General features: G+C 70.7%; 53 protein-coding genes (2 of these 53 only partly in view). 35 read left to right on the forward strand and 18 right to left on the reverse strand.

The features are described 5' to 3' along the window. The 3 genes in view from ACVHNB_RS05550 to ACVHNB_RS05560 are tightly spaced (at most 43 nt apart) and all read right to left on the reverse strand, a layout consistent with a single transcriptional unit that may run on beyond the window. Positions 1-844: the 5' end (the start) of a fumarate reductase/succinate dehydrogenase flavoprotein subunit gene (locus ACVHNB_RS05550; RefSeq protein WP_456227539.1), read on the reverse strand. Its footprint begins 1,091 nt before the window's first position; 844 of the gene's 1,935 nt are visible here — the first part of the coding sequence; its start codon is at positions 842-844; the stop codon falls past the left edge of the window. 16 nt (positions 845-860) lie between these two features. Next, the gene (locus tag ACVHNB_RS05555; RefSeq protein WP_428952518.1) at positions 861-1,706 is read right to left on the reverse strand and encodes a hypothetical protein; all 846 of its coding nucleotides are present in this window, start codon (positions 1,704-1,706) and stop codon (positions 861-863) included. A gap of 43 nt (positions 1,707-1,749) precedes the next feature. After that, complete coding sequence (locus tag ACVHNB_RS05560) at positions 1,750-2,037, reverse strand: hypothetical protein (RefSeq protein ID WP_428952517.1); 288 nt, start codon at positions 2,035-2,037, stop codon at positions 1,750-1,752. A 499-nt stretch (positions 2,038-2,536) separates the two neighbouring features. Here ACVHNB_RS05560 and ACVHNB_RS05565 point away from each other — a divergent pair, with 499 nt between their 5' ends. The 7 genes from ACVHNB_RS05565 (at position 2,537) to ACVHNB_RS05595 (ending at position 14,059) form a co-directional block, all read left to right on the forward strand. Continuing rightward, on the forward strand, positions 2,537-4,849 hold the full coding sequence (locus ACVHNB_RS05565) for an ABC transporter family substrate-binding protein (protein ID WP_456227540.1): 2,313 nt from the start codon (positions 2,537-2,539) through the stop codon (positions 4,847-4,849). 271 nt (positions 4,850-5,120) lie between these two features. Beyond that, positions 5,121-7,028, forward strand: a complete 1,908-nt coding sequence (typA, locus tag ACVHNB_RS05570) for a translational GTPase TypA (RefSeq protein WP_428952515.1) — start codon at positions 5,121-5,123, stop codon at positions 7,026-7,028. A 791-nt stretch (positions 7,029-7,819) separates the two neighbouring features. Beyond that, entirely contained in the window at positions 7,820-8,851 is a 1,032-nt protein-coding gene (locus tag ACVHNB_RS05575) for an ABC transporter permease (RefSeq protein WP_428952514.1), read from the forward strand. A gap of 107 nt (positions 8,852-8,958) precedes the next feature. Further along, complete coding sequence (locus ACVHNB_RS05580) at positions 8,959-10,755, forward strand: ABC transporter substrate-binding protein (RefSeq protein ID WP_456227541.1); 1,797 nt, start codon at positions 8,959-8,961, stop codon at positions 10,753-10,755. A 111-nt stretch (positions 10,756-10,866) separates the two neighbouring features. Next, positions 10,867-11,844: an ABC transporter permease gene (locus tag ACVHNB_RS05585; RefSeq protein WP_428952512.1), complete on the forward strand. Its 978-nt coding sequence runs from the start codon at positions 10,867-10,869 to the stop codon at positions 11,842-11,844. A 10-nt stretch (positions 11,845-11,854) separates the two neighbouring features. After that, a complete protein-coding gene (locus ACVHNB_RS05590) occupies positions 11,855-12,916 on the forward strand; it encodes an ABC transporter ATP-binding protein (protein ID WP_428952511.1) in 1,062 nt (353 codons plus the stop codon). Between the two features lie 27 nt (positions 12,917-12,943). Continuing rightward, complete coding sequence (locus ACVHNB_RS05595) at positions 12,944-14,059, forward strand: ABC transporter ATP-binding protein (RefSeq protein WP_428952510.1); 1,116 nt, start codon at positions 12,944-12,946, stop codon at positions 14,057-14,059. A 136-nt stretch (positions 14,060-14,195) separates the two neighbouring features. On the opposite strand, the gene ACVHNB_RS05600 is transcribed toward ACVHNB_RS05595, so the two are convergent. Further along, positions 14,196-14,936, reverse strand: a complete 741-nt coding sequence (locus tag ACVHNB_RS05600) for a class I SAM-dependent methyltransferase (protein WP_456227542.1) — start codon at positions 14,934-14,936, stop codon at positions 14,196-14,198. Between the two features lie 132 nt (positions 14,937-15,068). On the opposite strand from ACVHNB_RS05600, the gene ACVHNB_RS05605 reads away from it, so the two are divergent. The 5 genes from ACVHNB_RS05605 (at position 15,069) to ACVHNB_RS05625 (ending at position 20,839) form a co-directional block, all read left to right on the forward strand. Further along, positions 15,069-16,700 carry a peptide ABC transporter substrate-binding protein gene (locus ACVHNB_RS05605; protein WP_428952508.1) on the forward strand — a complete coding sequence of 544 codons (1,632 nt, stop codon included), beginning with the start codon at positions 15,069-15,071 and terminating at the stop codon, positions 16,698-16,700. Positions 16,701-16,785: 85 nt separating this feature from the next. Further along, the gene (locus tag ACVHNB_RS05610; protein WP_428952507.1) at positions 16,786-17,709 is read left to right on the forward strand and encodes an ABC transporter permease; all 924 of its coding nucleotides are present in this window, start codon (positions 16,786-16,788) and stop codon (positions 17,707-17,709) included. Beyond that, entirely contained in the window at positions 17,702-18,718 is a 1,017-nt protein-coding gene (locus tag ACVHNB_RS05615; protein WP_428952506.1) for an ABC transporter permease, read from the forward strand. Before ACVHNB_RS05610 ends, ACVHNB_RS05615 begins: the two co-directional genes overlap by 8 nt. 5 nt (positions 18,719-18,723) lie before the next feature. Continuing rightward, entirely contained in the window at positions 18,724-19,707 is a 984-nt protein-coding gene (locus tag ACVHNB_RS05620) for an ABC transporter ATP-binding protein (protein ID WP_456227543.1), read from the forward strand. Continuing rightward, positions 19,694-20,839, forward strand: a complete 1,146-nt coding sequence (locus ACVHNB_RS05625) for an ABC transporter ATP-binding protein (RefSeq protein WP_428952504.1) — start codon at positions 19,694-19,696, stop codon at positions 20,837-20,839. Before ACVHNB_RS05620 ends, ACVHNB_RS05625 begins: the two co-directional genes overlap by 14 nt. A gap of 145 nt (positions 20,840-20,984) precedes the next feature. Here ACVHNB_RS05625 and ACVHNB_RS05630 read toward each other — a convergent pair whose 3' ends face one another. Next, positions 20,985-23,138, reverse strand: a complete 2,154-nt coding sequence (locus ACVHNB_RS05630) for a S9 family peptidase (protein ID WP_428952503.1) — start codon at positions 23,136-23,138, stop codon at positions 20,985-20,987. A gap of 163 nt (positions 23,139-23,301) precedes the next feature. On the opposite strand from ACVHNB_RS05630, the gene ACVHNB_RS05635 reads away from it, so the two are divergent. The 8 genes from ACVHNB_RS05635 to ACVHNB_RS05670 all read left to right on the forward strand — a co-directional run bounded on the left by ACVHNB_RS05635 (position 23,302) and on the right by ACVHNB_RS05670 (position 30,585). Continuing rightward, the gene (locus ACVHNB_RS05635) at positions 23,302-23,496 is read left to right on the forward strand and encodes a hypothetical protein (RefSeq protein ID WP_428952502.1); all 195 of its coding nucleotides are present in this window, start codon (positions 23,302-23,304) and stop codon (positions 23,494-23,496) included. A 31-nt stretch (positions 23,497-23,527) separates the two neighbouring features. Next, a complete protein-coding gene (gene mshB / locus ACVHNB_RS05640) occupies positions 23,528-24,436 on the forward strand; it encodes an N-acetyl-1-D-myo-inositol-2-amino-2-deoxy-alpha-D-glucopyranoside deacetylase (RefSeq protein ID WP_456227544.1) in 909 nt (302 codons plus the stop codon). Next, complete coding sequence (locus tag ACVHNB_RS05645) at positions 24,436-24,885, forward strand: DUF6113 family protein (RefSeq protein ID WP_428952500.1); 450 nt, start codon at positions 24,436-24,438, stop codon at positions 24,883-24,885. The genes mshB and ACVHNB_RS05645 overlap by 1 nt, the downstream gene beginning before the upstream one ends. A 143-nt stretch (positions 24,886-25,028) precedes the next feature. Beyond that, positions 25,029-27,035, forward strand: a complete 2,007-nt coding sequence (locus ACVHNB_RS05650; protein WP_456227545.1) for a hypothetical protein — start codon at positions 25,029-25,031, stop codon at positions 27,033-27,035. Positions 27,036-27,132: 97 nt separating this feature from the next. Then, the gene (locus tag ACVHNB_RS05655; RefSeq protein WP_456227546.1) at positions 27,133-28,053 is read left to right on the forward strand and encodes an ABC transporter ATP-binding protein; all 921 of its coding nucleotides are present in this window, start codon (positions 27,133-27,135) and stop codon (positions 28,051-28,053) included. After that, positions 28,050-28,790: an ABC transporter permease gene (locus ACVHNB_RS05660; protein ID WP_428952497.1), complete on the forward strand. Its 741-nt coding sequence runs from the start codon at positions 28,050-28,052 to the stop codon at positions 28,788-28,790. The genes ACVHNB_RS05655 and ACVHNB_RS05660 overlap by 4 nt, the downstream gene beginning before the upstream one ends. Further along, complete coding sequence (locus tag ACVHNB_RS05665; protein ID WP_428952496.1) at positions 28,787-29,956, forward strand: sensor histidine kinase; 1,170 nt, start codon at positions 28,787-28,789, stop codon at positions 29,954-29,956. Before ACVHNB_RS05660 ends, ACVHNB_RS05665 begins: the two co-directional genes overlap by 4 nt. Beyond that, positions 29,953-30,585: a response regulator gene (locus ACVHNB_RS05670; protein WP_428952495.1), complete on the forward strand. Its 633-nt coding sequence runs from the start codon at positions 29,953-29,955 to the stop codon at positions 30,583-30,585. Before ACVHNB_RS05665 ends, ACVHNB_RS05670 begins: the two co-directional genes overlap by 4 nt. 22 nt (positions 30,586-30,607) lie before the next feature. Here the strand turns inward: ACVHNB_RS05670 and ACVHNB_RS05675 are convergent, their stop codons facing one another. Both ACVHNB_RS05675 and ACVHNB_RS05680 read right to left on the reverse strand, forming a co-directional pair. Next, positions 30,608-31,501: a transglutaminase-like domain-containing protein gene (locus ACVHNB_RS05675; RefSeq protein ID WP_456227547.1), complete on the reverse strand. Its 894-nt coding sequence runs from the start codon at positions 31,499-31,501 to the stop codon at positions 30,608-30,610. A gap of 49 nt (positions 31,502-31,550) precedes the next feature. Further along, positions 31,551-32,609 carry a GNAT family N-acetyltransferase gene (locus ACVHNB_RS05680; RefSeq protein WP_428952493.1) on the reverse strand — a complete coding sequence of 353 codons (1,059 nt, stop codon included), beginning with the start codon at positions 32,607-32,609 and terminating at the stop codon, positions 31,551-31,553. 140 nt (positions 32,610-32,749) lie between these two features. On the opposite strand from ACVHNB_RS05680, the gene fdxA reads away from it, so the two are divergent. Continuing rightward, on the forward strand, positions 32,750-33,070 hold the full coding sequence (gene fdxA / locus ACVHNB_RS05685) for a ferredoxin (RefSeq protein WP_111666449.1): 321 nt from the start codon (positions 32,750-32,752) through the stop codon (positions 33,068-33,070). A 119-nt stretch (positions 33,071-33,189) separates the two neighbouring features. Further along, the gene (locus tag ACVHNB_RS05690; protein ID WP_428952492.1) at positions 33,190-34,293 is read left to right on the forward strand and encodes a bifunctional succinyldiaminopimelate transaminase/glutamate-prephenate aminotransferase; all 1,104 of its coding nucleotides are present in this window, start codon (positions 33,190-33,192) and stop codon (positions 34,291-34,293) included. Between the two features lie 25 nt (positions 34,294-34,318). On the opposite strand, the gene ACVHNB_RS05695 is transcribed toward ACVHNB_RS05690, so the two are convergent. Both ACVHNB_RS05695 and ACVHNB_RS05700 read right to left on the reverse strand, forming a co-directional pair. Beyond that, entirely contained in the window at positions 34,319-34,762 is a 444-nt protein-coding gene (locus ACVHNB_RS05695; RefSeq protein WP_428952491.1) for an ATP-binding protein, read from the reverse strand. Between the two features lie 298 nt (positions 34,763-35,060). Beyond that, entirely contained in the window at positions 35,061-36,008 is a 948-nt protein-coding gene (locus ACVHNB_RS05700) for a heavy metal transporter (protein WP_456227548.1), read from the reverse strand. 115 nt (positions 36,009-36,123) lie between these two features. Here ACVHNB_RS05700 and dapE point away from each other — a divergent pair, with 115 nt between their 5' ends. Together dapE and ACVHNB_RS05710 are read left to right on the forward strand one after the other, a co-directional pair. Further along, on the forward strand, positions 36,124-37,203 hold the full coding sequence (dapE, locus tag ACVHNB_RS05705) for a succinyl-diaminopimelate desuccinylase (RefSeq protein WP_456227549.1): 1,080 nt from the start codon (positions 36,124-36,126) through the stop codon (positions 37,201-37,203). Positions 37,204-37,290: 87 nt separating this feature from the next. After that, positions 37,291-38,040: an LOG family protein gene (locus ACVHNB_RS05710; protein ID WP_428952488.1), complete on the forward strand. Its 750-nt coding sequence runs from the start codon at positions 37,291-37,293 to the stop codon at positions 38,038-38,040. Positions 38,041-38,067: 27 nt separating this feature from the next. On the opposite strand, the gene folP is transcribed toward ACVHNB_RS05710, so the two are convergent. Then, positions 38,068-38,928, reverse strand: coding sequence for a dihydropteroate synthase (gene folP / locus ACVHNB_RS05715; protein ID WP_428952487.1), 861 nt, complete (start codon positions 38,926-38,928; stop codon positions 38,068-38,070). A gap of 143 nt (positions 38,929-39,071) precedes the next feature. Between folP and ACVHNB_RS05720 the strand changes: the two genes are divergently transcribed. Together ACVHNB_RS05720 and ACVHNB_RS05725 are read left to right on the forward strand one after the other, a co-directional pair. Beyond that, positions 39,072-39,464 carry a DivIVA domain-containing protein gene (locus tag ACVHNB_RS05720; RefSeq protein WP_428952486.1) on the forward strand — a complete coding sequence of 131 codons (393 nt, stop codon included), beginning with the start codon at positions 39,072-39,074 and terminating at the stop codon, positions 39,462-39,464. After that, positions 39,461-40,054, forward strand: a complete 594-nt coding sequence (locus ACVHNB_RS05725; RefSeq protein WP_456227550.1) for a DNA-3-methyladenine glycosylase I — start codon at positions 39,461-39,463, stop codon at positions 40,052-40,054. The genes ACVHNB_RS05720 and ACVHNB_RS05725 overlap by 4 nt, the downstream gene beginning before the upstream one ends. A gap of 7 nt (positions 40,055-40,061) precedes the next feature. Here the strand turns inward: ACVHNB_RS05725 and chcB are convergent, their stop codons facing one another. Continuing rightward, the gene (gene chcB, locus ACVHNB_RS05730) at positions 40,062-40,865 is read right to left on the reverse strand and encodes a 2-cyclohexenylcarbonyl CoA isomerase (protein ID WP_456227551.1); all 804 of its coding nucleotides are present in this window, start codon (positions 40,863-40,865) and stop codon (positions 40,062-40,064) included. A gap of 323 nt (positions 40,866-41,188) precedes the next feature. Here chcB and ACVHNB_RS05735 point away from each other — a divergent pair, with 323 nt between their 5' ends. Further along, positions 41,189-41,356, forward strand: coding sequence for a DUF3117 domain-containing protein (locus ACVHNB_RS05735; RefSeq protein WP_003966491.1), 168 nt, complete (start codon positions 41,189-41,191; stop codon positions 41,354-41,356). Between the two features lie 140 nt (positions 41,357-41,496). On the opposite strand, the gene ACVHNB_RS05740 is transcribed toward ACVHNB_RS05735, so the two are convergent. After that, the gene (locus tag ACVHNB_RS05740) at positions 41,497-42,195 is read right to left on the reverse strand and encodes an O-methyltransferase (protein WP_428957560.1); all 699 of its coding nucleotides are present in this window, start codon (positions 42,193-42,195) and stop codon (positions 41,497-41,499) included. Positions 42,196-42,340: 145 nt separating this feature from the next. Between ACVHNB_RS05740 and sigE the strand changes: the two genes are divergently transcribed. The 5 genes from sigE to ACVHNB_RS05765 all read left to right on the forward strand — a co-directional run bounded on the left by sigE (position 42,341) and on the right by ACVHNB_RS05765 (position 47,988). Continuing rightward, positions 42,341-43,120 (forward strand): RNA polymerase sigma factor SigE, encoded by a 780-nt coding sequence (gene sigE, locus ACVHNB_RS05745; RefSeq protein ID WP_203643261.1) that lies wholly within the window; start codon positions 42,341-42,343, stop codon positions 43,118-43,120. Further along, positions 43,117-44,112 (forward strand): anti-sigma factor family protein, encoded by a 996-nt coding sequence (locus ACVHNB_RS05750; RefSeq protein WP_456227552.1) that lies wholly within the window; start codon positions 43,117-43,119, stop codon positions 44,110-44,112. The genes sigE and ACVHNB_RS05750 overlap by 4 nt, the downstream gene beginning before the upstream one ends. A gap of 509 nt (positions 44,113-44,621) precedes the next feature. Next, a complete protein-coding gene (locus ACVHNB_RS05755; RefSeq protein WP_456228841.1) occupies positions 44,622-46,532 on the forward strand; it encodes a trypsin-like peptidase domain-containing protein in 1,911 nt (636 codons plus the stop codon). Positions 46,533-46,708: 176 nt separating this feature from the next. Beyond that, complete coding sequence (locus tag ACVHNB_RS05760; protein WP_428952482.1) at positions 46,709-47,188, forward strand: sec-independent translocase; 480 nt, start codon at positions 46,709-46,711, stop codon at positions 47,186-47,188. A 134-nt stretch (positions 47,189-47,322) separates the two neighbouring features. Continuing rightward, positions 47,323-47,988, forward strand: coding sequence for a hypothetical protein (locus ACVHNB_RS05765; RefSeq protein ID WP_428952481.1), 666 nt, complete (start codon positions 47,323-47,325; stop codon positions 47,986-47,988). Positions 47,989-48,060: 72 nt separating this feature from the next. Here ACVHNB_RS05765 and ACVHNB_RS05770 read toward each other — a convergent pair whose 3' ends face one another. Genes ACVHNB_RS05770 through ACVHNB_RS05780 form a run of 3 tightly spaced genes read right to left on the reverse strand, consistent with a single transcriptional unit; the run spans position 48,061 to position 51,069 of the window. Then, entirely contained in the window at positions 48,061-49,194 is a 1,134-nt protein-coding gene (locus ACVHNB_RS05770) for an Mrp/NBP35 family ATP-binding protein (protein ID WP_456227553.1), read from the reverse strand. Positions 49,195-49,238: 44 nt separating this feature from the next. After that, on the reverse strand, positions 49,239-49,805 hold the full coding sequence (locus ACVHNB_RS05775) for a DUF1003 domain-containing protein (protein ID WP_428952479.1): 567 nt from the start codon (positions 49,803-49,805) through the stop codon (positions 49,239-49,241). Further along, complete coding sequence (locus ACVHNB_RS05780) at positions 49,795-51,069, reverse strand: magnesium transporter MgtE N-terminal domain-containing protein (RefSeq protein ID WP_428952478.1); 1,275 nt, start codon at positions 51,067-51,069, stop codon at positions 49,795-49,797. The genes ACVHNB_RS05775 and ACVHNB_RS05780 overlap by 11 nt, the downstream gene beginning before the upstream one ends. 190 nt (positions 51,070-51,259) lie before the next feature. Here ACVHNB_RS05780 and ACVHNB_RS05785 point away from each other — a divergent pair, with 190 nt between their 5' ends. Next, the gene (locus ACVHNB_RS05785) at positions 51,260-52,009 is read left to right on the forward strand and encodes a hypothetical protein (protein ID WP_428952477.1); all 750 of its coding nucleotides are present in this window, start codon (positions 51,260-51,262) and stop codon (positions 52,007-52,009) included. Between the two features lie 51 nt (positions 52,010-52,060). Here ACVHNB_RS05785 and ACVHNB_RS05790 read toward each other — a convergent pair whose 3' ends face one another. Next, positions 52,061-52,573 (reverse strand): hypothetical protein, encoded by a 513-nt coding sequence (locus ACVHNB_RS05790; protein ID WP_428952476.1) that lies wholly within the window; start codon positions 52,571-52,573, stop codon positions 52,061-52,063. A 13-nt stretch (positions 52,574-52,586) separates the two neighbouring features. After that, entirely contained in the window at positions 52,587-53,717 is a 1,131-nt protein-coding gene (locus ACVHNB_RS05795; RefSeq protein WP_428952475.1) for a magnesium and cobalt transport protein CorA, read from the reverse strand. A 477-nt stretch (positions 53,718-54,194) separates the two neighbouring features. Between ACVHNB_RS05795 and ACVHNB_RS05800 the strand changes: the two genes are divergently transcribed. Beyond that, positions 54,195-54,785, forward strand: a complete 591-nt coding sequence (locus ACVHNB_RS05800; protein ID WP_456227554.1) for a suppressor of fused domain protein — start codon at positions 54,195-54,197, stop codon at positions 54,783-54,785. Between the two features lie 3 nt (positions 54,786-54,788). Here the strand turns inward: ACVHNB_RS05800 and ACVHNB_RS05805 are convergent, their stop codons facing one another. After that, positions 54,789-56,045 carry an MFS transporter gene (locus ACVHNB_RS05805; RefSeq protein ID WP_428952473.1) on the reverse strand — a complete coding sequence of 419 codons (1,257 nt, stop codon included), beginning with the start codon at positions 56,043-56,045 and terminating at the stop codon, positions 54,789-54,791. 168 nt (positions 56,046-56,213) lie between these two features. Here ACVHNB_RS05805 and ACVHNB_RS05810 point away from each other — a divergent pair, with 168 nt between their 5' ends. Further along, positions 56,214-56,284, forward strand: the 5' portion of a protein-coding gene (locus tag ACVHNB_RS05810) for a DUF6758 family protein (protein ID WP_428952472.1). The gene runs 583 nt beyond the window's last position; only the first 71 of its 654 coding nucleotides appear in the window; the start codon lies at positions 56,214-56,216; the stop codon falls past the right edge of the window.

Consider the following 56,284-nt stretch of genomic DNA (forward strand, 5'->3'; position numbering starts at 1 on the left):
CCTCGGAGTTCCTCAGCACCCCGCCGTCGCCGCGCACCGACTCCGTGACGAGGATGCCCTTCACCGACGGCGGCCAGACCATGCCGGTCGGGTGGAACTGCACGAACTCCATGTTGAGCAGGGGCGCCCCGGCGAGCAGCGCGAGCGCGTGCCCGTCGCCCGTGTACTCCCAGGAGTTCGACGTCACCTTGAAGGACTTGCCGACGCCGCCGGTCGCCAGGACGACGCTCGGGGCGTCCAGCACGAAGAAGCGTCCGCTCTCGCGCTGGTAGCAGAACGCGCCGGACACCCGGTCGCCGTCCTCGTCCTTCAACACCCTTGTGACGGTGCACTCCTGAAAGACCTTCAGGCGTGCCTCGTAGTCGCCGAACTCCTCCATGTCCTGCTGCTGGAGCTGGACGATCTTCTGCTGGAGGGTGCGGATCAGCTCCAGGCCGGTGCGGTCGCCGACGTGGGCGAGGCGGGGGTACTCGTGCCCGCCGAAGTTGCGCTGCGAGATCCGGCCGTCCTTCGTGCGGTCGAAGAGGGCGCCCCAGGTCTCCAGCTCCCACACCCGGTCCGGGGCCTCCTTCGCGTGCAGCTCCGCCATCCGCCACTGGTTGAGGAACTTGCCGCCGCGCATCGTGTCGCGGAAGTGGACCTGCCAGTTGTCCCCGGAGTTCACATTGCCCATGGCGGCCGCGATGCCGCCCTCCGCCATGACGGTGTGGGCCTTGCCGAACAGGGACTTGCAGATCACCGCGGTACGGGCGCCCCGCTCGCGCGCCTCGATCGCGGCCCGCAGCCCGGCGCCGCCCGCGCCCACCACGACAACATCCCACTGCTGCCGCTCCACCACACTCATCACAAGGCCCCAACCATTAGAAGAACCGCGGATCGTCGAAGGCGCCGGACGCGACCAGGTACACGTAGAAGTCGGCGAGCGCCACGCTCACCAACGACGCCCAGGCGAGCAGCATGTGACGGGCGTTCAGCTTCCCGACCCAGCCCCAGAGGCGATAGCGCACGGGGTGTTTCGAGAAGTGCTTGAGCCGGCCGCCGATGATGTGCCGGCACGAGTGGCAGGAGATCGTGTACGCCCAGATCAGCGTGATGTTCAGCAGGAACACCAGGGTGCCCAGGCCCATGTGGCCCCACGCGTAGTGCTCGTCGCGGAAGGCGAGCACGGTGTCGTAGGTGAGGATGCAGGCGACGAGCACGGCCGCGTAGAAGAAGTAGCGGTGGATGTTCTGCAGGATCAGCGGGAACTTCGTCTCGCCGCTGTACTTCTTGTGCGGCTCGGCCACCGCGCAGGCCGGCGGTGACGCCCAGAAGCCGCGGTAGTAGGCCTTGCGGTAGTAGTAGCAGGTCAGCCGGAAGCCGAGCGGGAAGATCAGGATGAGCAGGGCGGGGGACAGGCCCCACCAGCCGCCGAAGATCTCCCAGTTGGGGCCGTGCCGCATCGGCACGCAGTTCTCGGAGAGGCACGGCGAGTAGAACGGTGACACGTACGGGGCCGCGTAGTAGTCCGCGTTGGCGAAGGCCCGCCATGTCGAGTAGACGACGAAGGCGAACAGGCCCGCCGCGGTCGCGGCCGGGGCCAGCCACCAGCGGTCCGTGCGCAGATGGGGCGCGGCGATCGCGGCACGCGTCCGTCCTCGGACGCCGGTGCCGCCGCGGGTATGGACTTCGGTATCGGTGCTGGTGGGTTCCGTGCCGGTGGCCAACGAAGCCTCCGCTCGAAGGGACGGGGGGACCGAGGTGGATACGTCAGGGGGCGTGCCTGTCCCGTGCGCCGAGCCCCTCGTCGTCCGAGTCGGTCCACAGGGAGCTGTCGTACGGGGTGTCCGGGATCGGCACGAGCCCCTGCGGGCGGTGCGGGCCGTCCGGGGCCGTGGCCGATGCGCGCAGCAGGGCCACGCTCTCGCGCAGGTGGTCGGTGTCGGCGCGTACCCGGCGCAGGTCGGGCCCGCCGAGCTGGGGCTGAATGCGGCCCACGGCTCGCGCGAGGTCGTCCACGCAGCGCTGAATCACCGTCAAGTCGTCGTTCAGGGACATGACTTGCCCTCGCTTCCGCTGGTGCGGCGGAGATGCTCATGCGCCTGCGAGTGTCGCGCGTCACATCGCCGTTTGTGAAGGGAGCGGGGCGGATTCCCGGGGCGCGCTTGTGTGTGCGCCCCCTGTTCTGCGCCCTGCGGGTGGGGTGGGTCCGGATGTGTCGCGGGTGCGGGCCGGTGGGGCTTCTCGCGCAGTTCCCCGCGCCCCTGGAGCATGCGGCTGCGCCGCTGCTCCCTCGATGGGATGCCGCACGCAGTGCGCATCTCAGGGGCGCGGGGCACTGCGCGACCAGCCCCCCCCACCGGCCCGCACCCGCGACACGCCCCGGCGCGGCCCCCCGGTGGACCCCGGATTGGGCCGCAAGAGTGGCATCCGGCCCCGCCCCCGACGTGTCGCCGCCCCCCGGAGGGCCCCGTCCCCTTCCCTGGGCGATAGATGTGATCAGCGACATATACCGCCAAACGAGATCAACCGGCCCGCACCGGAGGTAGACGCCGAGATGCACCCAACCCCCAGGCGCCCAGGCGCAGCCATCCGCTCGGCCGCGTTCCTCGTGAGCGGCGCGCTCGCCGTGACCGCCCTCGCGGGGTGCGGCACCGACGACGAGGCGGGTGCCCCCTCCGCCCGGCAGGACATCGCGCCTGCCGCCCGCGACCAGGTCAAGGACGGCGGCACCCTGCGCTGGGCGATCGACGCCCTGCCGGGCACCCTCAACTCCTTCCAGGCGGACGCCGACGGGGCCACCGGCCGGATCGCCGGCGCCGTCCTGCCGTCGATGTTCCGCCTCGACGCGCAGGGCCGTCCGCAGCGCGACGCCGACTACCTGGAGAAGGCCGAGGTCATCGAGACCGAGCCGAAGCAGGTCGTCCTGTACAAGCTGAACCAGCAGGCCGTCTGGAGCGACGGCCGTGAGATCGGCGCCCCCGACTTCGCCGCCCAGTGGCGCGCTCTGTCCGGCAAGGACACCGCGTACTGGACCGCCCACAACGCGGGCTACGACCGCATCGAGAAGATCGAGCGCGGCGCCAACGACCTGGAGGTCCGGGTCACGTTCTCCAAGCCGTACGCGGACTGGCGCGCCCTGTTCTCGCCGCTGTACCCCAAGGACGTCATGGGGACACCGGACAACTTCAACGACGGCGCGCGCCGCAAGCTCAAGGTGACCGCGGGCCCCTTCGCCCTCGACAAGGTCGACCGGGACGACAAGCAGGTCACCCTGAAGCGCAATCCGCGCTGGTGGGGCCGCCCCGCCAAGCTCGACAAGCTCGTGCTCGCCGCCGTGCCGCGCGACAAGCGGGCCGCGGCCCTCGCCGCCGACGAGCTCGACCTGGCCGACCTCGACGCGGGCGGCGCCGACCGCATCGCCTACGCCGCCCGCGACAAGGGCGCCGCGGGTCCGCTCACCCACGGCCCGGGCGCCGCCCTCACCCCCGGCAAGGCGCTGCGCTCCTGGGCGATCGTGCACGGCGACGACGAGGAAGCGGCGGACGAGGAGATCGCGGCCCGCAAGAAGACCCGTAAGGCGATCAAGAAGTACGCCAAGGAACAGGCGAACCTGCACGGCTTCCAGGTCCGCAAGTCCCTCGAACCGGCCTACACGCAGCTCGCCCTGAACGGTTCCGAGGGCCCGCTCGCCGACGAGCGGGTGCGCCGGGCCGTGGCCCGCGCCCTCAACCGCAGCCAGCTCGCCGAGGTGGTCCTCAAGCCGCTCGGCCTGCCCGTCACCACCGTCGACAACCACCTCGCCCTGGCCGGGCAGTCCGCGTACGCCGACAACAGCGGCGCGCTCGGCGACCAGGACACCGCCGAGGCGCAGGCGCTGCTCGCCGAGGCGGGCTGGGTGCCCGGCGGACCGGTCACGGAGAAGAAGGAGAAGCCGAAGACGGCGGGCAGCGAGGCGGACCGCGCCGAGGGCACGGAGGACGCCGAGGACTCCGGCGACGGCACGTACATCGTGGGCGAGGACGACAAGCCCGCCGACCACGCGCCGCCGCTGCTGGGCCCGGGGCCGATCGCCGCCGCCCAGTACGCCGCGCTCCTGCACCAGGCCGACGCCGTGAAGCTGCGCAAGGCCGACAAGGAGAAGCGCAAGCACCCGAGCGGGCAGCACCACAAGAGCGGCAGGAAGCAGCACGCCGCCGAGAGCCTCGGCAACGACGCCAAGCAGTACGCCAAGCAGGGCGGCGCCCCCGGCGCGTACGCCCCGAAGGGCACCGCCGCTCCGGCCGGCGCGGCGGCGGGCGCGCTCGCCAAGGACGGCAAGCCGCTCACGCTGCGCTTCGTGCTCCCTTCGGGCCCGGGCTCCGAGCAGCTGCGCGCGGTCGCCGACCGGATCACGCAGATGCTGCAGAAGATCGGTGTCCGCACGGACGTCATGAAGGTCGACGACGAGAGCTACTTCAAGGACCACATCGCGTCCGGCTCGTACGACCTGGCGCTGTACTCGTGGCCGGCCTCCGCGTACCCGGCCACCGACGCCCGGCCGATCTACGCCAAGCCGATCCCGGCCGCGGACGGCTCGCTCACCGTCGAGCAGAACTACACGCGGGTCGGCACCGACCACATCGACCAGCTCTTCGACCAGGCGATCGGCGAGCTCGACGCCGACGAGGAGCGGGCCCTGGTGAAGCAGGCCGACGCCCAGATCTGGGCCGCTGCAGGATCGATTCCGCTCTATCAGCGCCCCGAGCTGGTGGCGGCCCGCCCGAACCTCGCCAACGCCGGGGCCTTCGGCTTCCAGGAGCCGGAGTACGAGGACATCGGCTACCTGAAGAAGGGGGCGAAGCCCTCCGCGTCGCCCTCGGAGAAGTAGCCCCCGCCGGCCCCGTCCCGATCTTCCAGCTCAGATCGAGCTCAACTCCCTTGCCCGCGGGACTGCCCTGCGGGCAAGGTTCGTTGTACCCATTGACCTGCAGTTTTCTTGAGACGATCACTGCTTCCGGGCCTCCCCGCAGGGCCCGGCAGCGCCCCCACCCGTCAAGCCACGTACCATGGGGTGAGGCCGTGGCGTGTCCAGCCCGGCAGGGCGCGCGTATCACTGATGTACGCGCAGCCGTCCACTCACTCCGGGAGTACGCCGCAATATGGCCACGCGCCACGACATCCGAAACGTCGCCATCGTCGCTCACGTCGACCACGGCAAGACGACCATCGTCGACGCCATGCTCAAGCAGGCCGGCTCGTTCGCCGCGCACGCCGCCGAGTCGCTCGACGATCGCATGATGGACTCGAATGACCTGGAGCGTGAGAAGGGCATCACGATCCTGGCCAAGAACACGGCGGTCAAGTACCACCCGAAGGATGGCGGCGACGTCATCACGATCAACATCATCGACACCCCGGGCCACGCCGACTTCGGTGGCGAGGTCGAGCGCGGTCTGTCGATGGTCGACGCGGTGGTCCTGCTCGTGGACGCGTCCGAGGGCCCGCTCCCGCAGACCCGCTTCGTGCTGCGCAAGGCGCTCCAGCAGCGCCTCCCCGTCATCCTGTGCATCAACAAGACGGACCGCCCCGACTCGCGCATCGACGAGGTCGTCAACGAGACGTACGACCTCTTCCTCGACCTGGACGCCGACGAGGACCAGATCGAGTTCCCGATCGTCTACGCGTGCGGCCGTGACGGCATCGCGTCGCTGACCAAGCCGGACGACGGCACGGTCCCGGCGGACTCCACCAACCTGGAGCCGTTCTTCTCCACGATCCTGGAGCACGTCCCGGCCCCGACGTACGACGAGGAGGCCCCCCTCCAGGCGCACGTCACGAACCTGGACGCCGACAACTTCCTCGGCCGTATCGCGCTGCTGCGCGTCGAGCAGGGCGAGCTGCGCAAGGGCCAGACGGTCGCGTGGATCAAGCGTGACGGGACGATCTCGAACGTCCGCATCACCGAGCTGATGATGACCGAGGCCCTCACCCGCAAGCCCGCCGAGGTCGCCGGCCCCGGCGACATCTGCGCCGTCGCGGGTATCCCCGACATCATGATCGGCGAGACGCTGGCCGACCCGGAGAACCCGGTCGCCCTGCCGCTGATCACGGTCGACGAGCCGGCCATCTCCATGGTCATCGGTACGAACACCTCGCCGCTGGTCGGCCGCGGCGGCACCGGCAAGGGCGCCCAGGCCAAGTCGGCGGTCAAGGACCGCAAGGTCACCGCCCGCCAGGTCAAGGACCGCCTGGACCGCGAGCTGATCGGTAACGTCTCGCTGCGCGTCCTCGACACCGAGCGTCCCGACGCCTGGGAGGTCCAGGGCCGCGGTGAGCTCGCGCTCGCCATCCTGGTCGAGCAGATGCGCCGCGAGGGCTTCGAGCTGACCATCGGCAAGCCGCAGGTCGTCACCCGCGAGGTCGACGGCAAGACGCACGAGCCGGTCGAGCGCCTCACGGTCGACGTGCCCGAGGAGCACATGGGCGCCGTCACGCAGCTCATGGGCGTCCGCAAGGGCCGCATGGACAACATGTCGAACCACGGCTCCGGCTGGGTCCGCATGGAGTTCGTCGTCCCGTCCCGCGGCCTCATCGGCTTCCGCACGGAGTTCCTGACGAACACCCGCGGTACGGGCATCGCCCACTCCATCCACGAGGGCCACGAGCCCTGGTTCGGCACGCTGACGACCCGGAACAACGGCTCACTGGTCGCCGACCGCGCCGGTGCCGTCACCGCCTTCGCGATGACGAACCTCCAGGAGCGCGGCGTGCTGTTCACCGACCCCGGCACCGAGGTGTACGAGGGCATGATCGTCGGCGAGAACTCGCGCGCCGACGACATGGACGTGAACATCACCAAGGAGAAGAAGCTCACGAACATGCGGTCCTCGTCGGCCGACTCGTTCGAGGCGATCGTCCCGCCGCGCAAGCTCTCCCTGGAGCAGTCCCTGGAGTTCTGCCGCGACGACGAGTGCGTCGAGGTGACCCCGGAGGCCGTCCGCATCCGCAAGGTCGTCCTGGACCAGAAGGAGCGCGGCCGCAGCGCCTCGCGCGCCAAGCACGGCTGACACGCCGCTGGTCGACGGTGCAGGGCCCGGTACCCCGAAGGGGGTGCCGGGCCCTCGGCGTTGGCGCTAACCTGCCCCTTGTCCGCGCGGGGTCTACGCGGGTTACAGAGTGACCGTCAGGTCTCGCCCAACAAAGGGTCAAATACCGCCCGCGCGCAAGTGATTAAGTCCACCCTTGTGTCCGGTATCCGGGCATGAATGGTCGATAGATATGTAACACGTCCGTTTCGTGTCCCTCTATCTCGGATCTGTTTGTCCGGATTTTGGGAGATGTACGCATCAGGTGTGATCGAACCGAGACCAAAAGAGTGTGGTCGACGAAGGCAGAGTGGCTAATAGTTGACGGCGTAGAGCTCGGGTCAATGGGTCACGCGCTGTGGGGAGCGTCGACTCGCGAGCACACTGAGGCACTCGAACCCTCGCCGTCAGGGGTGTCGGCCGGGTGACATGTGCCTCCACTTGTAGTGAACAAAGTGGACTCATGAGGAGGAACCCATGCGAGGTGCCACAAGCGCCATATGGGTCGCGTCGTCCCCGATGACAGGTGTAGGTCCCGCGGGCACGTTCAGTCCCGTCGCCGCGGGCGAGGTAACGATCCAGCGTCGCGAAGGCTCTTGACGACCCGGTCCGTCGACCGGCCCGAGGCCGGCCGCGGATCAGGGTTCCCCAGGGGTGGGTTCACCCCAGTCGTTGTTCCCGTCGCGCGCTTCGAATGACGTACGCCGTGCGAAGGTCGCCGAATCTCCGGATACCCGGCCGACGACCTCCAACACCTGTGAAATGGACGAATCATGACGAGTCCAATCGAGATTGAGGGCGCCGAGACCTCTTCCGCCTTGGACAAAGAGAGCGCGCCGCAGGGTGACGCCCAGGAGCCCAAGAAGCTGGAAGGGCGCAGCCCCGGCCAGTTGATGTGGCGCCGCTTCAAGCGGGACAAGACGGGCATCACGTCCGCCTGCATCGTCCTCTTCTTCTTCCTGATAGCCGCCCTGGCGCCGGTCATCACGAAGCTGTACGGCAAGGACCCGTACACCTTCTACGGCCAGGACGACCCCACGCTGCTCAACGAGTTCAACCTGCCGGCCGGGCCCAACGGCGGTATGTCGCCCGAGCACTGGTTCGGCATCGACCCGAACTACGGGCGCGACGTGTTCGCGTACCTGCTGTACGGCATCAGGACGTCGCTCTTCACCGCCCTGCTCGCGACCATCGGCATGGTGCTCATCGGCATCATCATCGGTCTGACCGCGGGCTACTTCGGCGGCAAGATCGACTACTGGCTCGGCCGGCTGATCGACTTCATGCTCGCGCTGCCCAACCAGCTGTTCATGGTCGCGGTCATGCCCGTCATCGTCACGGTCTTCGTGGCGCCCGACGAGGAGACGCCGACCTACGTCCGCTTCCTCGCCATCACCGGCGTGATGTGGCTGCTGACCTGGATGAGCCTGGCGCGTCTGATCCGCGCCGTCACCCTGTCCCTGCGCGAGCGCGAGTTCGTGGAGGCGGCGAAGGTCGCGGGCGCCTCTCCCTGGCGGATCATCCGCAAGGAGCTGCTGCCCAACCTGGTCACGCCGATCATCGTGCAGGGCACGTACATGCTCCCCAGCACCATCCTCTCGGTCGCCTTCCTCTCCTTCGTCGGTGTGGGCTATCAAGACCCCACTCCCGACTGGGGGTTGATGTTCGCCACGGCCGCGAACATCTACGAGCAGGACCCGACCTACATGTTCTTCCCGGGTGTCGCCATGGTCGTCTTCGTCGTGGCGTTCAACCTCCTGGGTGACTCGGTCCGGGACGCCTTCGATCCCAAGACCGGGCGCTGATCCAGCGTCACCCAGGGGGCCGCTGCCACCCGGGCGCCGGGACGACCATCCGGATGCGCCAGGCAGCACCAAAGGATCACTACTCACAGGCAGGTGGACTCGACTCCATGAGCATCCTTCGATCGCGCACGGCGCAGGCAACGGTCATCGCAGTGACCGCCGGGGCCCTCGCGCTCACCGGCTGCAGCAGCGGCAGCAAGAGCAGCAACAAGCCCGCGGGCAAGTCCCAGGAGGACGCCAAGGCCCAGGCCAAGCCCGTCGCCATGGGCACCGCCCAGGACTCGGTCGGCCCCGCCAAGCCGGTCGCCGGCGCCAAGAAGGGCGGGACCGTCCAGGTCTACCAGGAGGCGGACTTCTCGCACCTGGACCCGGGCCAGATCTACGTCTCCGACGCCGGCATGCTCTCCAAGCTCCTCTACCGTGGTCTGACCACGTACACCGAGGACGACAAGGGCAACCAGACCGTCGTCGGCGACCTCGCCACCGACCCGGGCAAGATGACGGACGGCGGCAAGACCTGGACCTTCACCCTGAAGGACGGGATCAAGGACCAGAACGGCCACGTCATCACGTCGGCCGACATCCGTCACTCCATCGAGCGGCTCTACGACCCGTTCCTGACGGACGGCCCGACCTACATCCAGCAGTGGCTGTCGGGCGCGGGCACCAAGTACCGCGACGCCTACAAGGGCCCGTACAAGGGCAAGCACCTGCCCGACTCGGTCCTGTCCACGCCGGACGACAAGACCATCACGTTCCACTTCCTCGAGGCGCACACCGACGTGCCGCAGGCGCTCGCCATGGCCGCCTACTCCGTCGTGCCCGAGAAGACGGACACCAAGCAGAAGTACGACCAGGCCCCCGTCGCCACCGGTCCGTACAAGGTCGCCTCGTACAAGTCGGGCAAGTCCCTCTCCCTGGTCCGCAACGACAACTGGGACGAGAAGACGGACCCGCTGCGTCACGCCTACGTCGACGGCTGGAACATCGAGTTCAACCACGACAAGGCCGACCAGACGAAGACGATCCTGGCCGACCGCGGCGCCGCCAAGAACGCCATCATGTTCACCGGCCAGATCGACGCCACCCAGCTGCAGAAGATCACGTCCGACAAGGCCGTGATGAAGCGCACGATCCAGGGCTACGCCCCGTACGTGTGGCAGCTGAACTTCAACATGGACCGCATCAAGGACAAGCGGATCCGTGACGCCATCGCCCTCGCGATCCCGGCCACCTCGGCCGCCCGCGCCGACGGTGGTGCCTACGGCGGTGACGCGGCCACGTCGCTGATGTCGCCCACCACCCCGGGCTACGACAAGACGTACGACCCGTTCAACCGCACCAAGAAGCCCAACGGTGACATCGCCGCGGCGAAGAAGCTCATCAAGGAGGCGGGCGCCGAGGGCAAGAAGCTCGTCTACGCGTACGCCAACACGCCGGTCCGTACCACCCAGGCCAACCTGATCATCAACCAGCTGGACAAGATCGGGCTCGACATCCAGAAGAAGGAAGTCGACCAGGCCACCTGGTACGAGCAGATGGGCAAGGTCAAGAACGGCATGGACCTGTACATGACCGGTTGGGGTCAGGACTGGGCCGACGGCAACACCGTCTTCCCGCCCTCCTTCGACGGTGCGCAGATCCAGGACGGCGCGTCCAACTACTCGCACACGAACGACAAGCACGTGAACTCGGAGCTCGCCCGCATCCAGAAGATCGCGGACGCCGACGAGCGCGCCTCTGAGTACGCGAAGCTCTCGAAGTACATCTCCGAGAAGATCAACCCGGCTGCCCCGATCTACTACACCAAGGTGTTCCAGATCGCCGGCTCCAACGTGGGTGGCCTGCGCTACGGCCAGGTGGTCAGCTACACCGACCCGACCACGATCTACCTCAAGAAGTAAGCAGTACAAGGCAGTCACCGGGGGTGAGGGCGCGGCGGAGCCCTCACCCCCGGGCCGCCGGATCCCCCTCCTGGCCTCCCACCGCCGCCGTCCTGAGAGCAGCTTTTAGCGATGCTTCGATTTCTCATACGCCGGGCGTCTGGCGCAGCACTCATCCTTCTGCTGATCAGCGCCTTCACGTTCTTCATGTACTTCGCCATCCCACAGGACCCGGCGATGCTCGCGTGCGGCAAGAACTGCACCCCGGCCGCGCTCGACATCATCCACAAGAACCTCGGGCTCGACGACCCGGTGCCGGTGCAGTACTGGCACTACCTCTCCGGCATCTTCGTCGGACGTGACTTCGCGGTGGGACACTGCGACGCGCCGTGCTTCGGCGTCTCGTTCCGCAACAACCAGATGGTGTGGGACACCATCATGGACCGCCTCCCGCTGACCCTCTCGCTCACCTTCGGTGGCCTGATCGTCTTCCTGATCGTGGGTCTCGGCGCCGGCATGATGGCCGCCCGCTTCCGCGGCACCTGGCTGGACAAGACCTTCAGCGGCGGCTCGCTGGTGCTCAGCTCGTTCCAGATCTACTTCCTCGGCCCGATCGTGCTCGGCATCTTCGTCTACAGCACAGGCTGGCTGGACAAGCCCAAGTACGTCCCGATCACCGAGGATCCGGCCGGCTGGTTCATGGGTCTGCTGATCCCGTGGCTCGTCATGGCGACGATCTTCACGGCCAACTACACGCGTCTGTCCCGCTCCTCGATGATCGAGCAGCTGCAGGAAGAACACGTGAGAGCGGCCAAGGCCAAGGGCATGAGCAGCCGGTACGTCTTCTTCCGGTACGCCTGGCGCGGCTCGATCATCCCGATCGTCACCATCCTGGGCATGGACATCGGCGCCCTGCTCAGTGGCGGCATGGTCACCGAACTCACCTTCGGCCTGGCCGGGTTCGGCCGCCTCGCCCGTGACTCGGTCATCCTGAAGGACCTGCCGGTCCTCATGGGCGTCATGATCATCAGTGCCGCCTTCATCATCATCTGCAATGTCGTCGTGGACGCCATGTACGCCGTGATCGACCCGCGCGTGCGCCTGTCCTAGGAGAACCCCCGTGACCACACTCACCAAGACCGAGGACGCCCCGGCCCCGACCGGTTCCGAGGCGTTCCTCTCGGTACGCGACCTGCGGGTGCAGTTCTCCACCGAGGACGGCGCCGTCAAGGCGGTGGACGGCCTCTCCTTCGACCTCGAGCGCGGCAAGACGCTCGGTATCGTCGGCGAGTCGGGCTCCGGCAAGTCGGTCACCAACCTGACCGTGCTCGGCCTGCACAACCCGATGTCCACCACCATCGACGGCGAGATCATCCTCGACGGCCAGGAACTGCTCACCGCCTCCGAGCCCGAGCTGGAGAAGCTCCGCGGCAACAAGATGGCGATGATCTTCCAGGACTCGCTGACCGCGCTCTCGCCGTACTACACGGTCGGCCGGCAGATCGCCGAGCCGTACCGCAAGCACACCGGCGCCAGCAAGAAGGAGGCCCGGGACCGGGCCATCGAGATGCTGGGCAAGGTCGGTATCCCGCACCCCAAGCAGCGCGTCGACGACTACCCGCACCAGTTCTCCGGCGGTATGCGCCAGCGCGCCATGATCGCCATGTCGCTGGCCTGCAACCCGGAGCTGCTGATCGCGGACGAGCCGACCACGGCGCTCGACGTGACGGTGCAGGCGCAGATCCTCGACCTGCTCAAGGACCTGCAGCAGGAGTTCGGCTCCGCGATCATCATGATCACCCACGACCTGGGTGTCGTCGCGAACATGGCCGACGACATCCTGGTGATGTACGCGGGCCGGGCCGTGGAGCGCGGCACCACCCGCCAGGTGCTCAAGACGCCCGAACACCCTTACACCTGGGGCCTGCTGAGCTCGATGCCGCGCCTGTCGTCGGACGTCGACGAGCCGCTGCTGCCGATCCCCGGCTCGCCGCCCTCGCTGCTCAACCCGCCCACGGGCTGCCCGTTCCACCCGCGCTGCGCCTTCACCGACAAGGTGTCCGACGGCCGCTGCTCGGGCGAGCGTCCGCTGCTCCCGGTCGGGCGGGGCTCCGCCTGCCACCTGGCGGCGGAACAGAAGCAGCAGGTGTTCATCGAGACGATTCAGCCCCGGCTGGGCTGAGCTGAGACCGGCGACTGGGGCAGAACCATGAGCGAGAACAACACCACCACCACGGCGGTCGCCGACGCGATCCCCGAACAGCGGGACGGCGACGCCGCACCGCTGCTGAAGGTCGAGGGCCTGCAGAAGCACTTCCCGATCAAGGGCGGCTTCCCGATCCGGCGCACCGTCGGCGCGGTCAAGGCCGTCGACGGCGTCGACTTCGAGGTCTACCCGGGCGAGTCCCTCGGCCTCGTCGGCGAGTCCGGCTGCGGCAAGTCGACCACCGGCCGGCTGCTGACCCGTCTGTACGAGCCCACCGCGGGCACCGTCACGTACAACGGGCAGGACATCAGCCACGCCAGCCGCAAGCAGTTGGCGCCCATCAGGTCCGAGATCCAGATGATCTTCCAGGACCCGTACGCGTCGCTGAACCCGCGGCAGACGGTCGGCACGATCATCTCCGGCCCGATGGAGATCAACGGGATCAACCCGCCCGGCGGCCGTGAGAAGCGGGTCCGCGAGCTCCTGGAGATCGTCGGCCTCAACCCGGAGCACTACAACCGCTTCCCGCACGAGTTCTCCGGCGGCCAGCGCCAGCGCATCGGTGTCGCCCGCGCGGTGGCCCTGGAGCCGAAGCTGATCATCGCCGACGAGCCGGTCTCCGCGCTCGACGTGTCGATCCAGGCCCAGGTCGTCAACCTGCTGCAGAAGGTGCAGCGGGAGATGGGCATCGCGTTCGTCTTCATCGCCCACGACCTGGCGATCGTGCGGCACTTCTCGCAGCGCGTCGCGGTCATGTACCTCGGCAAGATCGTCGAGATCGCCGACCGTGACTCGCTCTACAACCGTCCCCGTCACCCGTACACGCACGCGCTGATGTCGGCCGTGCCGGACGCGGACATCGACGCGGAGAAGAAGGAGCGGATCCGGCTCGAGGGCGACGTGCCCTCGCCGATCGCGCCGCCGTCCGGCTGCCGGTTCCGTACCCGGTGCTGGAAGGCGCAGGAGAAGTGCGCGACGGAGGAGCCGCCGCTGGTGCAGATCTCGGGCAGCAAGCCCGGGCATCTGACCGCCTGCCACTTCCCGGAGGACCCGACCACCGAGGCCCGCGCCGAGGACATCGTGCTCGACCCGGCGCTCGTCGCCCTGGAAGAGGACTGACTCCGTCGGTTGTACGTGACGTGGCCCGGCCCGGTGGACTCCACCGGGCCGGGCCACCGTCGTTTCGGCTGCGGGGTCCGGTGGGGCTTCTCGCGCCGTTCCCCGCGCCCCTGAGATGCGCACTGCGTGCGGCATCTCATCGATGAGGCAGCCGCTCCGCAACCCGGCACACGGTGATGATCTCCGGGCTGGAAGCCGTCAGCGGGGAGCGGTCCCAGTCGCCGTACCGGACCTCCGTCACCAGCCCGGCCCCCTCCAGGAAGACATCCAGCTGACCCTCGGAGAGAAACCGCAGGGTGCTGCGACTGACCTCGGGCGCCCCCCACCCCGCCCCGCTGAACGTCGTGTCGAAGGTGACGGTGCGCCCGTCGAACCCGGCCACGACCTCGTGCGCGATCCGGACCCCGGCCACCTCCACGGCCCGCTCCGGCACCCATGACTCCCAGGCCCGCGCCGCCGGATGGCGCGTCTCGAACGCGAACCGTCCCCCGGGTGCGAGCAGCTCCCGCACCACGTCCAGCGACGTACGGATCTCGGCGTCGTCCACCCAGACCTGGAACGCGTGGCCGTTCATCAGGACGAGGTCGAACAGGCCGTCCGGGCGGGCCGAGGACAGGGTTCCGTCGATCCACTCCACATCCGCCCGCCGGCGCCGCGCGACGCTCAGCATGCCCGCCGCCGGGTCGAGCCCGCACAGCCGCCCCGGGTGCCCCTGCTCGCGCGCCCGGGCCAGCAGCGCACCCGTCCCGCAGCCCACGTCGAGCACGGATCCGGCCCCGCGCACCAGGTCCAGATAGAAGTCGTCGCAGGGGGCCCACGGGTTCAGGGAGTCGTAGAGACCGGCGAGGCGGGCGTCGGCGAAGGCATGATCGACCATCGGGTGATCATCGCGCCTGGGGCGCGTGCTGCGCGACGCGATTCCCGGAAGGGCGACTCCGGAGTGCGATATGTCCGCCTTGGGTCGATATTAAGGCGTACGTGTCACGTGATCGGTTAGAGGAGGCACTCCATGCGTGGAGCCACGCACGCCAAGTGGGCCGCTGGTGCGGTGGCCGTAGCCCTGACGGCGACGGCCTGTGGTGGCGGCAGCGACAGCGGTGGCGGCGGTGACGGCTCCGGGATCGTCCGGTCCTCCTGGGGAGACCCGCAGAACCCGCTGGAGCCCGCGAACACCAACGAGGTGCAGGGCGGCAAGGTCCTGGACATGATCTTCCGCGGGCTGAAGCGGTACGACCCGAAGACGGGCGCCGCCAAGGACATGCTGGCGGAGAAGATCGAGACGTCCGACCAGACGAACTTCACGATCACGGTCAAGGACGGCTGGACGTTCTCCAACGGCGAGAAGGTCACCGCCAAGTCCTTCGTGGACGCCTGGAACTACGGCGCGAGCCTGAAGAACAACCAGAAGAACGCCTACTTCTTCGGTCAGATCGACGGCTACGACAAGGTGCACCCGGACTCCGGGAAGCAGAGCGCCGACACCCTGTCCGGGCTGAAGGTCACGGGCGACCGCACGTTCACGGTCAAGCTGAACCAGAAGTTCTCCACCTGGCCCGACACCCTCGGCTACGCCGCCTTCGCGCCGCTGCCCAAGGTGTTCTTCGACGACCACGACGCCTACGTGAGCAAGCCCGTCGGCAACGGCCCGTACACCGTGGACTCGTACCAAAAGGGCTCCCAGATGTCCCTGCGCAAGTGGGACGACTACCCGGGTGACGACAAGGCCCAGAACTCCGGCGTGGACCTCAAGGTCTACACCGACAACAACACGGCCTACACCGACCTGACGGCAGGCAACCTCGACCTCGTCGACGACGTGCCCGCCTCGCAGCTCAAGAACGCGAAGACCGACCTCGACGGCCGGTACATCAACACGCCCGCCGGCATCATCCAGACGCTCGCCTTCCCGTTCTACGACGCGGACTGGAACAAGGCGGACAGCGACAAGGTCCGCAAGGGCCTGTCGATGGCGATCAACCGCAAGCAGATCACCGAGACGATCTTCGAGAAGACCCGTACCCCGGCCACCGACTGGACCTCGCCGGTCCTCGGCAAGGACGGCGGGTACAAGGAGGGTCTGTGCGGTGAGTTCTGCGACTACAACCCGACCGAGGCCAAGAAGCTGGTCCAGGAGGGCGGCGGCATCCCCGGCGGCCAGGTGCAGATCGGCTACAACGCCGACACCGGCAGCCACAAGGAGTGGGTCGACGCCGTCTGCAACTCCATCAACAACGCCCTCGGCAACGACAAGGCGTGCGTCGGCAGCCCCACCGGCACCTTCGCCGACTTCCGCAACAAGATCACCGACAAGAAGATGACGGGCCCGTTCCGCGCCGGCTGGCAGATGGACTACCCGCTCATCCAGAACTTCCTGCAGCCGCTGTACTACACCAACGCCTCGTCCAACGACGGCCACTGGTCCAACAAGGAGTTCGACTCCCTCGTGGACAAGGCCAACGCCGAGTCCGACCAGGCCACCGCGGTGAAGACGTTCCAGCAGGCCCAGGAGGTCGTCCGGGACAACATGGCGGCCATCCCGCTCTGGTACCAGAACGGCAGCGCCGGCTACTCGGACAAGGTCTCGAACGTCGCGCTGAACCCGTTCAGCGTGCCGGTCTACAACGAGATCAAGGTCAACTGACGCCAGGGGAGCGGCAGTCCGCGCCGGTCACCGGCCGGCTGCCGCTCTCGCCGCCCGCGGAAACGGAACCGGAACCGGAGTCCTCATGGGACGTTATGTGATCCGGCGCCTGCTGCAGATGATCCCGGTCTTCATCGGCGCGACGCTGCTGATCTTCCTCATGGTCAACGTGATGGGCGACCCCATCGCCGGGCTGTGCGGCGACAAGGCCTGCGACCCTGCCACCAAGGCGCAGCTGTCGAAGGAGTTCGGCCTCGACAAGCCGGTGTGGCAGCAATACCTGACGTACATGGGGAATGTCTTCACCGGTGACTTCGGCACGGCGTTCAACGGTCAGAAGGTCACCGAGCTGATGTCGACCGCGTTCCCCGTCACCATCCGCCTGACGATCGTGGCGATCCTCTTCGAGATCGTCGTCGGCATCACGCTCGGCGTCATCACCGGCCTCAAGCGCGGCCGGCCCATCGACACCACCGTGCTGCTGCTGACCCTCGTCGTCATCTCCATCCCGACGTTCGTCACCGGTCTGCTGCTGCAACTGCTGCTCGGCGTGAAGTGGCACTGGATCGAACCGGCGGTGTCCACGGACGCGAACTTCGGCGAACTGATCGTGCCCGGCCTGGTCCTCGCCTCGGTGTCCCTCGCGTACGTGACCCGGCTGACCCGGACGTCCATCGCGGAGAACAAGCGCGCCGACTACGTGCGCACCGCCATCGCCAAGGGCCTGCCCCGGCGCCGCGTCATCACCCGGCACCTGCTGCGCAACTCGCTGATCCCCGTCGTCACCTTCATCGGCGCCGACGTCGGCGCCCTGATGGGCGGCGCCATCGTCACCGAGCGCATCTTCAACATCCACGGCGTCGGCTACCAGCTCTACCAGGGCATCCTGCGCCAGAACACCCAGACCGTGGTCGGCTTCGTGACGATCCTCGTGCTGGTCTTCCTCGCGGTGAACCTGATCGTCGACCTCCTGTACGCCGTACTCGACCCGAGGATCCGCTATGCCTGAACCGCAAGCGCCAGAGCCCTCTTCCCGGTCCGGTGGCGGGCGCGCGCCCGAGGACGGCGCCATCGCGGCGACCGGTATGGGCGGCGCGATGGACCTGGCCACCAGCGAGGGCGCGGCCCTGGAGAACCAGCCGGGCGGCCCCACCGGCGGCGGCCCCGCCGGCAAGCCGCGCAGCCTGTGGTCCGACGCCTGGCGCGACCTGCGCCGCAACCCGATCTTCATCATCTCGGGCCTGGTGATCCTGTTCCTGGTGATCATCTCGATCTGGCCGCAGCTGATCGCGTCCGGCAACCCGCTCTCCTGCGACCTGTCCAAGCGTCAGCAGGGCTCCGAGCCGGGCCACCCCTTCGGCTTCGACGGCCAGGGCTGCGACGTCTACACGCGCACCGTGTACGGCGCCCGCAACTCCATCACCGTCGGTGTCTGCGCCACGATCGGCGTCGCGATCCTCGGCTCGGTCCTCGGCGGCCTCGCCGGGTTCTTCGGCGGGTTCTGGGACTCGCTCCTGTCCCGCATCACCGACATCTTCTTCGCGATCCCCGTCGTCCTCGGCGGTCTGGTCCTGCTGTCGGTGGTCACCAGCAACACCGTCTGGCCGGTGATCGGCTTCATGGTGCTGCTCGGCTGGCCGCAGATCTCCCGCATCGCGCGCGGCTCGGTCATCACGGCCAAGCAGAACGACTACGTGCAGGCGGCGCGGGCCCTCGGCGCCTCCAACTCCCGGATGCTGCTGCGGCACATCACGCCGAACGCGATCGCGCCGGTCATCGTCGTCGCGACCATCGCCCTCGGTACGTACATCGCGCTGGAGGCGACCCTCTCGTACCTCGGTGTCGGCCTGAAGCCGCCCGCGGTCAGCTGGGGCATCGACATCTCGGCGGCCTCCCAGGGCATCCGCAACGCCCCGCACATGCTGCTGTGGCCGGCCGGCGCCCTCGCCATCACGGTGCTCGCGTTCATCATGCTCGGCGACGCGGTGCGCGACGCCCTCGACCCGAAGCTGAGGTAGCGCCCATGCCGTTGCTCGAAGTACGCGATCTGCACGTCGAGTTCCGCACCCGGGACGGTGTCGCCAAGGCCGTCAACGGCGTCAACTACACCGTCGACGAGGGCGAGACGCTCGCCGTGCTCGGCGAGTCCGGCTCCGGCAAGTCGGTCACCGCGCAGGCGATCATGGGCATCCTCGACATCCCGCCCGGGCGGATCGCCGGCGGCGAGATCCTCTTCAAGGGCCGGGACCTGCTCAAGCTGAAGGAGGAGGAGCGCAGGAAGGTCCGCGGCGCCGAGATGGCGATGATCTTCCAGGACGCGCTCAGCTCCCTCAACCCCGTGCTCTCGGTGGGCGAGCAGATCGGCGAGCTGTTCACCGTCCACAAGGGCATGTCCCGCAAGGACGCCAAGGCCAAGGCCGTCGAGCTGATGGACCGGGTGCGCATCCCGGCGGCGAAGGAGCGGGTCACCCAGTACCCGCACCAGTTCTCCGGCGGTATGCGCCAGCGCATCATGATCGCCATGGCGCTCGCCCTGGAGCCCGACCTGATCATCGCGGACGAGCCGACCACGGCCCTCGACGTGACCGTGCAGGCCCAGGTCATGGATCTGCTGGCCGAGCTGCAGCGCGAGCTCAACATGGGGCTCATCCTCATCACGCACGACCTGGGCGTCGTCGCCGACGTCGCCGACAAGATCGCCGTGATGTACGCGGGCCGCATCGTCGAGCAGGCCCCGGTCCACGAGATCTACAAGGCGCCCGCCCACCCGTACACCAAGGGCCTGCTGGAGTCGATCCCGCGCCTGGACCAGAAGGGGCAGGAGCTGTTCGCCATCAAGGGCCTGCCGCCGAACCTCATGAACATCCCGCCCGGCTGCGCCTTCAACCCGCGCTGCCCGATGGCCCAGGACGTCTGCCGTACGGACGTCCCGCCGCTCGCCGAGGTCACGCCCGAGCGCCGCAGCGCCTGCCACTTCTGGAAGGAGACGCTCGATGCCACACGGTGAGCACGTCAGCAAGGACGACCTCAGGCGCGAGGGCGAGATCGCCGAGCACCTCCTCCACAAGGCGCAGGCCGAGTCGTCGTACGCGAAGAACGGCTCGGAGTCCGGTCACGAACCCCTGCTGGAGGTCGAGGGGCTGGTCAAGCACTACCCCCTCACCCAGGGCATCCTCATCAAGAAGCAGGTCGGCGCGGTCAAGGCCGTCGACGGCGTCGACTTCACGCTGGGGCAGGGCGAGACGCTCGGCATCGTGGGGGAGTCCGGCTGCGGCAAGTCCACCGTCGCCAAGATGCTGGTGAACCTGGAGCGCCCGACGGCGGGCCGGATCAAGTACAAGGGCGAGGACATCACCAAGCTGTCCGGACGCGCGCTGAAGGCGGTGCGCCGCAACATCCAGATGGTGTTCCAGGACCCGTACACCTCGCTCAACCCCCGGATGACGGTGGGCGACATCATCGGGGAGCCGTACGAGATCCACCCCGAGGTCGCGCCGAAGGGCGACCGCCGCAAGAAGGTCCAGGACCTGCTCGACGTGGTCGGTCTCAACCCCGAGTACATCAACCGCTACCCGCACCAGTTCTCCGGCGGCCAGCGCCAGCGCATCGGCATCGCCCGCGGGCTGGCGCTGCGCCCCGAGATCATCGTCGCCGACGAGCCGGTCTCCGCGCTCGACGTGTCGGTGCAGGCACAGGTGATCAACCTGCTGGACAAGCTCCAGAACGAGTTCAGCCTGTCCTACGTCTTCATCGCCCACGACCTGTCGATCGTGCGGCACATCTCCGACCGGGTCGGCGTGATGTACCTGGGCCGCATCGTGGAGATCGGCTCGGACGCCGAGATCTACGACCACCCCACGCACCCCTACACGCAGGCGCTGCTGTCGGCCGTGCCCGTGCCCGACCCGCAGGCGCGCGAGCACCGCGAGCGGATCATCCTCTCCGGGGACGTGCCCTCGCCCGCCAACCCGCCCTCCGGCTGCCGCTTCCGCACCCGCTGCTGGAAGGCGCAGGAGCGCTGCGAGCAGGAGGTCCCGGTGCTGGCCGTCCCCGCGGTCTTCCGCATCGGCGACAGCCCGGCCGCGCACCCCTCGGCGTGCCACTTCGCAGAGGAGAAGCAGGTCGTACCGTCCGAGTAGGGCCGAGGGCGTCGTGGCGGCCTTTACAAGCAGGCAACTCGACGGACCCGGTACCGATATACGGACGCGCCAAGGTGAACACCGTACGGCCGTGCGGGTGCCGTGGACCGGGCCGGAGCGCGCCATGTCGCTCCGGCCCGGTCATTCATCCGGCCAGGCCCAACGACCGCTTCAGGAAGTCCACCTGGAGCAGCAGCAGGTTCTCCGCGACCTGCTCCTGCGGCGTCATGTGGGTCACCCCGGACAGCGGCAGCACCTCGTGGGGCCGCCCGTCCGCCAGCAGGGCGGAGCTCAGCCGCAGCGCGTGCGCGACGACCACGTTGTCGTCGGCGAGGCCGTGCACGATGAGCAGCGGCCGGTGCCGGTCCGCGGCCTGCGAGAGCCCGTCGTCCGTCACCAGCGAACTCGCCGCGTACGTCTGCGGGGACGCGCCCGGGTCGCCCAGGTACCGCTCCGTGTAGTGCGTGTCGTACAGCCGCCAGTCCGTCACCGGCGCGCCCGCGATCCCCGCGTGGAAGACGTCGGGCCGGCGCAGCACGGCCAGCGCGGACAGGTAGCCGCCGTAGCTCCAGCCCCGCATCGCCACCTTGGACAGGTCGAGCGGGAACCGTCCGGCCAGCGCCTGTACCGCCGTGACCTGGTCGTCCAGGGTCACCGTGAAGTCGCCGCGGACCGACTTCTCACGGCCGGGCGAGATGCCCGGGGTGCCACGGCCGTCCGCGACGATCACCGCGAAGCCCTGGTCGGCGAACCACTGCGAGGTCAGATACGGGTTGTGGGCCGCCATCACCCGCTGCCCGTGCGGCCCGCCGTACGGGTCCATCAGGACCGGCAGCGGCCCGTCCCCGTCCGCGTACGACGAGGGGAGCAGGACGGCGCACGGAATGCCGTCCGCCTCGGTCAGCGTCACGCGCGGGGAGAGCAGCGGGCGCTCGGCGTGCGAGGCAACCTCGGCGACGTGCTTGCCGGCGCGCTCGACGCGCACCCGTGCGCCGGGCGAGTCGAGCGTGGCGGAGACGAGGACGGTGACGTCGCCGGAGCGCACCGCCGAGTGCACTCCGGGACCGGTCGAGACGCGCTGCACGCCGAGCTCGTTGACCCGGTAGACGTGCACCTCGCCGGTCTCCGGGGCCTCGGCGCCGGCCCCTGCCGAGGCGGAGATCAGCACATCGCTCGCGCCCACGTCGAGCACCGCCCGCACATGCAACTGCGGCCCCGTCAAAGGCCGTTCGCCGACCGCGAGGACCCGCGCGCCGCCCTCGTCGGCGATCCGCACGAGCTGCCCGCTGGGCGACCAGCACGGCACCCCGGGGAACAGCTCCAGCCACTGGTCGTCCTCGTCGGCGTGCACCATCCGCGTCGAGCCGTCGTCGACGTTCACGGCCAGGTACAGCTCGCTGAGCTGGTCGCGCGCCTGCACGAGCAGCAGCGGGGCGCCGTCCGACGACCAGTGGACGCGGGCCAGGTAGGGGTAGGCCGTCCGGTTCCAGTTGATCTCCGTGCGGGTGCCGTCGAGGCCGTACGCGAACAGCCGCACCTCGGCGTTGGGCGTGCCGGCCGCCGGATAGGCGTTGCGCGCCGGCTCGCGGTCCGGGTGCGCCGGGTCGGCGATCCACCAGCGCCGTACGTCCGCGTCGTCGGCCCGGGCCACCAGGAGCCGGTCCGAGTCGGGCGACCACCAGTACCCGCGGTACCGGGACATCTCCTCGGCCGCGATGAACTCCGCGAGCCCGTACGTCACCGTCTCCGACTCCGGGGAGGCGAGCACCCGGTCGTCCTCGCCCTCCGCGCCGACCACCCGCAGGGCGCCCTGCGCGACGTACGCGATGTGCCGCCCGTCGGGGGCCGGGCGCGGGTCCAACACCGGTCCGGACACGGGGAGTTCCCGTGCGGTGCCGGCGCGCAGCTCGGCCGTGAAGAGCCGGCCCGACAGGGCGAACGCCGCCAACTCGGCCGCCGCGTCCGTCGCGTAGCCCACGATGCCGGCGCCGCCCTCGCGGCTGCGCTCGCGCCGGGCCCGCTCCTCGGCCGACAGCCGCTCCGAGGTGCCGCCGAGGAGCGTCACCGGGTCGGCGGCGAGCCGCTCCTGACCGCTCGTCACGTCCAGCACCCACAGCGCGTTCGCCCGGTCGGTGCCGGTGGCGGAGCGGAGGAAGACGACGCGTTCCCCGTCGGGCGCCACCGTGAAGGCGCGCGGCGCACCCGAGGTGAAGCGCTGCGTGCGCGCGTGCTGCCGGGGGAAGGAGTACGTCGCGGTCCCGGTGTCGGGTCCGGTGTCGGTTCCGTTCTCGGTGGTCATCCCCGAAGCCTAGGGCGGAAGTCGACCATGCGCCCCCACGCGCTCCCTGCCGCCCCCGGTGCCCCCTCGCGGTGACTCATGCACGACGACGGATAGTTATGATCAGTAGCGCTGTGTGGGTAGGAATCCGTCGGCGACCGGATCACTTTGGAGGAGGACCGCTGTGGCACTCTCGATCTCGGCCGTGGTGCTGTTCGCGATCATCGTCTTCATCCTGATCAAGAAGTCGGGACTGAAGGCCGGGCACGCGGTCGTCTGCGTGCTGCTCGGCTTCTATCTGGCGAGTTCGTCCGTGGCTCCCACGATCAAGGAGCTCACGACGAACGTGGCGGGCATGATCGGCGACATCAAGTTCTAGCCCGCGGGGCCAGGGGTTCTAGGCTGGGGGTATGACCGAACTGCCCGGCCGGCGCCTGCTCCTCGTGCACGCGCACCCCGACGACGAGTCGATCAACAACGGCGCCACGATGGCCAAGTACGCCGCCGACGGCGTGCACGTCACGCTCGTGACCTGCACGCTCGGCGAAGAGGGCGAGGTCATTCCGGACGAACTGGCCCATCTCGCCCCGGATCGCGAGGACCTGCTCGGCCCGCACCGCATCGGCGAGCTGACCGCCGCCATGAAGGAGCTGGGCGTCACCGACCACCGCTTCCTGGGCGGCCCCGGCCGGTACCGGGACTCCGGGATGATGGGCGCCGAGCAGAACGGGCGGCCCGGCGCCTTCTGGGCGGCCGACCCCGACGAGGCGGCGGCGTACCTGGTCGCCGTGATCCGCGAGATCCGGCCACAGGTCCTCGTCACGTACGACCCGGACGGCGGCTACGGCCACCCCGACCACATCCAGGCGCACCGCGTCGCCATGCGCGCCGCCGATCTCGCCGCCGAACCGGCCTTCCGGCGCGATCTCGGAGATCCGCACACGATCTCCAAGATCTATTGGAATCGTGTGCCTCGCACGATCGTCGAGGAACGGTTCCGCGGACTCGCGGACACGCTCGACCGCACGCCCTTCTCCGTCGCCGCGGTCGTGGCCGACGTGCCGGGCGTCGTCGACGACGCCCGCGTCACCGCCGAGATCGGCGGACGCCCCTGGGGTGAGCGGAAGGCCGCCGCGATGGCCGCGCACGCCACCCAGGTCGACGTCGCCGACGGGCTCGACGACTCCCGGGTGTTCGCCCTGTCGAACGGGCTGGCGCAGCCCCTGTTCGACGTCGAGTACTACGAGTTGGTGCGGGGCGAGCCCGGATCGGCGTACGAGAAGGACCTGTTCGAGGGCATCGAGGGAGAACGCGCGTGATGAGCAGCGGCAAGAGCGCCGGCGGCGCCGGAACCGGCAGGTCCGCGGCGCACCAGCCCGACCTCCCCTTCAGCCTCGCGCTCACCCCGGCCAGGACCGCCGCGCTGCTCGCGCTGGCCGTGCTCGGCGCGCTCGTCGGCCTCGCCGGCGCACTGCTCCAAGGGGGCTGGTTCCCGGGCGGGTTGCTGCTCGCGCTGGCCGGCGCGGCCGGGCTGTTCCACGGCGGGGCGCGGCTGACCCGTGGTAGAGCCGGGGCCCTGGCGCCTGCGGCGGGCTGGCTCGTCGCGGTCATTCTGCTCACCGCGAGCCGTCCCGAGGGTGACTTTCTGTTCGGTGCGGGACTCGGCTCCTACCTCTTCCTCCTCGGAGGGATGGCCGTGGCTGTGATGTGCGCCACCCTTGGCCTTTCACAGCAACCACCCGCGTCCGCCGCCCGACTTGGGAAGTGACGTACCACTTCGAGCCATGGCCCGTTCGGGATTCACCATCCGTCACACCGTGACGTCCTGGCGCGGCCAGTATGGTGGTGCGCGCCGCCGAGCAGCCCGCGTGAGGTCGAGACGGGCGGCGGAGCCAACCGGGAGAACCTGCTTTGAGTCGTGAAACTGACAGTTCGTCCTCCGGGCCCCAGGGGCGCGGCGCTGCCGCCTACCCGTCGGGGACGCCTCCGTACGGAACGTCCGCGCAGGGCGCGGCCTCCGGCGACGCCGACCCGCTGGGCCAGGTGCCCCCGGGCGACCAGGGCACCCCGGACGCACCCAGGACCGAGACCACGCTGACGACGCGGATCCGGATCAACATCCCCGGCTCGCGTCCGATCCCGCCGGTCGTGATGCGGACGCCGATGAGCGACGTCGACGGTGCGCCCCAGGACGCGGCCGTCGGCGCCGACGCCCAGGACCGGGCCCCCGAGCCCGGCCCCGACACGCACCGCCCCTCCGCGCTCGCCGGGTACGCCGCCTCGAGCACGGACAGCGGCGCCGGTGCCGCGCCCGCCGCGGGCCCCGGCGACTCCGCCGAGGCCAAGGCGCCCCGCGAGGAGAAGACCAGCGACTGGTTCGCGCCGCGCAAGAGCTCCGCCGGCCGCGGCGCCGCGGCGAACGGGGCCGGCGCCGCGGCGTCCGGACCGGCCGCGGGCGGCCCCCCGAGCGCCCCCGGCGGCGGCACTCCGTCCGGCACGTCCGGCGGCTTCGACGCGACCGGCGCCCAGGGCGGCGGCGCCGCGCCGCGCCCCGGCACCGACCGCGGCGACCTGCCCTATTTCTCCGGCAACGCGGGCGCCCCGGACCCCGGTGCGCCCCGCCGCGGGCCCGCCGGCCCGACTTCGGGGCCCGCCACCGGCGACGGCCCGATGGTGACGCCGGCCGCGCCCGATCCGTCGGTCCGCCCCGCGCCGGGCGCGCAGAACCCGCCGCGGATGAGCGACGACACCGCGATCCTCACGCCGCAGAAGCCGGCGCCCGAGCCGCCGGCCGGCAATGTCTCCGGTGACACCCTCACCAGCGGCATCCCGGTCGTCCCGCAGCCGGGACAGGGCGGCCCCGGCTCCCCGTTCGCGCCCGGCGCCCAGGCGCCCGCGCCGACCCCGCACACCCCGCCGAAGCTGCCCGACCCGGTGCAGAGCGCGCCGGCCCCGGCCCCCGCGAAAAAGAAGAAGGGCCGCAACAAGCTGGTCCTGCTCGGCGCGGGCGTCGTCGGCGTGGCCGGAGTCGCCTACGGCGCGGGCCTGTTGATGAACCACTCGGACGTGCCGAAGGGCACCACCGTCCTCGGCGTCGACATCGGCGGCGGCACCCGTGACCAGGCGGCCGCCAAGCTGGACGACACCCTCGGCAAGCGCACCACCGAGCCGCTGAAGCTCGAGGTCGACGGCAAGACGGTCGAGCTGAAGCCGGACCAGGCCGGCCTGTCCCTGGACAGCGCGGCCACCGTGACCGCCGCCGCGGGCAGCGACTACAACCCGGTCTCCGTGATCGGCTCGCTGTTCGGCAACGGGCGCGTCGTCGACCCGGTCATGCCGGTCGACGAGGAGAAGCTGCACGCGGCGCTCGAACAGGCCGCGGGCGGCGCCACCACCTCCGGCGACGGCACGATCAAGTTCGTCCCGGGCAAGGCCGTCGCCGTCTACGGCAAGGCCGGCAAGGGCATCGACGTCGACCGGTCGACCGAGGCCGTCGAGAAGGCGTACCGGGCACAGGTCGAGACGGGCACGTCCGCACCGGTCCAGGTCGCGACGACGGAGCGGCAGCCGACGATCTCGGACGCCGAGGTCGACCGGAAGATGGAGCAGTTCGCGAAGCCCGCGATGTCCGCCAACGTCACGATCACGGCGGGCGGCAAGCAGATCGACTTCGGTCCTGCCATCTCGCTGCCGAAGGTGCTCGGCATGAAGGCGGTCGACGGCAAGCTCGTCGAGACGTACGACCGGGAGGCTCTCAAGGAGCTCTACGGCAACACGTTCGACGGCGTCCTGATCACCCGCGGCACCGGCAAGAAGACGCCGGTGCAGCCGACGGACGTCGCCTCGGCGATGAGCAAGGCCCTGCTGGGCAAGACCAAGGCCGAGCGCACCGTGGACATCCCCACGAACCCGAGCTGATCCGCGCGCGCCGCGAGTCCCGCATGACAACTGTCATGCGGGACTCGCGACGCCCGACACTGCCCCGCGCCGTCGCCGACCGGCGACGATGGGCCGCATGAACACAGACGCAGCGGTCACCTTCACCGGGGTGACGAAGTCCTACGGCGCCGTCAAGGCCGTCGACGGCCTCAGTCTCGCCCTGCACCCGGGGGAGACCGTCGCCCTGCTCGGCCCGAACGGGGCCGGCAAGTCCACCACCCTCGACCTGCTGCTCGGCCTGCGCCCCGCGGACACCGGCGACGTCCGGGTCTTCGGGCAGGCGCCGCGCGACGCGATCGTCCAGGGCCGCGTCGGCGCCATGCTGCAGAGCGGCGGGCTGATGGACGAGGTGACGGTGCGCGAGCTCGTCCAGCTCGCCGTGGCCCTGCACCCCAAGCCGTACCCGGTCGGCGACGTGCTCTCCCGCGCCGGCGTCACCCAGATCGCCGACCGCAAGGTCAACAAGCTCTCCGGCGGCCAGGAGCAGCGCGTCCGCTTCGCCCTCGCCACCGCGGGCGACAGCGACCTCATCGTCCTCGACGAGCCGACGACCGGCATGGACGTCTCGGCCCGCCAGGCGTTCTGGGCGACCATGCGCGAGCAGGCCGACCAGGGCCGCACCGTGCTGTTCGCCACGCACTACCTGGAGGAGGCGGACGCGATCGCCGACCGCGTCCTCGTCCTGCACCGCGGCCGGCTCCTGGCCGACGGCACCGCCGCCGAGATCAAGGCGAAGGCGGGCGCCCGCAAGGTCTCCTTCGACCTGGAGGGCGAGATCGACACCGCCGCCATCGAGGCGCTGCCGTTCCTCACGCGCGTGGACGTCTCCGGCCAGACCGTCCGCATGCAGTCCACCGACGCCGACGCGACCGTCCACGCGCTGTACGGGCTCGGCGTCTACCCCCGCAACCTCGAAGTCGCCGGACTCGGCCTGGAGCAGGCCTTCGTCGCCATCACGAACGCAGAAGAGGCCGCTCAGGAGGCGAAGGCGTCATGAACAGCCTGATCAAGCTGGAGATCACCCGCGCCCTGCGCAACAGGAAGTTCCTGTTCTTCTCCGTGGTCTACCCCTCGATCCTCTTCCTGCTGATCGCCGGCTCGGCCGACAGCACGGACATCGTCGACGGCACGGGCCTGGACCTGCCCTCGCTCATGATGGTCTCCATGGCCTCCTTCGGCGCCCTCACCGCCGTCCTCATGGGCAACAGCGAGCGCATCGCCAAGGAGCGGGAGAGCGGCTGGGTACGGCAGTTGCGGCTGACGACGCTGCCCGGCCGCGGCTACGTCCTCGCGAAGACCGCGAGCGCCGCCGTCGTCTCCCTGCCGTCCATCGTGGTCGTCTTCGTCGTGGCCGCCGTCTTCAAGGACGTACGGTTCGACGCCTGGCAGTGGCTCGCGCTCACCGGCGCGATCTGGGCGGGCAGCCTCTGCTTCGCCGCCCTCGGCGTCGCCCTCGGCTACCTCGCGTCCGGTGACGCCGTCCGCCCGATCACGATGATCGTCTACTTCGGCCTGTCCATCCTGGGCGGCCTGTGGATGCCGACCACCACGTTCCCGCAGTGGCTGCAGGACATCGCCACGTGGCTGCCCACGCACGCCTACGCCGCCCTCGGCCAGGCCATCGAGCTCGGCAACGCCCCGCACGCCAAGGACGTCACGCTGATCGTCGCGTACTTCCTGCTCTTCGCGGGCGGCGCGGCCTGGCTGTACCGGAAGGACACGTTGAAGGCGTGAGCACGCAGACGTCCGGGCCGGACCGGGGCCCGAAGGTCGGGCAGCCGCCGGAGAACCGCCGCGAGTTCTACGTGAAGCTGCTGTGGATCGCCATGTGGCTGGCCTTCCTCGGCAGCCCGGTGGCCGATCTCGTACAGGGCGGCCACAGCCCGCTCGGCACGGTGCTCGGCTGGCTGGGCCTGGCCGTGTTCGCGGGCTGCTACGTGGGCCTCGTCCTGCGGCAGACCGGCCGCCCGATGCGCCGGCGCGCGGCCCACGGCTGTCTGGCCGCGCTGCCGGTGTTCGCCGTCGTCCTGCCCCTCACCCTCGGGTCCGACTGGCTCGTCCTGTTCGTGTACGTCGCCGTGGCCTGCGGCGCCGTCCTGCCACTGCGGCGGGCCCGCCCGGCGATCCTCGCCACGACCGCCGCCCTGCTCGCCGTCGGGCTGCTCATCGGCACCAGCCCGGAGTACTGGCTGATCATCCCCACCCTGCTCGGCGGCTTCTCCATGATCGGCGTGCGCGAACTGGTGCGTACGACGAAGGAGTTGCGGGAGGCCAGGGCCCAGGTCGCCCAGCTCGCCGCGAACGAGGAACGGCTGCGGCTCGCCCGCGATCTGCACGACCTGCTCGGCCACTCCCTCTCGCTCATCACGCTCAAGAGCGAACTGGCGGGCCGGATGCTGCCGGACCACCCCGGCAAGGCGGCCGACCAGGTCGCCGACATCGAGAAGGTCAGCCGCCAGGCCCTGGTCGACGTGCGCGAGGCCGTCACCGGCTACCGCCGCCCCCGCCTGTCGGCCGAACTCGCCGGAGCACAAGCCGTGCTGACGGCGGCCGGCATCACGGCGGACGTGCCCGCCGACCTCCCGGACCTGCCCGGGACCCAGGAGGCGACGCTCGCCTGGACGCTGCGCGAGGCCGTCACCAACGTCGTACGGCACAGCGGGGCACGCCGCTGCACGGTCACCGTCGTCCGCCGCGAGACCCTGGACGGCCCGGTCGTCGAGCTGAGCGTCGAGGACGACGGCACGGGCCCGTCCGGGACGCCGCCCGGCAACGGCCTGGCCGGACTCGCCGAACGCCTCGCCGCGGTCGGCGGCACGCTGGAGTCGGGCGCGGCGCACGGGCGCGGCTTCCGCCTGGTGGCCCGGGTCCCCGCCGCCTCCGTAGGATCCGCCGCATGAGCACGGAGAACGACGAGGGCGCCGGGATCAGGGTCCTGCTCGCCGAGGACCAGTCGATGGTGCGCGAGGCCCTCGCCGCCCTGCTCGGCCTGGAGCCGGACATCGAGGTCGTCGCCCAGGTGGCGCGCGGCGACGAGGTGCTGGCGGCGGCCCGCGCGCACGCGGTGGACGTGGCGCTGCTCGACATCGAGATGCCGGGCTGCACGGGCATCGAAGCGGCGGCCCAACTGCACGCGGAGCTCCCGGAGTTGAAGGTGGTGGTGCTCACCACCTTCGGCCGCCCCGGCTATCTGCGCAGCGCCATGGAGGCGGGCGCCCACGCGTTCCTGGTGAAGGACGCCCCCGCCGCCCAGCTCGCCCGGGCCGTCCGCACGGTCCTCGCGGGCGAGCGCGTCATCGACCCCACGCTCGCCGCGGCGGCCCTGGCGGAGGGCGCCAACCCGCTCACGGACCGCGAGCGCGAGGTGCTCCGCGCGGCGGCGGACGGGCGCACCAACGCGGAACTGGCCGCCGCCCTCAACCTCTCCCACGGCACGGTCCGCAACTACCTCTCGCTGGCGATCCAGAAGCTGGCGGTACGCAACCGCGCGGAGGCGGTGCGGGCCGCCCGGGAGAAGGGCTGGCTGTGAGAGGGAGCCGCCCGGGAGCGGCTCAGTTCAGCATGGCCCGAGCCGCCCTGGCCTGGCTCAGCACCTGTTCCGCGGCGGCGGCGTCCACCGCCTCGACGACCTGCGCGTACGCCTCCAACTCGGCGGCGCCGGTGAGGAAATCGGCCCGCTGCACCAACAGCTGGGCCCGTTCGTAGCGCAACCGCGCCGGATGCGACGGCAGCAGCAGCGACAGTTCGACGGCCCACAGCGACACGTCCGAGCGCTCGGGCCGCGTCGCCGCCCAGGCCCGGATGTTGTTGAGGATCCGCAGCACGATCTCCAGCGGACCGGCGGGCCGCAGCATCGACGGGTCCAGCGGCGCCCCCGTCGCCCCCGCGACCAGCAGCTCCGCGTCCGGGCCGGTCAGCACCCGCCCGGCACCGAACGGATCGGCCAGCACCTGCTCCTGGAAGGGATCGCCGTACGAAGCTCCTTCAGGGGCGGTGTCCGGGTGACCAGGAGGCGTGCCGAACCCGACCACGAAGTGCCCCGGCAGCGCCACCCCGTACACCGGGGCCCCGGCCCGCCGGGCCACCTCCATCCAGACCACCGACAGCAGGATCGGCAGCCCGCGCCGGCGCCGGACCACCTCGTGCAGCAGCGACGACTCCAGGCGCTGGTAGTCGGCCGACGACCCGTGGAACCCGCGCCGCGCGCCGAGCAGTTCGGCCAGCGCGGTGGCCCAGGACCGCGGCCCGCCCGGACGGAACGGCAACTGCCCGGCCAGCTCGTCCAGTTCGATCTGCACGGCGTCCATACCGGCCTCGTCCAGCGAGCCGTCGGCATGCGCGGCGAGCAGCAGGCACAGCCGCGCGAGGTCCGGCCGCTCGGACCGCGCCTCCTCGGCGAACCGGCGTCGCAGTTCCGTGGAACGGGGGGACAGGTGGGGGGACATACGAGCCTCGTGCCCTCTCAGACCGATCGATAGCGCGATCGACAGCGGGTCACCGGGTGCCCCGCTCCGGAGCACGGTAGTGGTGATACGCGTGATGTGTGGCGAAACCCATCCGGTCGTACAGCGCACGCGCCCCGTCGTTGTCGGCCTCGACCTGGAGCCAGGCCGCCGACGCGCCCTCGTCGAGCGCCTGTCGCGCGAGCGCCGTCATCACGACCGTGGCGAGCCCGCGCCGCCGGTACGCGGGATCGACCTCGACGGCGGCGAACCCGGCCCACCGTCCGTCGACCACGCACCGGCCGATCGCCGCGGGCGTGTCCCCCTCGCCGGGCACCGACGCGAACCACACCGAGGGCCCGGCGCACAGCACCTTCAGCGCGACCTCGCTCGCCCCCTTGCGCTGGTAGCGCGCGAGCCACGCCTCCCCCGGCTCACGGCCGAGCACCACCCGCGGGTCGTCCGGCGCGTCCCCGATGGGCGCGAGCGCCGCGATCCGCAGCTCGGCACTCACCTCCCGCACCCACCCGCGCGCCTCCAACTCGGCGCACAGCAGCTCCTGCGTGCCCTCGGCGCCGGTCGCGGTCTGCGCGTACGCGGGCAGCCCCCGGGCGTCGTACCAGTCCCGCACGCGCAGGAGCGCGTCGTCCAGCGGAACACCCGGGTCGCCCACGGGCAGCACCGAGTTGGCCCGCCGGGTGAAGCCCTCCCGTCGCCCGACCGCCGCCCCACCAGGACGCGCTGCGCGCGGCACCTGTTCGACGGCGGCCCGCAGCTCCCAGTCACCGAGCCGCTCGCTCTCCAGCGGCTGCCAGGCGCGGGACGAGATGTGGGCCAGCTCCGCGTACGTGGCGGAGGGGCCACGGCGGCGCGCCGGTTCGGCCGGCACGACCTTCCCCGCGACCAGCGTGGACTCGTCGACGGACACCTGCTCGCCGGTTCTTCGTGTGATGAGCAGCACACCGTTGTCCCACGATGTGAGAACCCCGACCGTGTCGGTGAACTTCCGACCCGCGGACCTCTCCTCACTCACCCGTCGCACTGACACGCGTTTTCCCACGTCAGCACGGGTAACGCGAAGCTCGAGCCGTCCGCCCGCAGTGAATTCCACAGCTCGGTCCACCCCTCCTGTTCGGATCATGCCCAGGAACGGAGATACTAGGGGCGGGCATCGACGACGCCGCGCTCCCGCGCGCCAGGCGGCGGAGCCTGCGGAGGCCCGCCAGCGCCCTATCGAGGAGGAACGACAGCGTGACCTACGTCATCGCGCAGCCTTGTGTCGACGTCAAGGACAAGGCGTGCATCGAGGAGTGCCCGGTCGACTGCATCTACGAGGGCTCCCGGTCCTTGTACATCCACCCGGACGAATGCGTCGACTGTGGTGCCTGTGAGCCGGTCTGCCCGGTCGAGGCGATCTTCTACGAGGACGACACTCCGGAGGAGTGGAAGGACTACTACAAGGCGAACGTCGAGTTCTTCGACGAGCTCGGTTCGCCCGGTGGTGCCTCGAAGATGGGTCTGATCGAGAAGGACCACCCGTTCATCGCCGCGCTGCCGCCGCAGAACCAGTAACTGCGCACAGCGGTACGCACAGGCGCTGCCCCGGTCCCGTACGGCTTCGACTGCCGTACGGGACCGAGGCGTTTGTCCACCCTCCCGAGGGCCCTACGCAAGAGAAGTGAGCTGACCCGGTGTCCGCAGTCCCCGCTCCTGTCGACCGCCTCCCCACCTTCCCCTGGGACAAGCTGGAGCCGTACAAGAAGACGGCCGCTGCGCATCCGGGCGGCATCGTCGACCTGTCCGTCGGCACGCCCGTCGACCCGGTGCCCGAGCTGATCCAGAAGGCGCTGATCGACGCCGCCGACTCGCCGGGCTACCCGACGGTGTGGGGCACCCCCGAACTGCGCGACGCGCTCGTCGGCTGGTGCGAACGCCGCCTCGGCGCCCGCGGCTTCGGCCACACGAACGTGCTGCCGGTGGTCGGCTCCAAGGAGCTCGTGGCCTGGCTCCCGACCCAGCTGGGCCTCGGCCCCGGCGACAAGGTGGCCTACCCGCGCCTCGCGTACCCGACGTACGAGGTGGGCGCCCGCCTGGCCCGCGCCGAGCACGTGGCGTACGACGACCCGACGGACCTGGACCCCGAGGGCGTCAAGCTCCTGTGGCTCAACTCCCCGTCGAACCCGACGGGCCGGGTGCTCTCCAAGGACGAGCTGACCCGGATCGTGGCCTGGGCCCGCGAGCACGGCATCCTGATCTTCTCGGACGAGTGCTACATCGAACTGGGCTGGGAGGCCGACCCCGTCTCGGTCCTGCACCCGGACGTGAACGGCGGCTCGTACGAGGGCCTGGTCACCGTCCACTCGCTGTCCAAGCGCTCGAACCTGGCGGGCTACCGGGCCGCGTTCCTCGCCGGTGACGCGAAGGTCCTCGGCGACCTGCTCCAGATCCGCAAGCACGGCGGCATGATGACCTCGGCCCCGACGCAGGCGGCCGTCGTCGCGGCGCTCGGCGACGAGCAGCACGTGCGCGACCAGCGCGCCCGCTACGCGGCCCGCCGCGAGCTGCTGCGCGAGGCGCTCCTGCAGCACGGCTTCCGCATCGAGCACAGCGAGGCGAGCCTGTACCTGTGGGCGACCCGCGGCGAGTCCTGCTGGGACACCGTCGCGCACCTCGCGGAGCTCGGCATCCTGGTCGCGCCGGGCGACTTCTACGGCGAGGCCGGGGCCTCGTTCGTCCGGGTCGCCCTGACGGCATCGGACGAGCGCGTCCGGGCGGCCGTCGACCGGCTGGCCTGACCGACACCGCGAAGGGGCGCGGGACTCAGCCGAGCGGCAGGCCCTTGACCGGGAGGGAGTCGGTCGGCAGGCCGCCCTGGGTCAGGGAGTCGGTGGGCAGACCGCCCTTGGTCGCCGTCCCGGCGGTGTCGCCGACCACGTCACCGGCGCTGCCGGCCAGGTCGCCCGCGGCCTTCTGTGCCGCCGGGGTGGCGGTCTTGGCGCCCTTGCCGACCGTCTTGCCCGCGGCCGGAACGGCCTTCTTCACGGCCTTGCTTCCGGTGTCCCCGGCGAGGCCGGTGGCGTTCTGGGTCGCTCCGTCGACGGTGTTGCCCAGGTTCGCGCCGTCCAGCGCGGTCACACCGCCGAGGTCGGGCGTGGCCGGGAGCTCGGCAGCGCTCGCGGAGCCGGCCGCACCGACCACGGGCGCCGCTCCCGCCGCAACGAGCAGCGCGACGCGGGCGATCCGGCGGGTCAGGGGGAGGGACATGATGCTCCTTAGACGGGAGAGAACGTTTGTCGTCCGGCTGCCGTTCGGCGATCGGACGCCGTGACAACAGCCCCAAGGCCCAGGAAGGTTGCGGGTCGGCAACGTAAAGGGTTGGTAATGCGTCGCATAATCACTTCCGGATAAAAACGGGCAAACGACATTGCCCCCGGAGAGCTGAAAAACCCTTACGCCCCTTTGCTGACAGGGGAATCGAGAGAGGCCCCGCACTCCGCCCGAAGAGCTCCGCCCGACGTCCGTCGCGCATGATCGGCGTGCCCCGATCGGGTGATCGGCCGCACTACTGCCCGGTGACGATTCGGACCTCATCGACGGAGGGGGACGTCGCCGCGGCGGCTCCCGCGCCTCCCTCGGCCGACGCCCTGCGCCACTCATTCCCGGCATCTCCCGCGGTCCACTCGCGGCCCGCGTAGGAGACCCGTTCGATGCGCAACACGGACGAGTTGGCCACGGCCCACTGCGCCAGCTCCCAGCCGCGCTGGCGCTCCCCGCCCTGCGCCGACTCGACGGTCGCGGGCACCGGCACCCGCACCGAGCGCCGGTCGCGGCCCGCCGCGGGCGCCACGTCCGCCCCGAAGTCCCGGACGAGCGCGGCCTTCACGCGCGCCGGATCGCCGGCCCGCGCACCGTCGGCGCCCGTCGGCCGGCCCTCGCAGGTCAGCGACGCCGCGGCCCGGCCGGTCAGCGAGGCGGACAGCAGCGTGGCGTCCGGCTCGTGCTTCGCGTACGCCTGCGGATAGCCGCTGCGCTGCACCCGCTGCGCGGCCACGGTCAGCGGCAGCCGCGAGTAGCCGGGGATCTTGTCCAGGTGCGCGTAGAACCGGTCCGCCGCGTACACCGGGTCCATGATCTGCTTCGCGCTGCCCCAGCCCTCCGAGGGGCGCTGCTGGAACAGGCCGAGCGAATCCCGGTCGCCATGGCGGATGTTGCGCAGGCCCGACTCCTGCAGCGCGGTCGCCAGCGCGATGGTGACGGCCCGCTCGGGCATGCCGCGGGAGGTGCCGACGGCGGAGATCGTCGCCGCGTTCGCCGCCTGCTCGGCCGTGAACTCGTAGCGCGCCCCGGCGCCCTGCTCGGAGGTCGCCGAGACGACCACGCATTTCGGGGTGCCCCGGCCCCCGGTGGCGTACTGCACGGCCACATAGGTGGCCACGGCGAGCAGCACGATGACCGCCGCGCCGATGCGCAGGAGTCGGCCGCGCCGAACGGAGGAGGGGGGCTCAGACACGCGTCCAAGGTACTGGAGGCCGCGACGAGGGGTGACAGGCCCGTCACCCACGGACGATCAAGCCCGTCATCCAGGGGCGACCGGCCCGCCGGCCACGGGGGATAGGGTCGACGGCATGGACCGCACCTCACTCGACCTGACCCAGGACGCCGCTCTCCTCACCGCTCAGCTGGTCGACTTCCCCTCGCCCAGCGGCAGCGAGAAAGAGCTCGCCGACGCCGTCGAGGCGGCCCTGCGCGCCCTGCCGCACCTCACGGTCGACCGCCACGGCAACAACGTGGTGGCGCGCACGAACCTGGGCCGCTCGGAGCGGATCATCCTCGCGGGCCACATCGACACGGTCCCCATCGCCGACAACGTGCCCTCGCGCCTCGACGCGGACGGCACCCTGTGGGGCTGCGGGACCAGCGACATGAAGTCGGGCGTCGCCGTCCAGCTCCGCATCGCGCAGACGGTCACGGAGCCCAACCGCGACCTCACGTTCGTCTTCTACGACAACGAAGAGGTCGCCGCGCACCTCAACGGCCTCGGTCACGTGGCCGACGCCCACCCCGACTGGCTGGCGGGCGACTTCGCGATCCTCCTGGAAGGGACCGAGGGGCTCGTCGAGGGCGGCTGCCAGGGCACGCTGCGCGTCATCCTGAAGGTGAAGGGCGAGCGGGCCCACTCCGCGCGCGCGTGGATGGGGAAGAACGCCATTCATGCCGCGTCCCCCATTCTGGAGAAGCTGGCCGCCTACGAGCCGCGCAAGCCGGTCGTCGACGGCCTGGAGTTCCACGAGGGCCTCAACGCCGTACGTGTCGAGGGCTTCGTCGCCACGAACGTCATCCCCGACGCCTGTGCCGTCACGGTCAACTTCCGTTACGCGCCGGACCGGTCGATGGAGGAGGCCGAGCAGTTCGTCCGCGACTTCTTCGCCGACTGCCCGGTCGACGAGTTCGTCGTGGACGACCACACGGGCGGCGCCCGGCCCGGCCTCACGCACCCCGCCGCGGCCGCCTTCCTGGCCGCCGTGGGCGGCGAGCCGCGCCCCAAGTTCGGCTGGACGGACGTCTCCCGCTTCAGCGCGCTCGGCGTCCCCGCGGTGAACTACGGGCCCGGCAACCCGATCTTCGCCCACAAGATCGACGAGCGCGTCGACACGGCGCTGATCCTGGAGGCGGAGAAGCGCCTGGCGGCCTGGCTCACCAGCTGACACTCCGAGGTCCCTCGGATGTAACCCGCGTAGACCTACCCTTGCTCTACGTAAGCGCGCGATACCTGCGCATGGAGGGAGCGGACCATGAGCAACCCGGAGGGCAAGCGGCATCCCAAGGAGCAGCGGACGGGGCCGGTGATCCGCCGCCGCGACCAGGTGCAGCCCGGGACGAGCGACCAGCGTCTGCTCGACACAGAAGGACCCTCGGGGTGGGTGCACACCGACCCCTGGCGGGTCCTGCGCATCCAGTCCGAGTTCATCGAGGGCTTCGGCACCCTGGCCGAACTGCCGCCCGCGATCAGCGTGTTCGGCTCGGCCCGCACCCCGGAGGACTCGCCCGAGTACGCGGCGGGCGTCGAGATCGGCAAGGCACTGGTGGAGGCCGGTTTCGCGGTCATCACCGGCGGCGGCCCGGGCGCCATGCAGGCCGCGAACCAGGGCGCCGTCGAGGCGAAGGGCATCTCGGTCGGTCTCGGCATCGAGCTGCCCTTCGAGCAGGGCCTCAACCAGTACGTCGACCTGGGTCTGAACTTCCGCTACTTCTTCGTGCGGAAGACGATGTTCGTGAAGTACGCGCAGGGCTTCGTCGTCCTGCCCGGCGGCCTCGGCACCCTGGACGAGCTCTTCGAAGCGCTCACCCTCGTGCAGACCACGAAGGTGACCCGCTTCCCGATCGTGCTCTTCGGTACGCAGTACTGGAGCGGCCTCGTCGACTGGCTCAAGAACACGGTCATCGCCCAGGGCAAGGCGAGCGAGGCCGACCTGCTGCTCTTCCACGTCACGGACGACGTGGAGGAGGCCATCACGCTGGTCACCAAGGAGACCGGCAAGTAGGACGGCTGCGACGGCTGCGGACAGGCCCTACGCCAGTCCCCGGCGGGCGACCGCCGGGGGCCGGTGGCCCGCGATCGACGCCACCATGTCCAGCACCTGCCGGGTCTCGGCGACCTCGTGCACCCGGTAGACCTGCGCGCCGAGCCACGCCGACACGGCCGTCGTCGCCAGCGTCCCGATCACCCGCTCCTTGACGGGCTTGTCGAGCGTCTCGCCCACGAAGTCCTTGTTGGACAGCGAGACGAGCACCGGCCAGCCGGTGTCCACCATCTCCGGCAGGCGCCGCGTCGCCTCCAGCGAGTGCCGCGTGTTCTTCCCGAAGTCGTGCCCCGGATCGATCAGCACGGACTCGCGCGGTACGCCGAGGGACACGGCCCGCTCCGCGTAGCCGACCGTCACGTCCAGGATGTCCGCCATCACGTCGTCGTACGTGACCCGATGCGGCCGCGTACGGGGCTCGGCGCCGCCCGCGTGCGTGCACACGATGCCCACCTTGTGGCGCGCCGCGACCTCGGCGAGCTTCGGGTCGACGCCGCCCCAGGCGTCGTTGAGCAGATCCGCGCCCGCCTCGCACACGGCCTCGCCGACCTCGTGCCGCCAGGTGTCCACGCTGATGATCACGTCCGGGAAGCGCCGTCGTACCTCGGCGACGAAGCCGACGGTCCGCCGCGCCTCCTCCGCGGCGTCGACCTCCTCGCCGGGGCCCGCCTTCACCCCGCCGATGTCGACGATCTCGGCGCCCTCGGCGATCGCCTGTTCCACACGCGCGAGCGCGGGCTCGTCCCGGAACGTGGCGCCCTGGTCGTAGAAGGAGTCCGGGGTCCGGTTCACGATCGCCATGATCACCGGCTCGTGCGCGTCGAACTCGCGCCGGCCCAGCCTGAGCATCCCTGTGACTCTCCTCTGGATCCCACTTCAACGGTCGCCTGCGACCTTAACTGTCGGTGCGGCATGGCACGATCGGAGCCCGACGGTTTCGGGATGCCCGTGTACGCAGGTACCGGCCCGGTCGAGTCCAGGAGACGGCAGCGATGGTCATGTTCTTGTTTCTGGTCGCCGCGCTCGTCGTGGTGGTCGCGGCGGTGACGCTCGCGGTCCTCGGCGGGGGCGACGGCGGCGCACTGCGCGACGAGCCGTCCCAGTTCTACGCGGATCCCCTGCCCCCGGACCGCCCGGTGGGCCGCGCCGACGTGGAGGAGCTGCGCCTGCCCACGGCGGTGCGCGGCTACCGCATGGCGGAGGTCGACGACGCGCTGAACCGGCTGGGCGCGGAGCTGGCCGAGCGCGACGCGCGCATCTCCGAGCTGGAGTCCGCGCTCGCCGTGGCCCACGCCCAGGCCCGGCAGCCGGTCGACCGGCGCCCCGACACGGGCTTCGCGCCGCCCGGCGGGTACCAGGGCGAGACGGGGGAGGGCCTCCAGTGAGCGAGCCGGCCGGCGACGCCGTCCCCGGGCCCGACGGCAGACTGCGCTGCCCCTGGGGCCTGTCGACCGAGGACTACGTCGCGTACCACGACGAGGAGTGGGGCCGCCCGGTCCACGGCGACGACGCGCTGTTCGAGCGCCTGTCCCTGGAGGCCTTCCAGTCGGGCCTGTCCTGGATCACGATCCTGCGCCGCCGTGAGACCTTCCGTGCCGCGTTCCGCGACTTCAAGATCGCGGCCGTGGCGGCCTTCACCGACGCCGACCGCGAGCGCCTCCTCGCCGACCCCGGAATCATCCGCAACAGAGCCAAGGTCGACGCCACGCTCGCCAACGCGCGCGTGCTCGCGGACTGGTCGCCCGGCGAACTCGACGAGCTGATCTGGTCGTTCGCCCCCGACGCGGCCGGCCGGCCGGCCCCGAAGCTGCTGGCCGACGTACCGGCGATCACCGACGAGTCGACGGCCCTCTCCAAGGCCCTGAAGAAGCGCGGCCTGCGCTTCGTCGGCCCGACGACGGCGTACGCGCTGATGCAGGCGTGCGGGCTGGTCAACGACCACTTGGCCGACTGCACCGCCCGCACACCGGCGTGAGCGCTGCTCAGCGTCCCAGGTAGTTCGGCTTCTCCTTGGCGATGAAGGCCTGTACGGCGATGGTGTGGTCCTGGGAGGCGCCGGCCCGGGTCTGCAGCTCGTCCTCCTTGTCCAGGGCCTCGTCCAGGGAGTGGTCCGCAGCGAAGGCGACCGACTCCTTGAGCGCGGCGTAGGCGACGGTCGGCCCCGCGGCCAGCATCAGGGCCAACTTGCGTGCTGTGTCGGCGAGTTCGGCGGCGGGCACGATCCGGTTCACGGCCCCGATCTCGAACGCCTCCTGCGCCGAGATGGAGCGCGGGAACAGCAGCAGGTCGGTGGCCCGGCCCGGTCCGACGAGCCGCGGCAGCGTCCACGAGACACCGGAGTCCGCGGTGAGGGCGACACCGGCGAACGAGGTGTTGAACGTCGCCGTGTCCGCCACGATCCGGTAGTCCGCACAGAGCGCGAACCCGAAGCCCGCACCCGCCGCCACGCCGTTCACCGCGGCCACGACCGGCTTCGGCATCTGCGTCAGCGCCCGCACGATCGGGTTGTAGTGCTCCCGCACCGTGCTCATGGTCTGCCCCGAGCCGGCCTCCCGGTCCGCCACCAGGGACCCGACGTGCTCCTTGAGGTCCTGGCCGACGCAGAACGCGCGGTCCCCGGCCGCCGTCAGCAGTACGGCCCGCACCGCGTCGTCAGCGGCGGCCGCCTGCACCGCGTCGCGGAGGGCGACCTTGGCCTCGGTGTTCATCGCGTTCATCGCCTCGGGGCGGTTCAGCGTGATCGTCGCGAGCCCGTCGCTCACCTCGTAGAGCACCGTGTCGGCCATGACACTCCTCCTACTATGCGGTTGCTTAGTCGTCCGAGCTCAGCATGACGGAGATCACGGCTCTTGGAGCACCCCCGGTATGTGACCTGCGTCAAACAAATTCACGACGGGAGGGGTGCGCGAGTGGCGCAGTATCGCAGTCACATCGCCGAATTGGGTGGTTTTGCTCAAGCGCGTTGCGCAAGCGATGCCGACTGATGTTGGTCATCGGGTCCCGCGATGCGGGATAATGGCCTGGAAGCAATGTGTTCGATGCCGGTGACGTGTGCCCGTTCAGAGGGCCGTCGGCTGACGATGAGCTGGTTTCAGGAAGGGGAACGAGCATGGCGGCCATGAAGCCGCGAACGGGTGACGGCCCGCTCGAGGTGACCAAGGAGGGGCGGGGCATCGTCATGCGCGTTCCGCTCGAAGGCGGCGGTCGGCTCGTAGTAGAGCTGACGCCGGACGAGGCCGATGCCCTCGGCGACGCCCTGAAGAAGGTCGTCGGCTGACGCGGAAGCGACCATAACCTTTACGACTGCCCCGGCACACATTTGTGCCGGGGCAGTCGTACGTCTTAGGGTTCGGGCCCGCTCCGGCCGGCGGCTTCACCGGGTGCGTGCGGCCCGCGACAGGATCCGCCGGACAGGACCTAGCGCTTCACGGCGCAGAGCAGCCCGTCGCCGACCGGCAGCAGCGTCGGCAGCAGCTCGGGGGACTCCCGCACGGCCCGCAGCAGCTCCCTGAGCCGGACGACCTCCACCGGCTGCGGCCCCGAGTCCACGGTCCGCCCGTCGGCGAAGACGCCCTCGAAACACACCAGGCCGCCGGGCCGCAGCAGGCGCAACGATTCAGCGAGATAGTCGAGGCTCTCCATCCGGTCGCCGTCGCAGAAGACCAGGTCGTACCCGCTGTCGGCGAGCCGGGGGAGTACGTCGAGGGCGCGCCCGGGGATGAACCGGGCCCGATTGCTGGCGAAGCCCGCCGCCCGGAACGCCTGCCGTGCGAACTGCTGCTGCTCCGGCTCGGGATCGACCGTCGTCAGGACGCCGTCGGGCCGCATCCCGTGCAACAGATGGATTCCGGACACGCCGGTGCCCGTGCCGATCTCGGCGACGGCCTTCGCCCCCACCGTGGCAGCGAGCAGCCGCAGCGCGGCGCCCGCGCCGGGGGACACCGAGCGCAGCCCCGCCTCCCGGGCCCGGTCGCGGGCCCAGCGCACAGCGTCGTCCTCGGCGACAAAGGCGTCGGCGAACGCCCAGCTCGTCTGCCGGTTGCCGGTAATGGCCCTCTCCTGTCCCCGTGGTTGCCTGCGCGTGACTTTATCCGTTGGTGCCGGGAACTCGCAGATGGGACCGGGCGTTTGAAGAGGCAGGGGGAAAGAGCAGGCCGAAGCGGGGGACAGCGGGATGGCGACAGCGACAGAACGGGCGGTCGAGAGCCGACCGGCAAATCTGAGTAAAAACGCTTATCCGGAGCTAACGGGCGAGGTGGCTATGGTAGGGGCTCCACTGGACACCACCAGAGCCGACAGGGGAGGTGCGGCTGCGCCTGTGGATCGGGGAGGAGTGCTGCGGCGCTTTCTCAGGTCGGCGGGTGAGCCGAAATCTGTGACCAACACCGCTGACCGATTCCGCACCGTTGACTCCGCGCAGCAGACCGCGACCTTTGCCGCTGACGCGGAATCGCAGGCGTGGACTCCGCCCACCTGGGAGGAGATCGTCAGCACGCACAGCGGCCGGGTCTACCGGCTCGCCTACCGCCTGACCGGGAACCAGCACGACGCCGAGGACCTCACGCAGGAGGTCTTCGTCCGCGTCTTCCGCTCGCTGTCGACGTACACGCCGGGCACCTTCGAAGGCTGGCTGCACCGCATCACGACGAACCTGTTCCTGGACATGGTCCGCCGCAAGCAGCGCATCCGCTTCGACTCGCTCGGGGACGACGCCGCCGAGCGCCTGCCCAGCCGCGACCCGTCGCCGCAGCAGGTGTTCAACGACGCGCACTTCGACGCCGACGTCCAGCAGGCCCTGGACACCCTTGCGCCCGAGTTCCGTGCCGCCGTCGTGCTGTGCGACATCGAAGGTCTCTCGTACGAGGAGATCGCCGCGACCCTGGGCGTGAAGCTGGGCACGGTCCGCAGCCGGATCCACCGCGGCCGCTCGCAGCTGCGCAAGGCGCTGCAGCACCGCTCGCCCGAGGCCCGCGCCGAGCGCCGTACGCTCGCGACCACGGGGGGGATCCCCGTCCTTGGAGGAGGGGGCGCGACCGCGTGAGTGGATCACGTCTCAATCCTGCCGAGCGCCAACAGACCGCAGCTGACCAGCACCTGGGTGACCGACTGGCCGCCCTGGTCGACGGTGAGTTGGACCACGACGCCCGCGAGCGTGTTCTCGCGCACCTGGCGACCTGTGCCAAATGCAAGGCCGAGGCCGACGCGCAGCGCCGGCTCAAGAGCGTCTTCGCCGAGGTGGCCCCGCCGCCGCCGTCCGAGAGTTTCCTCGCCCGCCTCCAAGGGCTGCCCGCCGGAGGTGACAGCGACGGTGGCACCCCACCGTTCGGGGGAGGCGGCTTCGGTACGGGCCGCGCCTTCGGCAGTGGCCCGGGCTTCGCGGGCGGCGTCTTCGACGTAGCCCCCGAGCCGTTCGGCTACGCGCCGGCCGGCGCGCACGCCGCCGTGCTCCCCGGCGAGCAGCGCGGCTTCCGCATCCACGAAGTCGGCCGTCCCGACCGGCACGAGAGCGACCGGGCCTCGCGCGGGCGCCGCTTCGCGTTCGCCGCGGCCGGAGCGGTGTCGCTCGCCGCGATCGCCCTCGGCGGGGTCACCGCCGGCGTCCCGGCCGACACCTCCGACGCGCGCGGAGGCGGCTCGGGCAGCAATGCCACGCCCCTGCGCAGCCAGGCGGCCGGCGCCGCGACGGTGTCCGAGAACCAGCGACGCCGATCGCTCTCCCCGCTGCTCGGCCAGAGCGGCGGTGCCCTGGCGGTGCCGGTCTCGCCGACCCGGGCGAGCGCGCCGCTGCTGCCCGGCGGCGGCCATGGGGCGAGTGCGGAGTACCCGTTCTCGACGCCGCTGCTGTCCGGAGCGGCACGTATGTCGCCCCTCATACGTCCCGCCGCACCGGCGCCCACGGTCGAGGTGGCGCTGCAGCCGCACGCGACGACCGAGGTGACCGAGGTGACCGATTTCGAGGGGACACCGGCCGGGCTGGCCGCGGCGTCGGCACCCTCGCCGACCCTGTCCTCCCGGTCGTCCTCGGTCCGCTGACGCCCCCTGCGCCTGCGCGGCCGAACCTGGTTGAATCCAGGTGAGGCCGCGCGTCGGGTGATGACCAGGACTGCGCGCAGAGGAGCCCGCGGTGTGGTGCCGTGGGCCAGGTGTGGGGAGAGCGGCGGGACATGGACGAGGGCAAGCCCACAAAGGCCAAGTGGTGGAGCCGCCCCCGACCGAACGCGGCGAGCGCCGCGGGCGACGACGGCGACTGGCACCTGCCCGCGCCTGCCTCCGGCGGTGGAGCGGCCGACGGCGACGAGCCGTTCCGGCCCGCGCCCGGCCCTACCGACGCGGCCGGGGCCCCGGCCCCGGTTCCGGCCTCGGTCGAGGAGACGGCCGGTGCCGGTGACGGGGCCGGTGCGGACGGGGAGAGTTCGGCTGTCCCCAGGGGCGTCGTGGCCGGGGAATCGGTTGGCCCCGATCGTGCCGGGGAGCCGGCGGCCGGTGTCGCAGCGCCGGATTCTGTCGGTCCGGCGGGGCCCGCGGCGCCCGAGGCTGATGCTGTGGCGCGGGAGTCTGTCGGCCGGGACCACCCTGCTGTGCCCGCGGTCGACGTCGCAGCGCCGGATTCTGTCGGTCGGGAGCGCCTCGCAGCGCCTGCGGTCGATGCCGTCGCGGGGGACTCGGGCGGGCCGGACCGTCCTGTGGCCGATGCCGTGGTCCAGGAGCCTGTCGGCCAGGACCACTCTGCCGCGCCCGGGGCCGATGCCGCAGCGCCCAGGCCTGTCGGCCGGAGCAGTTCCGCGGTGCCGGACGCTGTCGACCAGTACCCTCTCGCGGCGCCCGTGGCCGACGCGATCCCGGATGCGTACCGCCCGGCGGCGGCCGACGACGAGCCCCGGCCGTTGCACGACCCCGACCCGTACAGCACCCCGCCCTACGGCGAGCCGGGGCCGTGGGCGCCCGCGCCGCCCGTGCAGCGCCCAGGCACGCCGGCCCACGGCACAGTGACGCCGCCGGTCGGCCAGCAGCAGGAGGCCTACCCGGGCGGCCCGGGCCAGCCCCCGCAGAGCACCACGCCGGCCCACGGCACAGTGACGCCGCCGGTCGGCCAGCAGCAGGAGGCCTACCCGGGCGGCCCGGGCCAGCCCCCGCAGAGCACCACGCCCGCGCCTGCTCCTGCCCCTGTTGCTCCAGCCCCGCAGAGCGGCACACCTGCCCCGGCCCAGCCGTATCCGGCCCCCGCGCCCGCGCCCACCGCCGTCCCGGTCCACGCCCAGCCCCCCAGCGGGCCCTGGCAGCAGTACGACCCGTGGGCCGGGCCCGTGTCGTTGTCGGGCGGCGGCGGGCCCGTCGGTGAGAGGCCGCGGCGCGGGCGGCGGGCGCTGGCGCTCGGGGCCGTGCTGATCGCCCTGGTCGCCGGCGTCGTCGGCGGCGCCATCGGCTCGTACCTCGAACGCAACGGCGGGGCGGACGTCGAACTCCCGCAGGCGGGCGCCGAGTCCGCGCACAGGGCCCCCGGCAGCGTCGCGGGCATCGCCGCCAGCGCGCTGCCCGGCGTCGTCACCATCCACACCAAGGGCTCGTCGGAGCAGGGCACGGGCACCGGTTTCGTCCTCGACAACCGCGGCCACATCCTCACCAACAACCATGTCGTCGAACCGGCAGGCTCCGACGGGCAGATATCGGTCACCTTCGCGGGCGGTGAGAGCGCGGACGCCGACGTCGTCGGGCACGACAGCGGCTACGACCTCGCCGTCATCAAGGTCTCCGGCGTCCGCGGCCTCAAGCCGCTGCCGCTCGGCAACTCGGAGAACGTCCAGGTCGGCGACCCCGTCGTGGCCATCGGCGCCCCCTTCGACCTGGCCAACACGGTCACCTCCGGCATCATCAGCGCCAAGGAGCGGCCCATCACCGCGGGCGGTGAGAAGGGCGACGGCACCGACGTCAGCTACGTGGACGCCCTGCAGACCGACGCACCCATCAACCCCGGCAACTCCGGCGGCCCGCTGGTCGACTCGCGCGCCCGCGTCATCGGCATCAACAGTGCCATCCGGTCCGCCGACAGCGGCTCGGAGCTCGACGGCGGCCAGTCGGGATCGATCGGCCTCGGCTTCGCGATCCCGATCAACCAGGCCAAACGCGTCGCCGAGGAGCTGATCAACACCGGCAAGGCCACCCACCCGGTGATCGGCGTCACACTCGACATGGACTACAGCGGCGACGGCGCCCGCGTCGGCACGAAGGGCAACGACGGCGGCTCGGCCGTCAGCCCCGGCGGCCCCGGCGACAAGGCGGGCATCGAGCCCGGTGACGTGATCACCGAGGTCGACGGCGTCCGCGTGCACTCCGGTGAGGAACTGATCGTCAAGATCCGCGCCCACCGCCCCGAGGACGAACTGGCCCTCACGGTCGAACGGGGCGGAAAGGAACGGAAGGTGACCCTGGTGCTGGGCTCCGCCGACGGAAACTGACGGAAACTGACGGAAACCAACGAGCTGAAGTCCGGCATCCGTGATCCTGGACGTAGCCCAGTGGCTACCGAACGGACAGGATCGCCGGGTACCGTGGACCCGGTCCGATGCCGGACCCTGCCGAAGACCTGCTACTGAAGACCGACCGCGGGCCGAGGACACGCTAGGAGAGCAAGGTGTTCAACGACATTGGCCCACTGGAGGTCGTGACGCTCGTCGTGCTGGCCGTGCTCGTCTTCGGCCCCGACAAGCTGCCGAAGCTCATCCAGGACGTCTCGCGCACCATACGCAAGATCCGCGAGTTCTCGGACAGCGCCAAGGAAGACATCCGCAGCGAACTGGGCCCCGAGTTCAAGGACTTCGAGTTCGAGGACCTGAACCCCAAGACGTTCATCCGCAAGCAGCTGGACAGCGACGAGCTGGGGCTCAAGGAGATCCGCAACGGGTTCGACCTCAAGAAGGAGATGGCCGAGGTCACCGAAGCGGTCCACACCGTCGGTGAGCTGGAGGAATCCGGTTCGGCCGGTGCCTCGGGCAGCTCGTCCGGCAGCGGCTCCGGCGGCCGGATCGACATGCAGAAGCGTCCCGACATGGAGAAGCGGCCCGAGAAGCCGGCCGCGGGCGATCCGCCGCCGTTCGACGCCGACGCGACCTGAACCACACCGCCTGAAACCGGGCCTCCTGGACCCGGTGTGGCATCCTGCCTTGTTGTTGCGCGGACCGGACGTGAGAACGCCCGAGGGGGGCGGGCCGCTCCGGTCCGTACGAGAGCGAGGAGGCGGCCGGGTACATGGAGACGACGAGTCGGGTGGGCGCGCAGGCGCCGGCCACCGAGGGGGCCGGTCAGGTTCCCACGGCCCGGCGCACGGTCGACGGCTACCTGCTGGCGCCCTTCCCGTGGTACGGCCTCGACGAGGCCTTCACGGGACCGCGTTGGCTGATGCAGGTCGGCACCACGGCGGACGGGTCCGTCGAGCACGGTTCGATCGGGCACGGTGACGAGCCCTCGGTGCGCAGCGAAGGGACCCTCCAGGGCGACGCCACCGAGCGGTTCGCGGTCGTGGTGACCGTCGCCGCGAATCCGGTACGGCGCAGCGCCGACGGCACCGGCCTCCTCGAGGCCACATCCGTCTCCTCGGCGGCCTGGCTCGCCGGGGTCGGGCTGCTCTCGTTCACCTGGCCCGGCCAGATGGACCACACGCTGCGCGACGACTGGCTGGACCAGCAGACCGAGACGGCCTGGGTGCTCGCCGACGACCTCGGCTCCGCGGACTGGGCGACGCTGTCGCTGCCCGTGGACGGGGTGCCGACGGAGTTCCACTACCGCGAGTCCGAGTTCGGCTGGGTGCTCGCCGGTTCCACGCAGGCCGGGGTGCACCTGGGCGCGTACGGCCGGGGCATGAGCGCGTACGGGCTCGGCTTCTCCGTGGTCAAGGACATCGCCGAGCTGGCCTAGCGCCCGGCGGACGAAAAGCGGGCCGCACCCGGAACGACTCCGGGAGCGGCCCGCTTTCGCGTGCTCAGCGGCTCAGAACTTGTTGCGCGGGGTGATCCCGAGCGACATGCCCGACAGGCCGCGCTGGCGCCCGCCCAGCTTGCCCGCGATGGCGCGCAGGGCCGAGCCGGCGGGGGAGTCGGGGTCGGTCAGAACGACCGGCTTGCCCTCGTCGCCGCCCTCGCGCAGACGCACGTCGATGGGGATGGAGCCGAGCACCGGCACGTTCGTGCCCGTCGTCTTCGTGAGACCGTCGGCGACCAGCTGGCCGCCGCCCGTGCCGAAGACGTCGACCATCTCGTCGCAGTGCGGGCAGGGCAGGCCCGACATGTTCTCGACGACACCGACGATCTTCTGGTGCGTCTGCACCGCGATGGAACCGGCGCGCTCGGCGACCTCGGCGGCGGCCTGCTGCGGCGTCGTCACGACGAGGATCTCCGCGTTCGGCACCAGCTGGGCCACGGAGATCGCGATGTCGCCGGTGCCCGGCGGCAGGTCGAGCAGCAGCACGTCCAGGTCGCCCCAGAACACGTCCGCGAGGAACTGCTGGAGCGCGCGGTGCAGCATCGGGCCGCGCCACACCACCGGCGCGTTGCCCGGCGTGAACATGCCGATGGAGATGACCTTCACGCCGTTCGCCGACGGCGGCATGATCATGTTCTCGACCTGGGTGGGCTTGCCGTCGGCGCCGAGCATGCGCGGGACGCTGTGCCCGTAGATGTCCGCGTCGACGACGCCGACCTTCAGACCGTCGGCGGCCAGCGCCGCCGCCAGGTTCACGGTCACGGAGGACTTGCCGACGCCGCCCTTGCCGGAGGCGACCGCGTACACCCGGGTCAGCGAGCCCGGCTTGGCGAAGGGGACCTCGCGCTCGGCGGTCCCGCCGCGCAGCGCCGCGGCCAGTTCCTTGCGCTGCTCGTCGCTCATCACGTCGAGCGTGACGTCGACACGGGTGACACCGTCGACGCGGCCGACGGCCTCCCGCACGTTGTTCTCGATCGTCGAGCGCATCGGGCAGCCAGAGACGGTCAGGTACACGGTGACCGCGACGGCTCCGTCCGCACCGATGTCCACCGATTTGACCATCCCCAGTTCGGTGATGGGTCGCTGGATCTCGGGGTCGTTCACTGTCGCGAGTGCCTCGCGCACCGCGTCTTCCGTAGCCATACGACCGATAGTACGGCGCGGTAACCGGGGCACGGAAAGCCCCGTCAGCGGTCGTCTACATCACGTCCGCGGTCGCTGTCCGCCGGGAATACCGCGGTCCGCTGCTGCTCCTCCAGCTCCTTGAGGAGGTCCTGCAGCTCGGAGCGGATCCAGTCGCGGGTCGCGACCTCGCCGAGACCGATCCGCAGGGCCGCCACCTCACGGCTCAGATACTCGGTGTCGGCGATCGACCGCTCGTTCTGCTTGCGGTCCTGTTCGAGGTTGACGCGGTCGCGGTCGTCCTGCCGGTTCTGCGCGAGCAGGATGAGGGGCGCGGCGTACGACGCCTGCAGCGACAGCATCAGGGTCAGGAAGATGAACGGGTAGTTGTCGAAGCGCAGATGATCGGGCGCCGCGATGTTCCAGGCGACCCACGCGATGATGATGACCGTCATCCAGACGATGAACCGGCCGGTCCCCAGGAAGCGCGCGATCCGCTCGGACAGCCGCCCGAACGCCTCCGGGTCGTAGTCCGGCAGGATCTTGCGGCGCGGCGGGCGCGGCTGGTCCAGCCGGATGCGCGGGCGGCGCGGGGCGTCGGCGGCCCGCGGGTCGCGTTCCTCAGTCGCCATGGTTCACGTCCCCCGCGAGGTGGAACTCCTGCTCGCGCCAGTCCTCGGGCAGCATGTGGTCCAGTACGTCGTCGACGGTCACGGCGCCGAGCAGCGAGCCGCTCTCGTCGACGACGGGCGCCGCCACCATGTCGTACGTCGCGAAGAACCCGGCGATCTCCGGGAGCGGCGCACCCGGCGAGAGGGCCTGCAGATCCTCGTCGAGGATCGAGCTGACCATCGTGTACGGAGGGTCGCGCAGCAGCCGCTGGAAGTGGATGGTGCCCAGGTACTTGCCGGTCGGTGTCTCGTCCGGCGGCCGGCACACGTAGACCTGCGCGGCGAGCGCCGGCGACAGGTCGGGGTTGCGGACCCGGGCGAGCGCGTCGGCGACGGTCGAGTCCGGGCGCAGCACGATCGGCTCGGTCGTCATCAGACCGCCCGCGGTCTTCTCCTCGTACGCCATCAGGCGCCGCACGTCGGCCGCGTCGCTCGGCCGCATCAGGGCGAGCAGGCGTTCCTTGTCGGGCTCGGGGAGTTCACCGAGCAGGTCGGCCGCGTCGTCCGGGTCCATCTCCTCCAGGACGTCGGCGGCGCGCTCCTCCTGCAGTTTGCCGAGGATCTCGATCTGGTCGTCCTCGGGGAGCTCCTCGAGGACGTCGGCGAGGCGCTCGTTGGTGAGGGCGGCGGCGACCTCGGCGCGGCGCTTGGGAGAGAGGTGGTGCAGGACGTTGGCGAGGTCGGCCGGGCGCAGCTGCTCGAAGGTGGCCAGCAGGTTCTCGGCGCCCTGCCCGTGCTCCTCCAGCGAGAAGCCGTCGACGGCGGACCAGTCGACGGTCAGCGCCTCTCCCTTGCGCCGGAAGGTGCCGCCCTTGCCCTTGCGCACGAAGATCCGGTCGATCTCCCAGTCCCGGCGGGCGGGCAGCTGCTGGATCGAGACGTCCAGGACGGTGACCTCCTCGCCCGACTCCACGAGCCGGACGCGCCGGTCGAGCATCTCGCCGAGGACCAGGCGCTCGGTGGGGCGCTGCTCGAAACGCCGGACGTTGAGCACCCCCGTCGTGATCACCTGGCCCGACTCGATGCCGGTCACCCGGGTCATGGGCAGGAAGATGCGGCGGCGCGTGGACAGTTCGACGACGAGCCCCAGCAGCCGCGGCGGCCGCCGGTCCACGCGCAGCATGGCGACGAGGTCGCGCACGCGCCCGACCTGGTCCCCGTTCGGATCGAACACGGCGATCCCGGAGAGGTGGGAGACGAAGATCCGCGGAGCGACTGCTGCCATGCCTCCTCGCACCTCCCTCTCGAACGGATCCATCCTGCAGTACGGGCAACCCGTGGATCAGGCTATCCGGTGCCCGTCGAACACGCCTTTGCGCTGCGTCCACCCGTACCCGCCCGAGGAACCGCAGATGGCACCGGTACGCTGCCGTACTGCCGCCGAGCCCGATGCCGTACGAGAGGTGGTCCCGCCCGTGACCGCACTTCCCCTGGACCGCCGCCGAACCCGCAGGACAATTCTTGCCGGGGTGCTGTGCACGGGGCTCGCGGCCGGGCTCGCGGGATGCGGCGGGGACGACCCGGACGCGGGCACCAACGGGGTCGGCAAGCTGGACCCCGCCAAGATCCAGAGCCGTACGGTCAAGGCGGCGCAGGGCGCGGACACCGTGCACGTCGCCGGGACGGTGGTCAGCGGCGGTCACACGTACCAGCTCGACATGCGGCTGAAGGGCGACGGCGGCACGGGGTCGGTGACCACGGGCGGCAGTACGTTCCGGCTGCTGCGGGTGGACGAGCACCTGTACCTCAAGGCGGACGCCGACTTCTGGACGCACTCGGACGAGGCCGGGGACGGGGACGGCGCGGCCGCGGAGAAGCTCGACGGCAAGTACGTGAAGGTGCCGACCGGCGACCCGGCGTACAAGCGGCTCAGCACGTTCACGGACAAGGACGTGCTGCTCGACGGACTGCTGACGCTGCACGGCACCCTGGACAAGGGCGAGCACGGCTCGTCCGGCGGCACCCGCACGATCCAGCTGACCGGCGACGAGGGCGCCGGCGGCACGCTCGATGTTTCCCTGGAGGGCACGGCGTACCCGATGCGCCTGGAGCGGGCCGGAGGCGCGGGGACGCTCCGGCTGACGGACTGGGGGCGGGACTTCACGCTCGAGGAGCCGGAGGCCGGGGACACCGTCGACTACGGGCAGGCACTGCCGTCCTCCTGAAGGCCAGGCGGCTTGGCCCCCGGACCCCCGGTCCTCGACCGCCTGCCGGGCTCACCTGCTCTTCCGCCGGGCCAGCAGGCGCGGCAGCCCCGCAGGCACCGCATTGCGCGTCGTCGCAGGGGACGGGAGCGGACGGGCCGCGAGGGACCCCTCCGAGGCCGGCACCGGATCCGCGCCCGCCACCGGCTCCAGCCGCAGCACCCGGCACTCACGCGCCCACCGCTCGGGCATCGTCTCCGCGTCGGGCGCGTTGAGCCGCTTCCCCTTCAGCTCGCCGACGGCCGCCTCCCAGGACTCCGTACCGGAGCCGAGCTCCACGACCTTCGCCCGCCAGCCGACGAGCCGCCCGCCCTTGTCCTTGCTGCGCACGGTGACCAGGGCCGCGCCGCCGTCGACGAGGTCCGGCAGCGGCTGCTCACCGGGCCCGTCGCCGACCACCAGCGCCGCGCCCTCGTGCCACACGTGCCACAGCGCCCGCTCGGCACCCGTGCCCCGTACCCAGATGAGCCCGGACTTCTTCGTGGCCTCCTCGACGAGGGCGGCATCGAGCAGTTCAGTCGTCATGCGGCAAGCGTAGCTACAGCCATCCGTTGCGCTTCAGGGTCCGGTGGATCGCGAAACAGGCCACGACGGTGATACCGAGGACGAACGGGTAGCCGAACCGCCAGTGCAGCTCCGGCATGTGGTCGAAGTTCATGCCGTACACACCGCACACCATCGTCGGTACGGCCACGATGGCCGCCCACGAGGTGATCTTGCGCATGTCCTCGTTCTGGGCGACGGAGGCCTGCGCGAGGTTGGCCTGGAGGATCGAGTTGAGCAGCTCGTCGAAGCCGATGACCTGCTCCTGTACGCGCTCCAGGTGGTCGGCGACGTCCCGGAAGTACTTCTGGATGTCCGGGTCGATCAGCCGCATCGGCCGCTCGCTCAGCAGCGCCAGCGGCCGGCGCAGCGGGGCGACGGCCCGCTTGAACTCCAGCACCTCGCGCTTGAGCTGGTAGATGCGGCCCGCGTCGGAACCGCGCGGGGAGCCCTTGCCGGTCTGCGAGAAGACATCGGTCTCGACCTCGTCGATGTCGTCCTGCATCGCGTCGGCGACCGCGAGATATCCGTCGACGACGTGGTCCGCGATCGCGTGCAGCACGGCGCTCGGCCCCTTGGCCAGCAGCTCGGGGTCGTCCTGGAGCCGGTGGCGCAGCGCCCGCAGCGAGCCCTGGCCGCCGTGCCGCACCGTGATGAAGAAGTCCCGCCCGGTGAAGCACATGACCTCGCCGGTCTCCACGACCTCGCTGGTGGCGGTGAGTTCGGCGTGCTCGACGTAGTGGATGGTCTTGAAGACCGTGAAGAGCGTGTCGTCGTACCGCTCCAGCTTGGGGCGCTGGTGCGCGTGCACGGCGTCCTCGACGGCGAGCGGGTGCAGCCCGAACTCGGCGGCGATACCGGCGAACTCGGCCTCGGTCGGCTCGTGCAGGCCGATCCAGGCGAACCCGCCCTCGCGGCGCACCTGGAGGCGGGCGCCGCGGGGCGTGAGGCAGTCGGGGGACTCGGCGCGGGCCCCGTCGCGGTAGACCGCGCAGTCGACGACCGCGGACACGGCCGACGGGTCACGGGTGGAGTCGTACGAGTTGCGCGCCTCGTTGCCGTACGGGGCCACGCTCTTGCGCAGCGAGGGACGGACGGCGGCTCGCAGGTCGCGAATCATCGACATGGGCAGGCTCCTTCGCGGGCGGGAGCCGCGCCGCGGCGGGTGGAACTACCCGGAATGAGGACGTCCTGGCCAACCGGACATGCTGCACGTCCACAAAGCGGGGAGCACCGCACCGACGCTGGGCGGCTTCGCTTACTGATTCGGATCAGGAAGATCAGAAAGATCAGGCGGAAACGAAGCGCTCTTCCGGCATACGCGGGCAGCCCGGGAAGCAGATCACTGCTGACTGCGGTGTGACGTGCGGGCCTAGCGGCCGGAAGAACGGGTGGTACTGCACGGTCGACTTCGATCCATGACAGCCCCACCTCCTCCGGCCGGTCCCCCGTGAGGGACGTGAGTGGGTCGGTTCTTCGAGGACTCCGAGAGTCCTCGGCGGGTACGCACTGCGCACCATCCCGACCAGCGGCCAAGACTATCAGCCGACTGAAGAAGCAAGCCCCGTCTTTACCCGTTGCATGCGAGTTCTATGCTCGCGGGATGGCAGAAGTTCTTGCGCTGGTGGAAGCCCGGCTGACCACGGCCCTGGGCGAGCCGGACGCGCGCGCGGCGGTCACGTTCCTCGGCACGGACCGGATCGAGGTGCTGCGCTTCACCGACGGCGACCAGGGAGTCGTCCGGTACGCGACCCTCGGCATGTCCGCGTCCCCGATGTCCGACCCGACCGCGGCGCTCGCCGACCCCGTGAAGGGGCCGCGCGCCGAGCTGGTCCTCACCGTCCGCGCCGGGCGTGCCGACACGGACAAGGCGCTGCGCCCGCTGGCCGTCCTGGCCGCCTCGCCGCAGGTCGAGGGTGTCGTCGTGGCACCGGGTGCCTCGCTGGACGTGGGGGAGGCGCTGTGGCCCGGGGCCCCGTTCACCTCGGTGCTGGTGGCGGAGCCGGGCGGCCTGGTCGAGGACCTGGACCTGGACGAACCGCTGGACCCCGTACGGTTCCTCCCGCTGCTGCCCATGACGCAGAACGAGGCCGCGTGGAAGCGGGTGCACGGTGCGGCCGCGCTGCAGGAGAAGTGGCTGAACAGCGGAACGGACCTGCGCGATCCGCTGCGCAGGTCCGTGCCTCTCGACTGATCTCTAGTTGGCGAAGACGGTGACGCCGTCCTCGGTCGCGTGCTGCGGCTCCAGTTCCTCGGCGTCGTGGGTGAGCGAGCTCCTGCGCACCCACACGACGACCGCGCCGAGCACCGCCGTGACCGCGGCGACCACGAACGGGATGTGGATGTTGCTCCACTCCTCGATCTTCGGCGCGAAGAACGGGGCGGCCGCGGCGGCGAACCACCGCACGAAGTTGTATCCGGCGGAGGCGACGGGCCGCGGCGCGTCCGAGACGCCGAGCGCCAGCTCCGTGTAGACGGTGTTGTTCACGCCGATGAAGGCGCCGGACAGGATCGTGCAGACGATCGCCGCGGTGTGGTTGCCGTACCCGAGGACGAGCACGTCGACGGCGAGCAGGACCAGCGAGCCGCCGAGCACCTTCAGCGAGCCGAACCGGGCCTGCATGCGCGGCGCGACGATCACCGAGAACAGGGCGAGCAGCACGCCCCAGGCGAAGAAGACGGCGCCGGACTTGTACGGGGTCATGTTCAGCACGAACGGCGTGAAGGCCAGGACCGTGAAGAACGTGTAGTTGTAGAAGAAGGCCGAGACCGCCGCGGACGCGAGACCGCCGTGGCCGAGCGCCTTGATCGGGTCGAGGACCGACGTCTTCCTGGCGGGCTTGGGCTGTTCCTTCAGGAACGCGGTGACGCAGAGGAACCCGACGGCCATCAGGGCGGCGGTGCCGAAGAACGGGTAGCGCCAGCTCGCGTTGCCGAGCAGGGCGCCGACCAGCGGCCCGCACGCCATGCCGAGGCCCAGCGCGGACTCGTACAGCAGGATCGCGGCGGCCGAGCCGCCGGCCGCGGCGCCGACGATGACCGCGAGGGCGGTCGACACGAAGAGCGCGTTGCCGAGGCCCCAGCCGGCCCGGAACCCGACGAGTTCGCCGACGGAGCCGGAGGTGCCGGCGAGCGCGGCGAAGACGACGACGAGCGCCAGCCCGACGAGCAGGGTCTTCTTGCCGCCGATCCGGCTGGAGACGAACCCGGTCACCAGCATCGCGACGGCGGTGATGAGGAAGTAGGAGGTGAAGAGCAGGGAGACCTGACTCGGTGTCGCCTGAAGGCCCTTGGCGATCGACGGCAGGATCGGGTCGACGAGCCCGATGCCCATGAAGGCGACGACGGATGCCCCGGCGGTCGCCCAGACCGCCTTCGGTTGACGCAGGATGCTGCCCGCACCTGCGTCGAACGGGTCCCCTTCGACGGAACCCCCTGTACTGCTGTGGCTCATGCCCGCTCCTTGTCCGCATCGGATCGTTGGCTTATGCACATAATAAGTTAGCCGTGCTAATTAATGCAAGCTACATCTATTTCTCCAGGTCGGACCGGGCGGAGCCGGTGCACTCCGGACGGGTGATCGTCCTTGACGGGGCGCGGGACGGGGAGGACCGTGGGCCTTATGAGGGGCGAACCCAGTTGCCCGAAGTGTGGTGGCCGGGTCAGGGCTCCCGGACTCTTTGCCGACTCCTG

This window comes from Streptomyces sp. YJ-C3 (genome assembly GCF_053891275.1).

What these genes read in the sequence shown, in the direction of transcription:
- ACVHNB_RS05560 (WP_428952517.1), bottom strand. Translation starts at nt 2,037, where the DNA reads ATGTCCCTGAACGACGACTTGACGGTGATTCAGCGCTGCGTGGACGAC.
- ACVHNB_RS05565 (WP_456227540.1), top strand. Translation starts at nt 2,537, where the DNA reads ATGCACCCAACCCCCAGGCGCCCAGGCGCAGCCATCCGCTCGGCCGCG.
- typA (WP_428952515.1), top strand. Translation starts at nt 5,121, where the DNA reads ATGGCCACGCGCCACGACATCCGAAACGTCGCCATCGTCGCTCACGTC.
- ACVHNB_RS05575 (WP_428952514.1), top strand. Translation starts at nt 7,820, where the DNA reads ATGACGAGTCCAATCGAGATTGAGGGCGCCGAGACCTCTTCCGCCTTG.
- ACVHNB_RS05580 (WP_456227541.1), top strand. Translation starts at nt 8,959, where the DNA reads ATGAGCATCCTTCGATCGCGCACGGCGCAGGCAACGGTCATCGCAGTG.
- ACVHNB_RS05585 (WP_428952512.1), top strand. Translation starts at nt 10,867, where the DNA reads ATGCTTCGATTTCTCATACGCCGGGCGTCTGGCGCAGCACTCATCCTT.
- ACVHNB_RS05595 (WP_428952510.1), top strand. Translation starts at nt 12,944, where the DNA reads ATGAGCGAGAACAACACCACCACCACGGCGGTCGCCGACGCGATCCCC.
- ACVHNB_RS05600 (WP_456227542.1), bottom strand. Translation starts at nt 14,936, where the DNA reads ATGGTCGATCATGCCTTCGCCGACGCCCGCCTCGCCGGTCTCTACGAC.
- ACVHNB_RS05605 (WP_428952508.1), top strand. Translation starts at nt 15,069, where the DNA reads ATGCGTGGAGCCACGCACGCCAAGTGGGCCGCTGGTGCGGTGGCCGTA.
- ACVHNB_RS05610 (WP_428952507.1), top strand. Translation starts at nt 16,786, where the DNA reads ATGGGACGTTATGTGATCCGGCGCCTGCTGCAGATGATCCCGGTCTTC.
- ACVHNB_RS05615 (WP_428952506.1), top strand. Translation starts at nt 17,702, where the DNA reads ATGCCTGAACCGCAAGCGCCAGAGCCCTCTTCCCGGTCCGGTGGCGGG.
- ACVHNB_RS05620 (WP_456227543.1), top strand. Translation starts at nt 18,724, where the DNA reads ATGCCGTTGCTCGAAGTACGCGATCTGCACGTCGAGTTCCGCACCCGG.
- ACVHNB_RS05625 (WP_428952504.1), top strand. Translation starts at nt 19,694, where the DNA reads ATGCCACACGGTGAGCACGTCAGCAAGGACGACCTCAGGCGCGAGGGC.
- ACVHNB_RS05630 (WP_428952503.1), bottom strand. Translation starts at nt 23,138, where the DNA reads ATGACCACCGAGAACGGAACCGACACCGGACCCGACACCGGGACCGCG.
- mshB (WP_456227544.1), top strand. Translation starts at nt 23,528, where the DNA reads ATGACCGAACTGCCCGGCCGGCGCCTGCTCCTCGTGCACGCGCACCCC.
- ACVHNB_RS05645 (WP_428952500.1), top strand. Translation starts at nt 24,436, where the DNA reads ATGAGCAGCGGCAAGAGCGCCGGCGGCGCCGGAACCGGCAGGTCCGCG.
- ACVHNB_RS05655 (WP_456227546.1), top strand. Translation starts at nt 27,133, where the DNA reads ATGAACACAGACGCAGCGGTCACCTTCACCGGGGTGACGAAGTCCTAC.
- ACVHNB_RS05660 (WP_428952497.1), top strand. Translation starts at nt 28,050, where the DNA reads ATGAACAGCCTGATCAAGCTGGAGATCACCCGCGCCCTGCGCAACAGG.
- ACVHNB_RS05670 (WP_428952495.1), top strand. Translation starts at nt 29,953, where the DNA reads ATGAGCACGGAGAACGACGAGGGCGCCGGGATCAGGGTCCTGCTCGCC.
- ACVHNB_RS05675 (WP_456227547.1), bottom strand. Translation starts at nt 31,501, where the DNA reads ATGTCCCCCCACCTGTCCCCCCGTTCCACGGAACTGCGACGCCGGTTC.
- ACVHNB_RS05695 (WP_428952491.1), bottom strand. Translation starts at nt 34,762, where the DNA reads ATGTCCCTCCCCCTGACCCGCCGGATCGCCCGCGTCGCGCTGCTCGTT.
- dapE (WP_456227549.1), top strand. Translation starts at nt 36,124, where the DNA reads ATGGACCGCACCTCACTCGACCTGACCCAGGACGCCGCTCTCCTCACC.
- ACVHNB_RS05710 (WP_428952488.1), top strand. Translation starts at nt 37,291, where the DNA reads ATGAGCAACCCGGAGGGCAAGCGGCATCCCAAGGAGCAGCGGACGGGG.
- folP (WP_428952487.1), bottom strand. Translation starts at nt 38,928, where the DNA reads ATGCTCAGGCTGGGCCGGCGCGAGTTCGACGCGCACGAGCCGGTGATC.
- ACVHNB_RS05720 (WP_428952486.1), top strand. Translation starts at nt 39,072, where the DNA reads ATGGTCATGTTCTTGTTTCTGGTCGCCGCGCTCGTCGTGGTGGTCGCG.
- chcB (WP_456227551.1), bottom strand. Translation starts at nt 40,865, where the DNA reads ATGGCCGACACGGTGCTCTACGAGGTGAGCGACGGGCTCGCGACGATC.
- ACVHNB_RS05735 (WP_003966491.1), top strand. Translation starts at nt 41,189, where the DNA reads ATGGCGGCCATGAAGCCGCGAACGGGTGACGGCCCGCTCGAGGTGACC.
- sigE (WP_203643261.1), top strand. Translation starts at nt 42,341, where the DNA reads ATGGTAGGGGCTCCACTGGACACCACCAGAGCCGACAGGGGAGGTGCG.
- ACVHNB_RS05765 (WP_428952481.1), top strand. Translation starts at nt 47,323, where the DNA reads ATGGAGACGACGAGTCGGGTGGGCGCGCAGGCGCCGGCCACCGAGGGG.
- ACVHNB_RS05770 (WP_456227553.1), bottom strand. Translation starts at nt 49,194, where the DNA reads ATGGCTACGGAAGACGCGGTGCGCGAGGCACTCGCGACAGTGAACGAC.
- ACVHNB_RS05775 (WP_428952479.1), bottom strand. Translation starts at nt 49,805, where the DNA reads ATGGCGACTGAGGAACGCGACCCGCGGGCCGCCGACGCCCCGCGCCGC.
- ACVHNB_RS05780 (WP_428952478.1), bottom strand. Translation starts at nt 51,069, where the DNA reads ATGGCAGCAGTCGCTCCGCGGATCTTCGTCTCCCACCTCTCCGGGATC.
- ACVHNB_RS05790 (WP_428952476.1), bottom strand. Translation starts at nt 52,573, where the DNA reads ATGACGACTGAACTGCTCGATGCCGCCCTCGTCGAGGAGGCCACGAAG.
- ACVHNB_RS05795 (WP_428952475.1), bottom strand. Translation starts at nt 53,717, where the DNA reads ATGTCGATGATTCGCGACCTGCGAGCCGCCGTCCGTCCCTCGCTGCGC.
- ACVHNB_RS05800 (WP_456227554.1), top strand. Translation starts at nt 54,195, where the DNA reads ATGGCAGAAGTTCTTGCGCTGGTGGAAGCCCGGCTGACCACGGCCCTG.
- ACVHNB_RS05805 (WP_428952473.1), bottom strand. Translation starts at nt 56,045, where the DNA reads ATGAGCCACAGCAGTACAGGGGGTTCCGTCGAAGGGGACCCGTTCGAC.